At 28.4% G+C, this 57671-nt stretch carries 64 protein-coding genes, 3 tRNA genes, 2 rRNA genes and 1 other RNA gene (2 of these 70 cut by a window edge); 53 read left to right on the top strand and 17 right to left on the bottom strand.

The genetic code is table 11. The features are described from left to right. Both BU_RS02820 and deoD read left to right on the top strand, forming a co-directional pair. Positions 1-998, top strand: partial view of a phosphopentomutase gene (locus tag BU_RS02820; protein ID WP_010896155.1) — the 3' portion only. It extends 226 nt beyond the left edge of the window; 998 of the gene's 1224 nt are visible here — the last part of the coding sequence; its start codon lies off the left edge, out of view; the stop codon is at positions 996-998. A 43-nt stretch (positions 999-1041) separates the two neighbouring features. After that, positions 1042-1746, top strand: coding sequence for a purine-nucleoside phosphorylase (gene deoD, locus BU_RS02815; protein WP_010896154.1), 705 nt, complete (start codon positions 1042-1044; stop codon positions 1744-1746). A gap of 17 nt (positions 1747-1763) precedes the next feature. Here deoD and BU_RS02810 read toward each other — a convergent pair. Beyond that, positions 1764-1848: transfer RNA gene (locus BU_RS02810), tRNA-Ser, on the bottom strand. Positions 1849-2348: 500 nt separating this feature from the next. On the opposite strand from BU_RS02810, the gene aroK reads away from it, so the two are divergent. From aroK to trpS, 4 genes are all read left to right on the top strand, one after another. Then, entirely contained in the window at positions 2349-2870 is a 522-nt protein-coding gene (gene aroK, locus BU_RS02805; protein ID WP_009874490.1) for a shikimate kinase AroK, read from the top strand. A gap of 17 nt (positions 2871-2887) precedes the next feature. Then, the gene (aroB, locus tag BU_RS02800; protein ID WP_009874489.1) at positions 2888-3979 is read left to right on the top strand and encodes a 3-dehydroquinate synthase; all 1092 of its coding nucleotides are present in this window, start codon (positions 2888-2890) and stop codon (positions 3977-3979) included. A gap of 883 nt (positions 3980-4862) precedes the next feature. Continuing rightward, positions 4863-5549, top strand: a complete 687-nt coding sequence (gene rpe / locus BU_RS02795) for a ribulose-phosphate 3-epimerase (protein WP_009874488.1) — start codon at positions 4863-4865, stop codon at positions 5547-5549. 22 nt (positions 5550-5571) lie between these two features. After that, positions 5572-6579 (top strand): tryptophan--tRNA ligase, encoded by a 1008-nt coding sequence (trpS, locus tag BU_RS02790; RefSeq protein WP_010896153.1) that lies wholly within the window; start codon positions 5572-5574, stop codon positions 6577-6579. A gap of 61 nt (positions 6580-6640) precedes the next feature. On the opposite strand, the gene tsgA is transcribed toward trpS, so the two are convergent. Continuing rightward, complete coding sequence (tsgA, locus tag BU_RS02785) at positions 6641-7807, bottom strand: MFS transporter TsgA (protein ID WP_009874486.1); 1167 nt, start codon at positions 7805-7807, stop codon at positions 6641-6643. 315 nt (positions 7808-8122) lie between these two features. Here tsgA and BU_RS02780 point away from each other — a divergent pair, with 315 nt between their 5' ends. The 37 genes from BU_RS02780 to rplQ all read left to right on the top strand — a co-directional run bounded on the left by BU_RS02780 (position 8123) and on the right by rplQ (position 30119). Next, the gene (locus BU_RS02780) at positions 8123-9349 is read left to right on the top strand and encodes an aspartate aminotransferase family protein (RefSeq protein WP_010896152.1); all 1227 of its coding nucleotides are present in this window, start codon (positions 8123-8125) and stop codon (positions 9347-9349) included. A gap of 423 nt (positions 9350-9772) precedes the next feature. Further along, positions 9773-10537: an FKBP-type peptidyl-prolyl cis-trans isomerase gene (gene fkpA, locus BU_RS02775; RefSeq protein WP_009874484.1), complete on the top strand. Its 765-nt coding sequence runs from the start codon at positions 9773-9775 to the stop codon at positions 10535-10537. Positions 10538-10619: 82 nt separating this feature from the next. After that, a complete protein-coding gene (gene tusD / locus BU_RS02770) occupies positions 10620-11006 on the top strand; it encodes a sulfurtransferase complex subunit TusD (protein WP_009874483.1) in 387 nt (128 codons plus the stop codon). 18 nt (positions 11007-11024) lie between these two features. Further along, a complete protein-coding gene (gene tusC, locus BU_RS02765; protein ID WP_010896150.1) occupies positions 11025-11384 on the top strand; it encodes a sulfurtransferase complex subunit TusC in 360 nt (119 codons plus the stop codon). A gap of 11 nt (positions 11385-11395) precedes the next feature. Beyond that, positions 11396-11683, top strand: a complete 288-nt coding sequence (gene tusB / locus BU_RS02760) for a sulfurtransferase complex subunit TusB (RefSeq protein WP_009874481.1) — start codon at positions 11396-11398, stop codon at positions 11681-11683. A 133-nt stretch (positions 11684-11816) separates the two neighbouring features. After that, complete coding sequence (gene rpsL / locus BU_RS02755; protein WP_009874480.1) at positions 11817-12191, top strand: 30S ribosomal protein S12; 375 nt, start codon at positions 11817-11819, stop codon at positions 12189-12191. A 41-nt stretch (positions 12192-12232) separates the two neighbouring features. Beyond that, the gene (gene rpsG / locus BU_RS02750) at positions 12233-12703 is read left to right on the top strand and encodes a 30S ribosomal protein S7 (RefSeq protein WP_009874479.1); all 471 of its coding nucleotides are present in this window, start codon (positions 12233-12235) and stop codon (positions 12701-12703) included. A gap of 114 nt (positions 12704-12817) precedes the next feature. Then, positions 12818-14926, top strand: coding sequence for an elongation factor G (gene fusA / locus BU_RS02745; RefSeq protein WP_009874478.1), 2109 nt, complete (start codon positions 12818-12820; stop codon positions 14924-14926). A 67-nt stretch (positions 14927-14993) separates the two neighbouring features. Beyond that, on the top strand, positions 14994-16178 hold the full coding sequence (gene tuf, locus BU_RS02740) for an elongation factor Tu (protein WP_009874477.1): 1185 nt from the start codon (positions 14994-14996) through the stop codon (positions 16176-16178). A 331-nt stretch (positions 16179-16509) separates the two neighbouring features. Further along, positions 16510-16821: a 30S ribosomal protein S10 gene (gene rpsJ, locus BU_RS02735; RefSeq protein ID WP_009874476.1), complete on the top strand. Its 312-nt coding sequence runs from the start codon at positions 16510-16512 to the stop codon at positions 16819-16821. 30 nt (positions 16822-16851) lie between these two features. Further along, positions 16852-17481, top strand: a complete 630-nt coding sequence (gene rplC, locus BU_RS02730; protein ID WP_010896149.1) for a 50S ribosomal protein L3 — start codon at positions 16852-16854, stop codon at positions 17479-17481. A 17-nt stretch (positions 17482-17498) separates the two neighbouring features. Beyond that, positions 17499-18104 carry a 50S ribosomal protein L4 gene (rplD, locus tag BU_RS02725; protein WP_010896148.1) on the top strand — a complete coding sequence of 202 codons (606 nt, stop codon included), beginning with the start codon at positions 17499-17501 and terminating at the stop codon, positions 18102-18104. After that, positions 18101-18403 (top strand): 50S ribosomal protein L23, encoded by a 303-nt coding sequence (gene rplW, locus BU_RS02720; protein WP_009874473.1) that lies wholly within the window; start codon positions 18101-18103, stop codon positions 18401-18403. The genes rplD and rplW overlap by 4 nt, the downstream gene beginning before the upstream one ends. 14 nt (positions 18404-18417) lie before the next feature. After that, positions 18418-19239: a 50S ribosomal protein L2 gene (gene rplB, locus BU_RS02715; protein ID WP_009874472.1), complete on the top strand. Its 822-nt coding sequence runs from the start codon at positions 18418-18420 to the stop codon at positions 19237-19239. Positions 19240-19258: 19 nt separating this feature from the next. Continuing rightward, positions 19259-19537 carry a 30S ribosomal protein S19 gene (gene rpsS, locus BU_RS02710; RefSeq protein ID WP_009874471.1) on the top strand — a complete coding sequence of 93 codons (279 nt, stop codon included), beginning with the start codon at positions 19259-19261 and terminating at the stop codon, positions 19535-19537. Between the two features lie 35 nt (positions 19538-19572). After that, on the top strand, positions 19573-19905 hold the full coding sequence (gene rplV / locus BU_RS02705) for a 50S ribosomal protein L22 (RefSeq protein WP_009874470.1): 333 nt from the start codon (positions 19573-19575) through the stop codon (positions 19903-19905). A gap of 18 nt (positions 19906-19923) precedes the next feature. After that, positions 19924-20625, top strand: coding sequence for a 30S ribosomal protein S3 (rpsC, locus tag BU_RS02700; RefSeq protein WP_010896147.1), 702 nt, complete (start codon positions 19924-19926; stop codon positions 20623-20625). A gap of 20 nt (positions 20626-20645) precedes the next feature. Next, complete coding sequence (gene rplP / locus BU_RS02695) at positions 20646-21056, top strand: 50S ribosomal protein L16 (protein ID WP_009874468.1); 411 nt, start codon at positions 20646-20648, stop codon at positions 21054-21056. Continuing rightward, entirely contained in the window at positions 21056-21253 is a 198-nt protein-coding gene (gene rpmC / locus BU_RS02690) for a 50S ribosomal protein L29 (protein WP_010896146.1), read from the top strand. The genes rplP and rpmC overlap by 1 nt, the downstream gene beginning before the upstream one ends. After that, positions 21250-21504, top strand: coding sequence for a 30S ribosomal protein S17 (gene rpsQ / locus BU_RS02685; protein ID WP_029585610.1), 255 nt, complete (start codon positions 21250-21252; stop codon positions 21502-21504). The genes rpmC and rpsQ overlap by 4 nt, the downstream gene beginning before the upstream one ends. Positions 21505-21618: 114 nt before the next feature. Beyond that, positions 21619-21987: a 50S ribosomal protein L14 gene (gene rplN, locus BU_RS02680; protein ID WP_009874465.1), complete on the top strand. Its 369-nt coding sequence runs from the start codon at positions 21619-21621 to the stop codon at positions 21985-21987. Between the two features lie 25 nt (positions 21988-22012). Further along, on the top strand, positions 22013-22327 hold the full coding sequence (rplX, locus tag BU_RS02675; protein ID WP_009874464.1) for a 50S ribosomal protein L24: 315 nt from the start codon (positions 22013-22015) through the stop codon (positions 22325-22327). 14 nt (positions 22328-22341) lie between these two features. Then, positions 22342-22881, top strand: a complete 540-nt coding sequence (gene rplE / locus BU_RS02670; protein ID WP_009874463.1) for a 50S ribosomal protein L5 — start codon at positions 22342-22344, stop codon at positions 22879-22881. A gap of 17 nt (positions 22882-22898) precedes the next feature. Further along, positions 22899-23204, top strand: coding sequence for a 30S ribosomal protein S14 (gene rpsN / locus BU_RS02665; protein WP_009874462.1), 306 nt, complete (start codon positions 22899-22901; stop codon positions 23202-23204). Between the two features lie 28 nt (positions 23205-23232). Continuing rightward, positions 23233-23625, top strand: a complete 393-nt coding sequence (gene rpsH, locus BU_RS02660) for a 30S ribosomal protein S8 (RefSeq protein ID WP_009874461.1) — start codon at positions 23233-23235, stop codon at positions 23623-23625. A gap of 10 nt (positions 23626-23635) precedes the next feature. Then, entirely contained in the window at positions 23636-24172 is a 537-nt protein-coding gene (rplF, locus tag BU_RS02655) for a 50S ribosomal protein L6 (protein WP_009874460.1), read from the top strand. 1 nt (position 24173) lies between these two features. Further along, positions 24174-24542 carry a 50S ribosomal protein L18 gene (gene rplR, locus BU_RS02650; RefSeq protein ID WP_009874459.1) on the top strand — a complete coding sequence of 123 codons (369 nt, stop codon included), beginning with the start codon at positions 24174-24176 and terminating at the stop codon, positions 24540-24542. A 15-nt stretch (positions 24543-24557) separates the two neighbouring features. After that, entirely contained in the window at positions 24558-25061 is a 504-nt protein-coding gene (gene rpsE / locus BU_RS02645) for a 30S ribosomal protein S5 (protein WP_009874458.1), read from the top strand. A 9-nt stretch (positions 25062-25070) separates the two neighbouring features. Continuing rightward, on the top strand, positions 25071-25250 hold the full coding sequence (gene rpmD / locus BU_RS02640) for a 50S ribosomal protein L30 (protein ID WP_009874457.1): 180 nt from the start codon (positions 25071-25073) through the stop codon (positions 25248-25250). Positions 25251-25254: 4 nt separating this feature from the next. After that, complete coding sequence (gene rplO, locus BU_RS02635) at positions 25255-25689, top strand: 50S ribosomal protein L15 (RefSeq protein WP_009874456.1); 435 nt, start codon at positions 25255-25257, stop codon at positions 25687-25689. A gap of 10 nt (positions 25690-25699) precedes the next feature. Next, on the top strand, positions 25700-27013 hold the full coding sequence (secY, locus tag BU_RS02630; RefSeq protein ID WP_010896145.1) for a preprotein translocase subunit SecY: 1314 nt from the start codon (positions 25700-25702) through the stop codon (positions 27011-27013). 25 nt (positions 27014-27038) lie between these two features. Continuing rightward, positions 27039-27155 (top strand): 50S ribosomal protein L36, encoded by a 117-nt coding sequence (gene rpmJ / locus BU_RS02625; RefSeq protein WP_009874454.1) that lies wholly within the window; start codon positions 27039-27041, stop codon positions 27153-27155. Between the two features lie 93 nt (positions 27156-27248). Then, the gene (gene rpsM / locus BU_RS02620) at positions 27249-27605 is read left to right on the top strand and encodes a 30S ribosomal protein S13 (protein ID WP_009874453.1); all 357 of its coding nucleotides are present in this window, start codon (positions 27249-27251) and stop codon (positions 27603-27605) included. A 17-nt stretch (positions 27606-27622) separates the two neighbouring features. Then, the gene (rpsK, locus tag BU_RS02615; protein WP_009874452.1) at positions 27623-28018 is read left to right on the top strand and encodes a 30S ribosomal protein S11; all 396 of its coding nucleotides are present in this window, start codon (positions 27623-27625) and stop codon (positions 28016-28018) included. A 25-nt stretch (positions 28019-28043) separates the two neighbouring features. Further along, positions 28044-28664, top strand: coding sequence for a 30S ribosomal protein S4 (rpsD, locus tag BU_RS02610; RefSeq protein WP_009874451.1), 621 nt, complete (start codon positions 28044-28046; stop codon positions 28662-28664). 28 nt (positions 28665-28692) lie between these two features. Beyond that, entirely contained in the window at positions 28693-29682 is a 990-nt protein-coding gene (locus BU_RS02605) for a DNA-directed RNA polymerase subunit alpha (protein WP_010896144.1), read from the top strand. Between the two features lie 44 nt (positions 29683-29726). Beyond that, positions 29727-30119 carry a 50S ribosomal protein L17 gene (gene rplQ, locus BU_RS02600; protein WP_010896143.1) on the top strand — a complete coding sequence of 131 codons (393 nt, stop codon included), beginning with the start codon at positions 29727-29729 and terminating at the stop codon, positions 30117-30119. Positions 30120-30245: 126 nt separating this feature from the next. Here the strand turns inward: rplQ and fmt are convergent, their stop codons facing one another. Both fmt and def read right to left on the bottom strand, forming a co-directional pair. Next, complete coding sequence (gene fmt / locus BU_RS02595; RefSeq protein WP_009874448.1) at positions 30246-31190, bottom strand: methionyl-tRNA formyltransferase; 945 nt, start codon at positions 31188-31190, stop codon at positions 30246-30248. A gap of 7 nt (positions 31191-31197) precedes the next feature. Then, positions 31198-31719: a peptide deformylase gene (def, locus tag BU_RS02590; protein WP_009874447.1), complete on the bottom strand. Its 522-nt coding sequence runs from the start codon at positions 31717-31719 to the stop codon at positions 31198-31200. 243 nt (positions 31720-31962) lie between these two features. On the opposite strand from def, the gene BU_RS02585 reads away from it, so the two are divergent. From BU_RS02585 to cspE, 7 genes are all read left to right on the top strand, one after another. Further along, complete coding sequence (locus BU_RS02585) at positions 31963-32436, top strand: DUF494 family protein (protein WP_009874446.1); 474 nt, start codon at positions 31963-31965, stop codon at positions 32434-32436. A gap of 97 nt (positions 32437-32533) precedes the next feature. After that, the gene (locus BU_RS02580; RefSeq protein WP_010896142.1) at positions 32534-33061 is read left to right on the top strand and encodes an L-threonylcarbamoyladenylate synthase type 1 TsaC; all 528 of its coding nucleotides are present in this window, start codon (positions 32534-32536) and stop codon (positions 33059-33061) included. Next, on the top strand, positions 33054-33875 hold the full coding sequence (aroE, locus tag BU_RS02575) for a shikimate dehydrogenase (RefSeq protein WP_009874444.1): 822 nt from the start codon (positions 33054-33056) through the stop codon (positions 33873-33875). The genes BU_RS02580 and aroE overlap by 8 nt, the downstream gene beginning before the upstream one ends. Before the next feature lie 150 nt (positions 33876-34025). Continuing rightward, a tRNA-Glu gene (locus BU_RS02570) sits at positions 34026-34098 on the top strand. Between the two features lie 163 nt (positions 34099-34261). Beyond that, a 23S ribosomal RNA gene (locus tag BU_RS02560) occupies positions 34262-37174 on the top strand. Positions 37175-37284: 110 nt separating this feature from the next. Next, a 5S ribosomal RNA gene (rrf, locus tag BU_RS02555) occupies positions 37285-37400 on the top strand. A gap of 288 nt (positions 37401-37688) precedes the next feature. Next, entirely contained in the window at positions 37689-37898 is a 210-nt protein-coding gene (cspE, locus tag BU_RS02550; protein ID WP_009874442.1) for a transcription antiterminator/RNA stability regulator CspE, read from the top strand. Positions 37899-38004: 106 nt separating this feature from the next. Here cspE and ybeD read toward each other — a convergent pair whose 3' ends face one another. Continuing rightward, positions 38005-38268: a DUF493 family protein YbeD gene (ybeD, locus tag BU_RS02545; protein WP_009874441.1), complete on the bottom strand. Its 264-nt coding sequence runs from the start codon at positions 38266-38268 to the stop codon at positions 38005-38007. A 260-nt stretch (positions 38269-38528) separates the two neighbouring features. Here ybeD and cysS point away from each other — a divergent pair, with 260 nt between their 5' ends. Further along, positions 38529-39923 carry a cysteine--tRNA ligase gene (gene cysS, locus BU_RS02540; protein WP_010896141.1) on the top strand — a complete coding sequence of 465 codons (1395 nt, stop codon included), beginning with the start codon at positions 38529-38531 and terminating at the stop codon, positions 39921-39923. Here the strand turns inward: cysS and folD are convergent. Then, on the bottom strand, positions 39920-40777 hold the full coding sequence (gene folD, locus BU_RS02535) for a bifunctional methylenetetrahydrofolate dehydrogenase/methenyltetrahydrofolate cyclohydrolase FolD (protein ID WP_010896140.1): 858 nt from the start codon (positions 40775-40777) through the stop codon (positions 39920-39922). The two genes, cysS and folD, sit on opposite strands and share 4 nt — an antisense overlap. A 152-nt stretch (positions 40778-40929) precedes the next feature. On the opposite strand from folD, the gene BU_RS02530 reads away from it, so the two are divergent. Beyond that, a tRNA-Arg gene (locus tag BU_RS02530) sits at positions 40930-41003 on the top strand. A gap of 4 nt (positions 41004-41007) precedes the next feature. Here BU_RS02530 and adk read toward each other — a convergent pair. The 4 genes from adk to dnaX form a co-directional block, all read right to left on the bottom strand. After that, positions 41008-41655, bottom strand: a complete 648-nt coding sequence (adk, locus tag BU_RS02525) for an adenylate kinase (protein WP_009874438.1) — start codon at positions 41653-41655, stop codon at positions 41008-41010. Positions 41656-41727: 72 nt separating this feature from the next. Then, positions 41728-43602, bottom strand: a complete 1875-nt coding sequence (gene htpG, locus BU_RS02520; RefSeq protein ID WP_009874437.1) for a molecular chaperone HtpG — start codon at positions 43600-43602, stop codon at positions 41728-41730. Positions 43603-43747: 145 nt separating this feature from the next. Further along, positions 43748-44077 (bottom strand): YbaB/EbfC family nucleoid-associated protein, encoded by a 330-nt coding sequence (locus BU_RS02515; protein ID WP_009874435.1) that lies wholly within the window; start codon positions 44075-44077, stop codon positions 43748-43750. 319 nt (positions 44078-44396) lie between these two features. Further along, positions 44397-45482 (bottom strand): DNA polymerase III subunit gamma/tau, encoded by a 1086-nt coding sequence (dnaX, locus tag BU_RS02510; RefSeq protein ID WP_009874434.1) that lies wholly within the window; start codon positions 45480-45482, stop codon positions 44397-44399. Between the two features lie 194 nt (positions 45483-45676). Here dnaX and ffs point away from each other — a divergent pair. Further along, positions 45677-45772: signal recognition particle sRNA small type (gene ffs, locus BU_RS02505), an RNA gene on the top strand. 4 nt (positions 45773-45776) lie between these two features. On the opposite strand, the gene BU_RS02500 is transcribed toward ffs, so the two are convergent. The 7 genes from BU_RS02500 to tig form a co-directional block, all read right to left on the bottom strand. Then, positions 45777-47519 carry a SmdB family multidrug efflux ABC transporter permease/ATP-binding protein gene (locus tag BU_RS02500; protein ID WP_164927337.1) on the bottom strand — a complete coding sequence of 581 codons (1743 nt, stop codon included), beginning with the start codon at positions 47517-47519 and terminating at the stop codon, positions 45777-45779. A gap of 1 nt (position 47520) precedes the next feature. Beyond that, positions 47521-49290: a SmdA family multidrug ABC transporter permease/ATP-binding protein gene (locus tag BU_RS02495; RefSeq protein ID WP_010896138.1), complete on the bottom strand. Its 1770-nt coding sequence runs from the start codon at positions 49288-49290 to the stop codon at positions 47521-47523. Positions 49291-50262: 972 nt separating this feature from the next. Beyond that, positions 50263-52134 carry a SurA N-terminal domain-containing protein gene (locus tag BU_RS02490; RefSeq protein WP_010896137.1) on the bottom strand — a complete coding sequence of 624 codons (1872 nt, stop codon included), beginning with the start codon at positions 52132-52134 and terminating at the stop codon, positions 50263-50265. Positions 52135-52275: 141 nt separating this feature from the next. After that, positions 52276-54609, bottom strand: coding sequence for an endopeptidase La (gene lon, locus BU_RS02485; protein ID WP_010896136.1), 2334 nt, complete (start codon positions 54607-54609; stop codon positions 52276-52278). 191 nt (positions 54610-54800) lie between these two features. Beyond that, positions 54801-56090 carry an ATP-dependent protease ATP-binding subunit ClpX gene (gene clpX, locus BU_RS02480; protein WP_009874428.1) on the bottom strand — a complete coding sequence of 430 codons (1290 nt, stop codon included), beginning with the start codon at positions 56088-56090 and terminating at the stop codon, positions 54801-54803. Positions 56091-56188: 98 nt separating this feature from the next. After that, positions 56189-56815, bottom strand: coding sequence for an ATP-dependent Clp endopeptidase proteolytic subunit ClpP (gene clpP, locus BU_RS02475; RefSeq protein WP_010896135.1), 627 nt, complete (start codon positions 56813-56815; stop codon positions 56189-56191). 134 nt (positions 56816-56949) lie between these two features. Beyond that, positions 56950-57671 carry the 3' portion of a trigger factor gene (tig, locus tag BU_RS02470; RefSeq protein ID WP_010896134.1) on the bottom strand. 607 nt of this gene lie beyond the right edge of the window, so the window shows 722 of its 1329 coding nt (coding positions 608-1329); its start codon lies off the right edge, out of view; it ends in the stop codon at positions 56950-56952.

The following is a 57671-nucleotide window of genomic DNA, read 5'->3' as shown; positions in this document are numbered from 1 at the left end:
TTAATTATAGTTCTAATGTTATTGCTAGTTATGGTTTTGCTAGCGAGATTTCTTCTGGAAAAGATACCACGTCAGGACATTGGGAAATTGCAGGAGTTCCAGTTCTAGATGATTGGTATTATTTTAAAGAAAAACAGAATAGTTTTCCTGAAAGTTTGCTAGAAAAAATTATCATAAGGTCTGAATTAACAGGTTTTATTGGAAACTGTCATGCATCAGGAACTGATATTATAAGTCGTTTAGGAGAAGAACATATTCAAACAAAAAAACCTATTGTATATACTTCATCAGATTCTGTTTTTCAAATAGCATGTCATGAAGAGTTTTTTGGTTTATCAAATCTTTATAAATTATGCAAAACTGTTCGTTTTATTTTAGATCGATACAATTACAAAGTAGCAAGAGTAATTGCAAGACCTTTTATTGGAAATGATAAATTACAATTTCAACGTACAGGTAATAGACGTGATTTTTCAATAAAACCTTTCGCTACGACAGTAATAAAAAAATTAATAGATGAAAAACAAGGACAAGTAATTGCAATTGGTAAAGTTTCTGATATTTATGGTGGAATAGGGATAAGTAAAAATATAAAATCTACTGGACTTTATGAACTATGTAGTACAACTATTCATGAAATGAAAAAAGCTTTAAACAATACCATTGTTTTTACAAATCTAGTAGATTTTGACTCAAACTGGGGGCATCGTCGTGATGTTTCGGGATATGCCAAAGGTTTAGAACTTTTTGATTCTAGATTATCTGAAATAATAAGTTTAGTTCAAAAAAATGATTTATTAATTTTAACTGCGGATCATGGGTGTGATCCAACATGGATAGGAACTGATCATACTCGAGAAAACGTTCCTGTATTAATCTATTCACCTGGTATCAAAAAAAATTTTTTAGGTCATCGTAAAACTTTTGCGGATATAGGACAAACTATTGCAAAATATTTTCTTTTGACTGATATGTCTTATGGTCAAAATATGCTTTAAAATTTTCAAGTATAGTTTTTTATATTGAAAAAGGAAAAAATTAATGTCTACTCCACATATTAATAGTAAAAAAGATGATTTTTCAGATATAGTTTTAATGCCGGGAGACCCAGTTCGTGCAAAATATATTGCTGAAAAATATTTAAGTAATTTTGTTCAAGTAAATGATACTCGTTTAATGTTAGCTTATACCGGATTTTATAAAAATAGAAAGATTTCAATCATGAGTCATGGTATAGGAATACCATCAGCTTCTCTCTATACCAGAGAGTTAATTATTGAATTTAATGTAAAAAAAATTATTCGTATAGGAACTTGTGGTGCTGTACGAGATGATATAAAGTTACGTGATATAGTAATCAGTATGGGAGCTTCTACTGATTCTAAAGTAAATAGAATAAGATTTAATGATCATGACTTTGCTGCCATTGCAGATTTTGATATGATTTATAATATAGTCTCAATTTCAAAAAAAATGAAAATAAAAGTCTCCATTGGTAATTTTTTTACAACAGATTCTTTTTATAATGATGATAAAAAAATGCTAAATATTTTAAAAAAATATAATATTATTGGAGTTGACATGGAGACTGCGGGAATATATGGAGTGGCTTCTGAATTAAAAGTTCAAGCATTATCGATATGTACAGTATCTGATCATATTACAAATAAAGAGTTTCTTTCATCAAAGGAAAGAGAGTCAAGTTTTAATGATATGATTGAACTAGCCTTGGAATCTGTTTTATAAAAGTGTTTTATTTTTTTTGGTGAGAAAGGGATTCGAACCCTTGATACGTTTCCATATACACGCTTTCCAGGCGTGCTCCTTAAGCCTCTCGGACACCTCACCATTTTTTATATATATATTTACTATAATAGAAGAATAGTAAAAATAACCTTTAATATTCTAATATAAAAAGAGAAACTACGTCAAGTTTTTACTGATTTTGTATTATATCTTTATTGAAAGATATCTAATATTTTTTTTATAGTAAGTAGAAAAATTGTTTTTATTTAAAATAAAAATAGAAAAAATTATACTGATTCTGATAGAATATATTTTTTAAAAAATCATTATTTTTATCTTTTTAGTGTACTAATAAGAAGGATTAAATTTATTAATGAAAAAATAATACAATTTTTTTAAAATATACATCACTCGTTAATTTAAAATAATTTTATTAATGTTTTTTAATATAGAAATTTACATAATATTTTTACATTTTAAAATGATTTTTAATTTATTTAAAAAATAATTAACTTTGTTCTATTTTCAACGTGTGTTCATGTCCTGCCAGCAAAGTATGCTGAGCATTGGTATTATTAACGAATTATCTTAGTAATAAAAATATGGCAGAAAAACGAAATATTTTTCTAGTTGGGCCCATGGGTGCTGGGAAAAGCACTATTGGTCGTCAATTATCTCAACAACTTAATATGGAATTTTTTGACTCCGATCAAGAAATTGAAAAACGTACTGGTGCTGATATAAGTTGGGTTTTTGATGTAGAGGGTGAAAGTGGTTTTCGTTTGAGAGAACAAAGAGTTATTGATGAATTAACTACTAAACAGGGTATTGTTCTTGCTACAGGAGGAGGTTCAGTTAAATTTAGAGAAACTCGTAATTTTTTGTCATCTCGTGGTATTGTAGTTTATTTAGAAACTACTATTGAGAAACAATTAGCACGTACTAAGAGAGATAAAAAAAGACCCTTGTTGCAGAATGCTGATTCAAATCGGATGATATTAGAAAATTTAGCTTATGAAAGAAATCCTTTCTATGAAGAAATTGCAGATATAAAAGTTAAAACTGATGATCAAAGTGCTAAATCTGTAGCTTTTAATATAATTCGTTTATTAGAAGAAATATAATAAAGAATTTATGGAGTATGAAAATTGTGGAACGATTGCAAGTTGTTCTAGGAGAACGCAGTTATCCTATTAGTATAGGAGCTGGTATTATTCAAGAAGATGATATTTTCTGGCCTTTAAAACCCGGAGATCAAGCAATGCTAGTGACCAATAAAACACTAGCTAATCTTTTGAAAGATAAAGTTTTTTATCATTTAAGAAAATCCGGAATTAAGATAGATCAAGTAATTTTATCAGATGGCGAACAATATAAAACATTAAATGAGATGGAGTTGATTATTTCTGCTTTATTAGAAAAAAAGCACGCTCGTGATACAACTTTAATTGCATTAGGTGGAGGTGTCATAGGTGATTTAGCTGGCTTTGCTGCTTCTGTTTATCAGAGAGGTGTACGTTTTATTCAAATACCGACTACTCTTTTATCTCAAGTTGATGCATCTGTTGGTGGAAAGACAGCCGTTAATCATTTACTTGGAAAAAATATGATTGGCTCTTTTTGGCAACCGTCTTCAGTGATTATTGATATTGATTGTCTGAAGACCCTACCATATAATGAATTAGTATCTGGTATGGCAGAAGTAATCAAATATGCTATTGTTTTTGATAAAACGTTTTTTTGTTGGTTAGAAGAAAACATTGAATCTATTTTATCTCTTAATCATACAGCCATGTCTTATTGTATAAAGAAGTGTTGTGAATTAAAATCACAATTAATTGCTTTAGATGAAAGAGAAAATAATTTAAGAGCATTATTAAACCTTGGTCATACATATGGTCACGCTATTGAAGTTCACGCGGGTTATGGCAATTGGCTTCATGGGGAGGCAATATCAGTAGGAATGGTTATGGCTGCACGTACATCCGAATTGCTAGGACACTTAAAAACAATAGATTTTAAAAGAATACTTGTATTATTAAAAAGAACCGGTCTACCCATAAAGGGACCGAAAAACATGTCTGCTGCTTCATATCTTCCCTATATGATGAGAGATAAAAAAGTAATTTCGGGAGAAATGAGATTAGTTTTACCACTTTCTATTGGAAAAGCAGAAATTTATAGCAATATAGATAAAAATATTATTTTAACCGCTATTAAACATTCTCAATAAATTTTGACCATCTAAACTATTAAAATTATTTATATATCATATATAATTATGTAGCTTTTACTATTTTGCTCTTATAGTTTTATTCTTTTAAGAAGAAATTACATAATTTTATAATTAATATATTTTAAACTATAAAAATAAAACTATGGAGAGTAAAAACAATATTTTTTAAAATATTGCTATTTTAAAACAATTAATATAAGTATGTAAATACTTTATAAAAATTCTCTATTTTAAAGTTAGCAAGGAGAAATTGTGGAATATCAGACGATACTATTAAAATTTTTTTAGAAAAAAGTACATTTGATATACTATTTACATTTTCTACATTATGATTTTACACATTAAATATAATTATTATCTTTATATTTATTCTATACTTTTTTATATGTTAAATAGTAGCTTTAATAATTATAATGCACAAAAATATATCTGCATTTAAATAGATACTCCTAATAGCAGATGATATCAACATGAAAATGAAGTTTGGTGTCTGTTTATCAGGGTTATAAAAAATTATAACAATTGTTTGAAGATATTTAAAATCAGTTTTTATCCATCCTTCTTATGATACTAAATTAAAAATAAAAATTTATTTCTTGATATCCTCGAATCTACTTTTTTTATCTAAATATAAGAATTATACTAGATAGAATATTAATTATTTTTATTTTTATAAAAAAAGATTAGTATTATTTATGGAATCTATTTAAAAATCTACTTCTTTTTTTGATTAAATCAAGATGTTTTTGACTAGCTCTTGTATTATATAAAAATTTTTTAATTTTATAAAATCCCAGTGTTCTATTTTTTTATACTGAAAAACATTAGAAAAAATCATTATTATAATAACTTAATATAAGTTAAAGACAGGACAATTAAGATGAATAAGTTTTTTTTAGCTCCATCAATTTTATCCGCTGATTTTGCACGCTTAGGAGAAGATATAAAAAAAGTAATAGATGCAGGAAGTGATTTAATACATTTTGATGTTATGGATAATCACTATGTACCAAACTTAAGCATGGGACCTATGATCTTAGAATCATTACGTAATTATAATATTACGGCACCAATCGATGTTCATTTAATGGTGAAACCAGTGGATAATTTAATCCCTCAATTTGCTAAAGCAGGAGCAACTTTTATTACCTTTCATCCAGAAGCTACACTTCATATTGAACGAACATTAAATTTAATTAAAGAAAACGGATGCAAAGCGGGATTGGCATTTAACCCTGCTACACCTCTTAATTTTCTTGATTATATATTAGAAAAATTAGATTTAATTTTATTAATGTCAGTAAATCCAGGATTTGGAAATCAATCTTTTCTACCATCTACATTTAATAAATTACGTGAAGTAAGAAAAATTATTGATGCTAATTTTTCTGATATTCTTTTAGAAGTAGATGGTGGTGTAAAATTAGACAATATTGCAGATATTGCGTGTGCTGGAGCTAATGTTTTTGTTATGGGGTCTGGATTGTTTAAATATTCTAATTATAAACTTGTTATTGAAAAAATTCGAAAAAAATTGGAATACGCTCATTCTAGGTCTATTCACTAACATTTTATTTAGGAAATATAAAATGATTTTATCGAAACCTATTTTACTTAGTGCTGTACAACCTTCCGGAAACTTGACTATTGGAAACTATATAGGAACAATGCGTCATTGGTCGAAAATGCAAAATAATTATGAGTGTCTGTACTGTATTGCTGATTTACATGCGTTGACTATACAGAAAAATAAAATTCATTTAAATAAATCTATACTAGATACAATATCTTTTTATTTATCCTGTGGTGTAGATCCCCAAAAAAGCATTATTTTCATTCAATCTCATGTTTACCAACATAGCCAACTGAATTGGATTTTAAATTGTTTTAGTCAATTTTCAGAATTACTTCGTATGACACAATTTAAGATAAAAAGCAATTGTTCAAAAAAAATAAATGCAGCTTTATTTAATTATCCGATTTTGATGGCAGCAGATATTTTACTATATCAAACTAATTTTGTTCCGGTAGGGCAAGATCAAAAACAGCATGTAGAATTAACACGAAATATAGCTCATCGTTTTAATTCTTTATATGGTCATGTATTCACATTACCTAAACCATTAATTACTCAACATGGTTCTAAAATTATGTCTTTATTAGAACCAAGTAAAAAAATGTCTAAATCGGATATAAATAAAAAGAATGTAATTTTTTTATTAGACGATATAAAAACTGTTATCTCAAAAATACAAAACGCTTATACTGATTCAGAAACACCATCGAAAATATACTATGATATAGAAAAGAAACCAGGTATTTCAAATTTATTAGAAATTCTTTCAGCCATTACTAATAAAGATATTGATATTTTACTCAAAGAACTAGAAGGTATGCTATACTCAGAGTTCAAAAATATTGTTGCAGATCACTTGTCTAAATTTTTATATAAATTACAAAAATCTTATAATGATTATCGTAATGATGAAGTTTATTTAAAAAAGATAGCTTATGAAGGCGCCATGAAATCTCAATTAAAATCTAATAAAACTTTAACAAAAGTATATGATAAATTAGGATTAATTCCATTATTTTAAATAAACCAGAATTTTCTTCTAGTTTATTTTTAATGCAGATATTTTTTATTATAAATAATTTTTATATAACTCTTTCGTATTTTTTGTTAAAATAAATCAAAATAGATAGAAAAAATACTATACCATATAATATATTTGAACTAATTAAAGTAACGTATAATCCCTTTGCTTCAACTATCGGACTAGTTATAATAAATGTAAGAAATGTTCCAATTGTTCCGAATAATAAAATTAAGTTTATTAATTTTGGAGAAGGATGTTTAGTTTGCAAAGATGCTAATGTAATAATTATAGTATAAATTGCACTCGAGAAGAAACCTAAACTAATAATTATATATTGCTGATTTAAAAAATTTTCACTTTTAATAAAACAATACATAAGTATTGTAGACATGCTTGTAAGAAAAATAAACATACGATATAGATTAAAAAATTTAATTATAAAACTAAAAAACCACATTCCAAGCATATAAGACATCCAAAAACCACTCACTAAACTACCAGTTTTTTTTATATCAATATTCATGATTTCAGTAGCATATTGTGGTACCCAGGAAATAAATCCTAATTGTCCTAATATATACAATAATGCTGAAATCGACAATAAAAATACATTAAAGTTCCATTTTTCTTTTGTTTCTTTAGAATTTTTCGTATTAGTTTTGAATTTTTCAAAACTGGAATTAATTGTTAATAGAAAAATTAATAAATATATTGCTCCTATGCATATATAAGACCAATACCAAATAATTTTTTTTTCTAAAAGATACGCTGTAACAATTGGAAATATCATACCAGACATACTAAAAAAAGAGTCAGTTAATAATAATAGAGAACCTCTTTTTGATCCTGAATATAGATGAGTAATAATAAATGTTCCAATTGACATAGTAATACCGCTTACCAATCCAAGTATAAACATATTTATTGAAAATAAAAATATACTGTTACATAGAACTATTCCTATTACGGCGATAATAGTAAGTATAAAACTAAATATTAGTTGTTTTTTTAATGATATAATTTCTATTAACCAAGAATTTATAAAAATCGATACTAATATTCCTGCATTTAAAAAAGTAAATATGTTACTCATCTGAGAAATAGATAAATGAAAATAATTAGAAATATTCCCCATTATCATCCCTGTGACAACAACTAATGCACCGGTAAATGCATATGACAAAAAACTAATCCATGTAAGTCCTATTCGATTGATGTTTGTCATTTTTTATCACCTTTTCTGATAAATTTTCGTAAAAATATAATTTATATATATTATATTTTTTTTATATTTTTCAATATATTATGTAATATTGTATAAAAATTAAATATATAATGCGTATTATATAAAAATACTCTTTTACACATTAAATTTAAATAAAAAATTAATATTTCTTTTGGTCTTGTCAAGAAAATAAGTTTAATTGTAATAAAATATAATGTATATTTTCTTTTAAAAATTTTTATAAATTTCTTATTTATTTATCAAAATAATTTTTAATAATATTTTTATTGTAACAAATATATTTTAGGAAGTTTAATGATATCAAAAAAAACCTTAATTACACGCGATAATTTCGATAAGTTGATTTTACCTATTTACAATCCAATTCCTTTTATTCCTATAAAAGGTAAAGGCAGTCGTATATGGGATCAAAAAGGAAAGGAATATATTGATTTTTCTGGGGGTATTGCAGTTACATCGTTAGGACACTGTCATCCTATATTAAATAAAACATTAAAAAATCAAAGTAAAATGTTATGGCATCTCAGTAACATTTTTACCAATGAACCAGCTCTTAGATTAGCTAAAAAGCTACTTTCTTCTAGTTTTGCATCACGAATATTTTTTGCAAATTCTGGAGCAGAAGCGAACGAAGCTGCTTTTAAGCTAGCACGTTATTACTCATCTAAAATATATAATTTTAAAAAAAATAAAATTATTTCTTTTTATAACTCATTTCATGGACGGACTTTTTTTACTGTTTCAGTTGGAGGTCAATCAAAATATTCTAATAATTTTGGACCAAAACCTGCAGGTATAGTACATGCTTCATTTAATGATATTAATAGTGTAAAAAATTTAATTGATCATGATACATGTGCAGTAGTTGTAGAACTAATTCAGGGAGAAGGTGGAGTAATACCAGCAAATCTCACTTTTGTGCAAGCATTAAAAGAGTTATGCAAACAATATAATGTACTTTTAATTTTTGATGAAATACAAACTGGAATTGGTAGAACTGGAAAATTATTTTATTATGAATATTATGCTATTACTCCAGATATTTTAACTATTGCTAAATCTTTAGGCGGTGGGTTTCCGATAAGTGCCATGTTAACTACAAATGAAGTTGCTTCTGTAATTGCGCCTGGAATACATGGTACCACATATGGAGGAAACCCTCTTGCTTGTGCGGTAGCAGAATCGGTTATTGATATTATTAACACTAAAAAAGTTTTGTCTGGAGTCGAAAAAAAATCTAAAAAAATAATATCTGAATTAAATATTATTAATAAACGTTTTAAATTATTTACAGAAATAAGAGGAAGAGGGTTATTAATTGGTATTGTATTAAAACCAAATGTTTCTCGTAATATTCATAAAATATTAAATTTTTCACTTTCAGAAGGTGTGATTTTTCTTACAGCAGGTAATAATGTTATTCGTTTAGCACCTTCATTAATTATTAAAGAATTAGATATTATTGAAGGTATGAAACGTTTTTATCGTGCTTTAGAAAAATATTTATCTAGAAAAGAGTAAATTTTATTTTTACGATTACTGAAAATTTATTTTATAAAAAATAATTTCTTCAAAATTAATCATGTGATCATAATCAGACTCCTATCATTATTATTTTTCTCGAAAATGATTAATATGTTTTATCATCTTTTAGTGAACTTTAATGACATCTCATTTCTATATTATTTTTTCTATGAATCTTGTCTTTTATTTGTCATCACAACAGTCTCGTAAATGTTTTTTGCAGTGCTAGTTAAAAATTTTTTTAAATTTAAAGGGAAAATAATAATAAAATGAATTAATTTTTTTTTTTGAAAGAAAGTATTTAATATTTATTATTGTTGTATTTTAAAAAAATATTTAAAAATTTTTTAAAAAAATATACTATATAGAAAATATATTGATAATAAAATATTTAACATTTCATGTTTTTTGGAGTTATAAATGATTTTTTTTATTTTCAAAAGAATAATATTATTTTTGATGATATTATATGTTCCAAAATCTTTTTCAATTTCAGCGCCTATATCAGATATACATTTGCAATCTGTTTTAGAAACAAAAAATACATTTCATAATAATAATGAAAAGTTAGGTTATATTTTAGGTCTATCCTTCGGTAATTATGTAAACCAAACTTTTGAAAAACAAAAAAAAATAGGAATCGAGTTAGATAGGAATAGTCTTTTAAAAGGAATACAAGATGCTATATCTGGAAATTTAAAACTCTCGCATCAAGATATTTCTTCGGGTCTAAAAGAACTAGAAAAAAAATTAAAACATGCGACTAAAATTCAATTGAAAAAAAACGCAAAAGAAAATTTTATTCAAGGAGAATTATATATGAAAAATTTTTCTAAATTAAAGGGTGTAAAAAAAACGTCTAGTGGTCTTCTATATCTTTTAGAAAGAGCTGGAGAAGGAGAAGCATTAAAAGACGAGACGAAAATCACTGTTCATTATAAAGGTACACTAATTAATGGTTTGGAATTTGATAATTCTTACAAAAGAGGTAGACCTGTATCTCTAAGATTAAAAGATGTTATCTTAGGCTGGAAAGAAGGATTAAAATATATAAAGAAAGGCGGTAAAATAAAATTAGTAATACCTCCCAACTTGGCATATGGAACAGAAGAAGTTAATGGTATTCCAGCAAATTCTACTCTCATCTTTGATATAGAACTATTAGATGTAGTTAATGGAGTATAGTATACTTATAATAACTATTAAATTTTAAAATATGATATAATTAAATATTAATTTTCTAAGTTTTTGGTACAAGATTTTTAAAATGAATTATACAATATTAGTAACTGGTCCACCTTATGGAACACAAAATTCAAGTACTGCTTTTTTATTTTGTCAATCTTTATTAAAAACTAAACATATATTACATAGTGTTTTTTTTTATTGTGATGGAGTACTTAATGCTAATAATATGACTACACCAGCTATTGATGAGTTCAATTTGATTAACGCATGGCAAGGATTAAACAAAAAACATCAAGTAAAATTATATGTTTGTAATAGTGCAGCTTTAAGAAGAGGTGTAATAGAAGATGAAAAATTATTTAATATGAATGTTAAGAAGGGTAATTTAGCGCTTTCTTTTCAATTAAGTGGTTTAATAGAATTAGCTAAATCTATAAAAATATGTGACCGCATAATACAATTTTAATTTGGTATATTTATTAAAATGAAAATGGTAGCTTTTGTTTTTTCTCATGCACCACACGGGATTAGTTTAGGTAGAGAAGGTTTGGATGCCATTTTTAGCATTTCATCAATTTTTAAAAAAATAAGTGTTTTTTTTATTGGTGACGGTGTTTTGCAATTAATAAAAAACCAACAACCAGAACATATTTTAGCTCGCAATTATACTTCCTCTTTTTCTATACTATCTTTATATAATATAAAAGATCTTTATTGTTGTAAGGCATCATTGCTTGAACGAGGATTAAATAATAATAATAATTTTATACTGAATATAGATGTATTAGATTCGTATAATTTGCGTTTAAAACTAGATAATTATGACGCAATTATCAATTTTTAAGGTTGATAAACATGTTGCATACTTTAATGAAATCTCCTTTTGAGACTAATGTTTCTCTTGTGATAAGTATGTTAAAAAAATCAGATGATTTTTTAGCTCTTCAAGATGGTGTGCTAATTGCATTAAAAGATAATATTTTTTTAAAGAGTATAATTATGTCTCCAGTGAAATTATATCTTATAAAAGAAGATGTTTATGCGCGAGGAATCAGAAAAAATATTTCTAGAGAATTTATTTTAATCAATTATATCCATTTCGTTTCATTAACACTTAAACATAAAAAACAAATGACTTGGTAAAAAATACTGAGTTAAATTTGATTTAATTTAAATATCCAATCTTAAAATTCTTCATGATAATAAAGAATAATTTTTTATTTTATATTATTTTGACAATTTTTCAAAAATCCATTGAAATAATAGGAGTTTTTTTATGGCCACAGTAAATCAATTGGTCCGTAAACCTCGTGTAAGAAAAGTCATCAAAAGTAACGTTCCTGCTCTGGGAAAAAGCCCTCAAAAAAGAGGTGTTTGTACTAGAGTATATACTACTACACCTAAAAAGCCTAATTCAGCATTACGTAAGGTATGTCGTGTAAGATTAACTAATGGTTTTGAAGTAACTGCATATATTGGAGGTGAAGGTCATAATTTACAAGAACATTCTGTTATTTTAATACGAGGTGGTCGTGTTAAAGATTTACCTGGTGTTCGATATCATATTGTTAGAGGCTCCTTAGATTGTGCAGGTGTTAAAGAGCGTAAACAGGGTCGTTCTAAATATGGTGTTAAAAAACCAAAAAAATAAAAAATTTTTCTTTTTATACTTTTCATTAAATGGAGCTTTTTATGCCACGTCGTCGTATTATTGGTACTCGAAAAATTTTACCAGATCCAAAGTTTTCTTCAGAATTACTAGCTAAATTTATTAATATTCTCATGATAGATGGTAAAAAATCTATTGCCGAAGTTATTGTATATACTGCATTAAAAAATTTATCTAAACGTACAGATAAAAAAGAATTAGAAGCTTTTGAAATAGCTTTAGAAAATGTACGTCCAACAGTCGAAGTAAAGTCTCGTCGAGTTGGCGGTTCAACATATCAAGTTCCTGTTGAAGTTCGTCCAGTACGGCGCAATGCTTTAGCGATGCGTTGGATTGTAGAATCCGCCCGCAAGCGTGTCGATAAATCTATGTCTTTACGTTTATCAAATGAACTTTATGATGCTTTAGAAAATAAAGGAACAGCAGTAAAAAAAAGAGAAGAAGTACATCGAATGGCTGAGGCTAATAAGGCTTTTGCTCATTATCGTTGGTGATAATATTAGATTTTTATATCGTTTTTTGTATTACTTATAAATTATATTGAGGCAATTATCTCAATTGAGTTTATGAGACTCAATTTTTTAAAACCTAAAAATAAGAGAAAGATAATGTCTCGTACAACACCTATTTCTCGATATCGTAATATTGGTATAAGTGCACATATAGATGCAGGAAAAACAACTACTACTGAAAGAATCTTATTTTATACAGGAATTAATCATAAAATAGGGGAAGTTCACGATGGCGCAGCTACTATGGATTGGATGGAACAAGAACAAGAAAGAGGAATTACTATTACCTCTGCAGCTACTACTACCTTCTGGAGCGGAATGGCTAAACAATTCAAACCCCATAGGATTAACATCATTGACACACCTGGACATGTTGATTTTACTATAGAAGTAGAACGTTCAATGCGAGTGCTAGATGGCGCTGTTATGGTATATTGTGCAGTTGGAGGTGTGCAACCACAATCAGAAACTGTATGGCGTCAAGCGAATAAATATAATGTTCCTCGTATAGCATTTGTGAATAAAATGGATCGTATGGGAGCTAATTTTTTAAAAGTAGTAAAACAAATTAAAATACGTTTGGGTGCTAATCCTGTTCCTTTACAGTTAGCAATTGGAGCAGAAGATACTTTTGTTGGTGTTGTTGATTTGATTAAAATGAAAGCTGTTCATTGGAAAGACTCTGATCAAGGTGTAACCTTTGTTTACAACGATATTCCTCCGGAAATGATCGAATTATCGAAAAAATGGAATCAAAATTTAATTGAGTCTGCAGTAGAATCTAATGAAGATCTTTTAGAAAAATATTTAAACGGAGATCGATTATCTGAAAGTGAAATTAAATCTGCATTACGGAAACGAGCTTTAAATAACGAGATTGTATTGATTACCTGTGGATCAGCTTTTAAAAATAAAGGGGTACAAGCATTATTAGATGCAATAATTGAATTTTTACCTGCTCCTAATGATATCCAGGATATCAAGGGGATTTTAAATGATGTTGAACAAACTCCAGCTATTAGAAATTCAGATGATAAAGCACCTTTTTCTGCTTTAGCCTTTAAAATTGCGAGTGATCCTTTTGTCGGTAATTTGACTTTTTTCCGTGTTTACTCAGGAGTGGTAAAATCCGGAGATACTGTATTTAATTCTGCAAAGTCTCAGAGAGAAAGATTTGGTAGAATTGTTCAAATGCATGCCAATAAAAGGGAAGAAATAAAAGAAGTATATGCAGGAGATATAGCTGCAGCTATTGGTTTAAAAGATGTAACTACTGGTGATACTTTATGCGATTTAAATGATCCGATTATATTAGAACGTATGGAATTTCCAGAACCAGTGATATCTATTTCTGTGGAACCTAAAACTAAAGTTGATCAAGAAAAAATGGGTTTAGCATTAGGACGACTAGCAAAAGAAGATCCTTCTTTTCGAGTGCGAACTGATCAAGAATCTAATCAAACAATCATTTCTGGCATGGGGGAATTACATTTAGAAATTATTATTGATCGTATGAAACGAGAGTTTAGTGTCGATGCTAATGTCGGTAAACCTCAAGTAGCATATCGTGAAACTATTCTTAATAAAGTTGAAGATATTGAAGGTAAGCATATTAAACAGTCAGGTGGAAGAGGTCAATATGGTCATGTTGTTATAGAACTATTTCCATTACAGCCAGGAGGTGAAGGATATTTATTTGTTAATGATATAAAAGGAGGAGTTATACCTAGCGAATATATTTCAGCAATTGATAAAGGAATTCAAGAACAATTAAAATGCGGACCTTTAGCTGGTTATCCTGTAGTTGATATTGGAGTACGTCTTTATTTTGGTTCTTATCATGATGTTGATTCATCTGAATTAGCTTTTAAATTAGCAGCTTCTGCGGCATTTAAAAAGGGTTTTAAACAAGCAAAACCAATTTTATTAGAACCAATTATGAAAGTAGAAGTAGAAACGCCAGATGACTATATGGGAGATGTTATAGGTGATTTAAATCGCCGAAGAGGTATTATTGAAGGTATGAAAGATTTGTCTATTAGTAAAATAATTAATGCATGTGTTCCTTTATCTGAAATGTTTGGTTATGCTACTGATTTACGTTCTCAAACTCAAGGAAGAGCTTCTTATTCGATGGAATTTTTAAAATATATAGAAGCTCCATTTAATATTTCTAAAGATATTATTGAAAGAAGAGAAAAGTAGAAGTTTAATTCTATATTGTATACAATATTCTTATTTAAAAACAGATATTTTATATAAGGAAAAAAAAATGTCTAAAGAAAAATTTCAACGTTTAAAACCCCATATAAATGTGGGTACTATCGGTCACGTAGATCACGGAAAAACTACTTTAACAGCAGCCATTACGACTGTTTTATCTAAAAAATTTGGTGGTTCTGCACGTGCTTTTGATCAGATAGACAATGCACCAGAAGAAAAAGCAAGAGGTATTACAATTAACACTTCTCATGTAGAATATGATACTGAGTTTAGACATTATGCTCACGTAGATTGTCCAGGTCATGCCGATTATATAAAAAATATGATTACGGGCGCTGCTCAAATGGATGGTGCTATTTTAGTCGTAGCAGCAACTGATGGTCCAATGCCTCAAACTCGTGAACATATTTTACTCGGAAGACAAGTAGGCGTTCCATATATTATTGTTTTCCTTAATAAGTGTGATATGGTAGATGACGAGGAATTACTTGAATTAGTCGAAATGGAAGTTCGTGATTTATTGACACAATACGATTTTCCTGGAGATGATACTCCTATCATTCGTGGTTCAGCATTAAAAGCATTGGAAGGCGATCCTGAATGGGAATCAAAAATAATTGATTTATCTAAATTTTTAGATAGCTATATCCCTGAACCAAAAAGAGCAGTAGATCAGCCTTTTTTATTGCCAATAGAAGATGTTTTTTCTATATCAGGAAGAGGCACAGTAGTAACTGGTCGAGTAGAAAAAGGTATAATTAAAGTAGGCGAAGAAGTTGAAATCGTAGGAATTAAAAAAACAACTAAAACTACTTGTACAGGCGTAGAAATGTTCAGGAAATTGTTAGATGAAGGTCGCGCTGGAGAAAATGTAGGAGTTTTACTTCGTGGTACAAAGCGTGATGAAATTGAAAGAGGTCAAGTTTTAGCTAAACCAGGTAGTATTCATCCACATACAACATTTGAGTCTGAAGTTTATGTTCTATCCAAAGAAGAAGGTGGGCGTCATACTCCATTTTTTAAAGGATATCGTCCTCAGTTTTATTTTAGAACTACTGATGTAACAGGTTCCATTGAACTCCCTGAAGGTATCGAAATGGTTATGCCAGGAGATAATATAAAAATGACTGTTACTTTAATTAATCCTATTGCAATGGCCGATGGATTGCGATTTGCTATACGTGAAGGTGGTCGTACTGTTGGAGCAGGTGTAGTTTCTAAAGTTTTACTTTAATAATTTATATTTAGGCTATTTTATACTAACATCAAAGTTGAATTTATTAAGAAAAGAGTATAAGATGCTCTTTTCTTGATTAATATGTATTATATTATAGTATAAACAACTAATTAGTTTTTTTTAATAAATTCATATATTAATAATACATTTATATTTTTTTAAATAAATCATAAAAAATTTATATTTTACATAGACAAGTAAACCTTAAAACAACACTCCTGATATAGGGGCCACATAGTCGTATTTAATTACATCTACTCTTGAGTAATATAAATTTATTCAGAGAAGGTTAAATTTTCAATGTGTAAATAATTGGAGTTCTGGTGTGATGCAGAACCAAAGAATTCGTATTCGTTTAAAAGCTTTTGATCATAGATTAATTGATCAATCAACTACAGAGATTGTTGAAACAGCAAAAAGAACTGGAGCACAAGTACGTGGACCAATTCCTCTTCCGACTCGTAAGGAACGTTTTACTATTTTAGTATCTCCACATGTAAATAAAGACGCACGTGATCAATATGAAATTCGAACACATAAGCGCTTAATTGATATAGTAGAACCTACTGAAAAGACTGTTGACGCGCTTATGCGATTAGATCTTGCTGCGGGTGTGGATGTGCAAATTAGTTTAGGTTAATCAGATAGACATGATTAAGGTGTGCAATCAATGATTGGTTTAGTTGGCAAAAAAATTGGAATGACTCGTATTTTTACTGAAGAAGGAACTTCAATTCCTGTCACTGTAATTGAATTAAAAGAAAATAGAATCACACAAGTAAAAAATATAAATACTGATCTCTATTGTGCTATTCAAGTAACAACTGGAATAAAAAAATCGAATAGATTAAACAAACCACAATCCGGACATTTTTTAAAATCTGGTGTAACTCCTGGTCGTGGTTTATGGGAATTTAGAACCGATAAAAATAACAATTTTAAAATTGGACAAAGTATTACAATTAACATTTTTAACAATGTCAAAAAAGTTGATATAACAGGTATTTCCAAAGGAAAAGGTTTCTCTGGTACAGTAAAACGTTGGAATTTTCATACACAAGATGCAACACATGGAAATTCTTTATCCCATAGAGTACCTGGTTCTATCGGTCAAAATCAAACGCCCGGTAGAGTATTTAAAGGCAAAAAAATGGCAGGACAATTAGGAAATACTCGCGTTACTGTACAAAGTTTGAATATAGTACGTATTGATGAACATAGAAATCTTCTTTTGGTGAAAGGTGCTGTTCCCGGTGCTACCGGTAGTGATCTTATCGTTAAACCAGCTATTAAGGTTTGAGCAGTGAGGAGTAAAGCATGGAATTAGTAGTTAAAGACGTACAAAATGTTCTTAGTGTTTCTGAAATCATTTTTGCTCGTGATTTTAATGAAGCTCTAATTCATCAAGTCGTTATTGCTTATTCAGCATCTACCCGTCAAGGTACTAGAGCACAAAAAAGTCGTGCCGAAGTTTCTGGATCAGGTAGAAAGCCGTGGCGTCAAAAAGGCACTGGTCGTGCACGAGCAGGATCTTTTAGAAGTCCAATTTGGCGATCAGGAGGTGTTACATTTGCTGCAAAACCGCAAGAACACAGTCAAAAAGTTAATAAAAAGATGTATCGCGGTGCATTAAAAAGTATTTTTTCTGAATTAATACGCCAAAAAAGATTAATAGTTTTTGAGAATTTTTCATTAGATGCACCTAAAACAAAACTTTTAGTACAGAAATTAAAAGATATAAATTTAAAAAATGTTCTTATTGTTACTAATAAAATAGATAATAATTTATTTCTTGCATCTAGAAATTTATATTCAGTAGACGTGAAAGATGTGCATTCTATAGATCCTGTTAGTTTGATTGCTTTTGATCATGTGGTTATTACTGTTGAAGCAGTGAAAAGAATAGAGGAGATACTTTCATGATTTCTGAAGAACGTTTACTTAAAATACTTCTGTCTCCACACGTATCTGAAAAAACATCTATATCTATGGAAAAATTTAATACCGTTGTTTTAAAAGTATTAAATAACGCCACTAAATATGAAATAAAATATGCAGTAAAAAAAATATTTGATGTCGATGTTGATAGTATAAAAACATTAAAAGTTAAAGGAAAAAAAAAGCGTCAATCAAATCGTATTATTCAGAGAAGTCATTGGAAAAAAGCTTATATTAAAGTTAAAAAAGGGTGTAATTTAGATTTCATAGGTAATACAGAGTAGTCGGAGGACAAAAAATGGCAGTTGTTAAGTGTAAACCGACATCTCCGGGTCGTCGCCACGTTATTAAAGTTGTTAATAATGAGTTGTATAAAGGAAAACCTTATTCTTTATTATTAAGAAAAAAGAGTAAAAGCGGAGGACGTAATAATAATGGTAGAATTACAACTCGTCATATTGGTGGTGGACATAAAAGAGCATATCGTATTGTAGATTTCAAAAGAAATAAAGATGATATAGGAGCTACCGTAGAAAGATTTGAATATGATCCTAATCGTTCTTCTAATATTGCTTTAATATTATATAAAGATGGTGAAAGAAAGTATATTTTAGCTCCAAAAGGTATAAAGATAGGTGATACTATAATTTCTGGTTTGCGTGCACCTATAAAAACAGGAAATACTCTACCACTTAAAAATATTCCAGTAGGTACTTTTGTTCATAATGTAGAATTAAAACCTGGAAAAGGTGGTCAAATAGCTCGTTCTGCAGGAAGTTATGTTCAACTAGTGGCATTCGATGAAGAGTATGCTACTTTAAGATTACGATCAGGTGAAATGAGAAAAACTCAGTCTAATTGTAGAGCCACTATTGGTGAAGTAGGTAATTCTGAACATATGCTAAAAGTTTTAGGTAAAGCAGGAGCTTCTCGTTGGATAGGTATACGTCCAACTGTTCGTGGAACAGCCATGAACCCTGTTGATCATCCTCATGGAGGTGGTGAAGGACGAAATTTTGGTAAACATCCAGTTACTCCATGGGGTATTCAGACAAAAGGTAAAAAGACTCGTAAAAATAAACGTACTGATAAATTTATTTTACGTCATCGCAGAAAATAATTATTGTAGGGATCACTTTATGCCACGTTCTCTTAAAAAAGGTCCTTTTATTGATATAAGTTTATTAAAAAAAGTAGAAAAATCAGTAAAAATAAATGATAAAAAACCTATTAAAACTTGGTCAAGACGTTCAACAATTTTTCCGAATATGGTCGGTTTAACAATATCTATTCATAATGGTCGTAGCCATATCCCTGTTTTTGTTACTGAAGAAATGGTAGGACATAAATTAGGCGAATTTTCTTTAACTCGTACTTACAGAGGACATACTGCTGATAAGAAAGTAAAAAAACGTTAATTTAAAAGAAACACGAAAGATAAAAAGAGGAGTAAATGGAAACTTTAGCTCAACACCGTCAAGCACGCTCTTCAGCTCAAAAAGTGCGTTTGATCGTAGATTTAATTCGCGGTAAAAAAGTGCCACAAGCATTAAATATTTTAACTTATACCAATAAAAAAGCCGCTTTTTTAGTAAAAAAAGTAGTCGAATCAGCTGTAGCTAATGCAGAACATAATGATGGCGCAGATATAGATAAATTGAGAATTAAAAAAATATTTGTTAATGAAGGTTCAACAATGAAAAGAATGATGCCTCGTGCTAAAGGACGTGCAGATCGTATTTTAAAACGTACTAGTCATATTACTGTAATTGTGTCTGATCGTTAACATCGAGGAGAATCAGTAATGGGTCAGAAAGTACATCCTAATGGTATGCGATTGGGTATAATAAAAAAATGGAATTCTGTCTGGTTTGCTAACACTAAAGACTTTGCGGATCATTTAGATAGTGACTATAAAGTTCGTCAGTTTTTAATGAAAACATTAGAAAAAGCTTCAATTTCCAGAATCATTATCGAAAGACCAGCTAAAAGTATTCGAGTGACGATTTATACTGCTAGACCAGGTATTGTTATTGGAAAAAAAGGTGAAGATGTTGAAAAGTTAAGAATTTCTATTGCTAAAATTACTGGAGTGCCGGTTCAAATTAATATTTCTGAAGTGCGTAAACCTGAATTAGATGCTAAACTTGTTTCTGATAGTATTACCTCTCAACTTGAGAGAAGAGTAATGTTTCGTCGTGCTATGAAACGATCTGTTCAAAACGCAATGAGACAAGGTGCAAAAGGCATTAAAGTTGAAGTTAGTGGACGTTTAGGAGGAGCAGAAATAGCTCGTAGAGAGTGGTATAGAGAAGGAAGAGTTCCTCTTCATACATTACGCGCAAATATTGATTATAGCATTTCAGAAGCTCATACAACATATGGGGTGATAGGCGTAAAGGTTTGGATTTTTAAAGGTGAAATATTAGGTGGAATGGAAACTGTTGAAAGATTAGATAAACCTTCTGTCCAAACAAAAAAGCAGTATCGTAAAAATAGAAAGTAAGAAAGAGAGAGAAGCTAATAATGTTGCAGCCAAAACGTACTAAATTTCGTAAAATGCATAAAGGTCGAAATCGTGGTTTAGCGTCTGGTACTGATATTAATTTTGGCACTTTTGGATTGCAAGCTATTGATAGAGGGCGTTTAACTGCTCGTCAAATTGAATCTGCAAGAAGAGCTATAACTCGCTGTATAAAAAGACAAGGCAAAATGTGGATTCGCATATTTCCTGATAAGCCTATAACTCAAAAACCTTTAGAAGTTAGAATGGGAAAAGGCAAGGGTAATGTTGAATATTGGGTCGCTTTAGTACAACCTGGTAAAATTCTTTATGAATTAGAAGGAGTTACTGAAGAAGAATCTCGTGCAGCATTCAAACTTGCAGCTGCTAAGTTGCCAATTAAAACTACTTTTGTAAATAAGATGGTGATGTAATGAAGGCATTGGTAGAATTTAGAAAAAAAAATAAAAAAGATCTTTACACAGAACTTTTACAATTATTGAGAGAACAATTTAATCTTCGTATGCAATCTGTTTCTGGAAAATTAAAACAACCTCATTTATTACGAAAAGTTCGACGAAACATTGCACAAGTAAAGACTTTGCTAGATTCAAAGGAAGAGATAAAATAATGGAAAAAATTCGAACCTTACAAGGTCGTGTGATAAGTAATAAGATGCAAAAATCTGCTGTTGTAGCAATTGAACGTTTTGTAAAACATATTATTTATGGAAAATTTATTAAACGGACTACAAAACTACATATTCATGATGAAAAAAACGAATGTACCGTAGGTGATTTAATAGAAATTCGAGAATCTCGTCCGATTTCTAAAACAAAATCTTGGGTCCTAGTTCGTATTATTGAAAAAACAGTATTTTAAAAAAAAATATCAAAACATGAACAAACTCACGTCTGCTCATGTTTTATGTTCATAAAATGTCAGTAATATGAGGATTAAATTATTTTTAATTAGAATAATTGAGGTTTTAAAAATATGATTCAAGAACAAACAATTCTTCATGTAGCTGATAACTCTGGCGCACGATCTGCTATGTGTATTAAAGTTTTAGGTGGTTCACGTCGTCGCTATGCAGCGATAGGTGATGTAATTAAAATTACAATTAAAGAAGCAATACCTAGAGGAAAAGTAAAAAAAGGAGAAGTTCTTAAAGCGGTAGTAGTAAGAACTAAAAAAGGGGTTAGAAGATCTGATGGTTCTGTTATTCGTTTTGATACCAATGCTTGTGTTGTATTAAACAATAACGAACAACCTATCGGTACTCGTATTTTTGGTCCTGTTACACGTGAATTAAGAACAGAAAAATTTATGAAAATTATTTCACTAGCTCCTGAAGTTCTTTAGTTATGAAATTTTTAAGGAATAAAAAATGGCATTAAAATTACGCCGTAATGATTCAGTTGTTATATTAACAGGAAAAGATAAAGGAAAAACAGGTATTATTAAAAATATTTTATCTTTAAATCAAGTAATTGTTAAAGGTTTAAATTTAATTAAAAAACATCAAAAACCAGTTCCATCTCAAAATAAAAGTGGTGGTATTATAGAAAAAGAAGCACCTATTCATATATCAAATATTGCTATTTTAAATCCTGAATCTAATAAAGCAGATCGTATTGGTTTTAGGTTTGAAGAAGGGAGAAAAGTTCGGTTTTTTAAATCTACTGGTAAAACGATTCAATAGTTTGGAGTAATATGATGGCGACATTATATGATTATTACAAATCAAAAGTTATAACTCAGCTTATGCATGAATTAAATTATAGTTCCGTTATGCAGGTTCCTAAAATTGATAAAATTACTTTAAATATGGGTGTCGGTGGAGCTGCTTCTGATAAAAAGATTTTAGATAATGCTATTTTAGATTTAACTGCTATATCCGGACAAAAACCACTAATTACTAAAGCTCGTAAATCTGTTGCTGGTTTTAAAATCCGTCAAGGTTATCCTATCGGATGTAAAGTTACATTGCGTGGTCAGAAAAAATGGCATTTTTTTGAACGTTTAATTATTATTGCTGTTCCACGTATTCGCGATTTTCGCGGATTATCAAGTCACTCTTTTGATGGTCAAGGAAATTATAGTTTAGGAATACGTGAACAAATTATTTTTCCTGAGATTGATTACGATAAAATTGATCGGGTTCGCGGGTTGGATATAACAATTACTACTACTGCAAAATCTAATCATGAGGCTCGTTTATTATTATCTGCTTTTAATTTTCCTTTTCGCAAGTAAAAAAATAAGGTTGCTCAATGGCTAAACAATCAATGAAAGCGCGTGAAGTTAAACGTGTAAAATTAGCTAATAAATTTTATACACAACGTCATGAATTAAAAAATATTATTTCTAATATGAGTATATCAGAGGAAGAGCGTTGGAATGCGGTGCTTAAATTACAATCTTTTCCGCGTGATTCCAGTCCGTCACGTCAAAGAAACAGATGCCGTCAAACAGGTCGTCCTCATGCTTTTTTGCGTAAATTTGGATTAAGTCGTATTAAAGTAAGAGAGGCCGCTATGAAAGGTGAAATACCTGGTTTAAAAAAAGCAAGTTGGTAAAATATTTTTCAGGTTTTGGAGCGTAAAAATGAGTATGCAAGATCCAGTAGCGGATATGTTAACCCGTATTCGAAATGGTCAATTAGCAAATAAATATTCTGTTAAAATGCCTTCATCGAAATTAAAAAAATCAATTATTCAATTATTAAAAGAAGAAGGTTATATTAAAGATTATAATGTTACGGGTGATACTAAACTAGAATTGGAAGTATTTTTAAAATATTTTCAAGGGAAGTCAGTAGTAGATATGATTCAACGTATTAGTAGGCCTAGTTTGCGTATATATAAAAACAAAAATAATCTACCTAAAGTAATGTCCGGTTTAGGAATAGCCGTAATTTCTACTTCTAAAGGGGTTATGACAGATCGTATGGCTCGTCAAGAAGGTCTTGGCGGTGAAGTTATTTGTTATGTGGCTTAATGGAGGAAGCATGTCTCGTGTTGCTAAATGTCCAATTGTTATTCCTTCTGGCGTTAATGTTCAGTTAGATTTGCAAGATATATCAATTAAAGGAAAATACGGTCATCTTTCACGTACTATTCATCAATCAGTTAAAATTGAATTTTTAAACAATCAAATAATTTTTTCACCACGTTTAGGTTTTTCTAATGGTTGGGCACAAGCAGGAACTTCAAGAGCTCTCGTAAATTCTATGATTATAGGCGTGTCTGAAAAATTTAGTAAAAAATTACAATTATCTGGGGTTGGATACCGTGTTTCAATAACAAAAGATAATATAATTAATATGTCGCTAGGTTATTCACATATAATTACATATCATTTGCCTAAGGGTATTAATGCAGAAAATTTATCTCCTACAGAAATTATTATTCAAGGTATAGATAAACAATTAGTTGGTCAGATTGCAGCTAATTTGCGTTCTTATCGTACACCAGAACCTTACAAAGGAAAAGGCATACGATATTCAAATGAAGTTGTACGTATAAAAGAGGCTAAAAAGAAATAAAATGATTTTTTCTAATAAAAATAAAATAATTTCTCGTATACGCCGATCTATGAAAACACGTTGTAAAATCAAAAAACTAGGTGCTATTCGACTAGTAGTACATCGTACTTCACGACACATGTATGCTCAAATCATTTCTTCTAAAGAAGCAAAAGTTTTGGTTTTTGCCTCAACATTAGAAAGAAAAATAAATTGTAGTTTGAAATATACAGGAAATAAAGAAGCTGCGGCAAAAATAGGTAAAATTATTGCAGAACGTGCCCTTTCAAAGGGAATATCTCATGTTTCTTTTGATCGATCTGGTTTTAAATATCATGGGCGTGTACAAGTTTTAGCTGAATCTGCACGTGAAGTTGGGCTGAAGTTTTAAGGCGAAAATTATAGAATGGCTAATATTGAAAAAAAAAATCACAATGATTTACAAGAAAAATTAATTACAGTAAATCGTGTATCAAAAACCGTCAAAGGCGGTCGAATATTTTCTTTTACAGCATTAACTGTAGTAGGAAATGGAGACGGAAAAGTTGGTTTTGGTTATGGAAAAGCACGTGAAGTACCCGCCGCTATTCAGAAAGCTATGGAGCAAGCAAGACGTAATATGATTACTATACCATTAGTCAATAAAACTTTACAACACTCTCTCAAGGGTTCTCATACTGGATCAAATGTGTTTATGAAACCTGCTTCTGATGGAACTGGTATCATTGCAGGAGGCGCTATGCGAGCAGTTTTAGAGGTAGCAGGAATACATAATGTTTTAGCTAAAACTTATGGTTCAACTAATCCAATCAATGTAGTTCGAGCTACTATGAATGGTTTAGTTAATATGAAGTCTCCAGAAATGATCGCTGCTAAAAGAAATAAACGTATTAAAGATATATTAGGATAAATTTTTTTAATGAAAAATATAAAAATTACTCAAATAAAAAGTGCTATAGGTAGATTGCCTAAGCATAAAAAAACTTTAATCGGACTTGGATTACGTTATATTGGACATACTGTCATACGTGAAGATACGCCATCTATTCAAGGAATGGTTAAGAAAATTTCTTATATTTTAAAAATACAAGAGGAATAGAAACATGCGTTTAAACACTCTTTCTCCAGCAAATGGAGCACGTCATAGTCGAAAAAGATTAGGTCGTGGTATCGGATCAGGTTTCGGAAAAACTTCTGGTCGAGGTCATAAAGGTCAAAAATCTAGATCAGGAAGTAGTATTCGTCGTGGTTTTGAAGGGGGTCAAATGCCGTTATACAGAAGACTTCCTAAATTTGGTTTTAATTCCAGAAAAAAAAATATTACAACAGAAGTTCGTTTATCAGATTTATCAAATTTGTCTACAAATATTATTGATCTTAACGTATTAAAACAAGAAAATATTATTAAAAAAAATATTAAATATGCCAAGATAATTCTTTCAGGAAAACTAACAGTTCCTTTGATAATACGAGGTCTACTTGTCAGTAAAGGTGCTCGTTCTGAAATTGAAAATACTGGTGGAAAAGTTGAAGGATAAGCGGTAAATAATGGTTAAGAAATTAGGATTAAATTTTAAAAATACTAAAACAAGTGTCAGTGAACTCAAGCAGAGAATCGTTTTTCTAATCGTGGCTATCATTGTTTTTCGTATTGGTTCTTTTATTCCAATCCCCGGCATTGATACTACAATTTTATCTAAAATATTAAATAATCAAAATGGTACTATTGTTGATATGTTTAATATGTTTTCTGGTGGAGCTTTAAGTCGTGCTTCTATTTTTGCTTTAGGCATTATGCCTTATATATCAGCATCTATTATTATTCAATTACTGACATTGGTATACCCAACTTTATCTGAAATTAAAAAAGAAGGAGAATCAGGACGTCATAGAATCAATCAGTATACTAGATACGCTACCTTAATATTAGCTCTTGTACAGTCTATTGGGATTGCTATGACTCTTCCTAATATAGCTGGAATTCGTAGTATTATAATAAACACTGATTTTTATTTTTATTTAATTGCTATTATAAGTTTAGTAACTAGCACTATGTTTTTAATGTGGTTAGGGGAATTAATCACAGAATATGGTATTGGTAATGGTATTTCAATCATTATTTTTATAGGAATAATAGCGGGTTTGCCTTCAGCTATCGGAAATACTATTGAAAAAACACGACAAGGAGATTTACATATTTTATTGTTTTTATTTATTTTGTTGTTAATTTTTTCGGTTATTTTTTTAGTTGTTTTTATGGAAAGAGGACAGAGAAAAATCGTTGTACATTATGCACAACGTCAACAAGGTCGTCGTATTTATGAAACTCCAAGTACTCATCTACCTTTAAAAATTAATATGGCTGGTGTTATACCTGCAATTTTCGCCTCTAGTATTGTTCTATTTCCTGCTACTATTATATCTTGGTGTAAAGTGAATCATGAATGGTTGACAAAAATATTATTTTATTTACAACCTAATCAGTTTTTATATTTGATTTTATATATATCTGCAATAGTGTTTTTTTGTTTTTTTTATACGGGATTGGTATTCAACCCTCGTGAAACAGCAGATAATTTAAAAAAATCAGGGGCTTTTATTTCTGGAATTAGACCTGGCGAACAAACAGCAAAATACATTAATAAGATTATGTTAAGACTCACTTTAGTTGGTTCTTTATATATTACATTTATTTGTTTAATCCCGGAATTTATGCGAAGTGCTATGAATGTTCCTTTTTATTTCGGTGGAACTTCATTATTGATTGTTGTTGTAGTTATTATAGATTTTATAACTCAAATTCAAACATTAATAATGTCTAATCAATATGAATCTATGTTAAAGAAAGCTAATTTAAATTAAATATTTTATACTAGAAGGAAATATGATGAAAGTACAAGCTTCTGTGAAAGTACTTTGCCGTAGTTGCAAAATTATAAAAAGAAATAATGTTGTAAGAGTAATTTGTAGTAATGATCCTAAGCATAAACAGCGTCAGGGTTAATCATTTTTGTCAATTAAAATATTTTTAAATATAAATTGTTATTATCTTTAGTATTATAAATTTGTTTAAAATACATTTATAAGGTTTTATAATATGGCACGTATTGCAGGTATCAACATTCCAGAAAATAAGCATACTTTGATTGCATTAACCGCGATATATGGAATAGGTAAAAAACGTTCTAAATTTATTTGTTCCATTGCAAACATTCCTGAACATTCTAAAATTGTAGATTTAAATGAAGAACAAATTGATCTTCTAAGAACTCATGTTGCAAAATATGTTATTGAAGGTGATTTAAGAAGAGAAAGAACTTTAAACATTAAACGTTTAATTGATTTAAGTTGTTATCGTGGTTTACGTCATCGTAGAAGTCTTCCAGTACACGGCCAAAGAACTAAAACTAATGCTAGAACTTGTAAAGGTCCTCGAAAACCAATAAAAAAATAATTTAGGTAAGATTAATTATGGTAAAGAATTCAACGTCTATTCGAACACGAAAACGTGTAAAAAAACAAATTTTAGATGGAATTGCTCATATTCATGCATCTTTTAATAATACTATTGTTACAATTACAGATAGACAAGGGAATGCTTTAGGATGGGCTACTTCTGGCGGTTCTGGTTTTAGAGGTTCTCGAAAATCTACTCCTTTTGCTGCACAAGTTGCTGCTGAACGTTGTGCAGAAATAGTAAAAGATTATGGTATAAAAAATTTAGAAGTAATGGTTAAAGGCCCTGGTCCAGGTAGAGAGTCTACTATTCGAGCTTTAAATGCTGCTGGATTTCGTATTACAAATATTACTGATGTGACACCAATTCCTCATAATGGTTGCCGTCCTCCTAAAAAACGTCGCGTGTGATTTTTAGGAATTTCTGGAGAATAAAATGGCAAAATATTTAGGTCCAAAATTAAAATTAAGTCGACGAGAAGGCACTGATTTATTTCTTAAATCAGGACTTCGTTCAATAGAATCAAAATGTAAATTAGAACAACCTCCTGGACAACATGGTATTCGAAAACCTAGATTATCTGATTATGCTATTCAATTACGCGAAAAACAAAAAGTGCGTCGTTTATACGGTGTCTTAGAACGTCAATTTAAAATATATTATAAACTAGCGGCTAGTTTGAAAGGCAATACTGGAGCAAATTTATTACAATTATTAGAATCTAGATTAGACAACGTAGTTTATCGTATGGGTTTTGGTTGTACTCGTTCTGAATCAAGACAATTAATTAATCACAAGTCTATCATGGTGAATAATAAAGTTGTTAATATTGCTTCATATCAAGTTTCTCCTAACGACCAAATTTCCATTAGAAATAAATCTAAAAATCAGTCTCGAATTAAAGCTGCTTTAGAACTTGTAGAGCAACGAGAAAAACCAATTTGGTTAGAAGTGAATTCAACTAAAATGGAAGGTATTTTTAAAAGATTTCCTGAGCGTTCCGATTTATCTGCAGAAATTAATGAATACTTAATTGTTGAACTTTATTCTAAATAATAAAGTTTACTATTAAAGAGAGGAAAATATGCAGAATTCTATCATGGATTTTTTAAGACCACGTTTAGTTGATATTGAACAAATTAGTGCGACTCATACTAAAGTCACATTAGAACCATTAGAAAGAGGATTTGGTCATACACTTGGAAATGCACTTCGTAGAATTCTCTTATCTTCCATGCCAGGATGTGCGGTAACTGAAGTTGAAATTGATGGAGTACTTCATGAGTATAGTACTAAAGAGGGAGTGCAAGAAGACGTTTTAGAAATATTGTTAAATTTGAAAGCGTTAGCGGTAAAAGTTTATGGAAAAGATGAAACCCTTCTCACATTACATAAATCTGGTATTGGTTCTATTACTGCCGCAGATATCATACATGATGGAGATGTTGAAATCATCAAGCCGCAGCATGTAATCTGTCACTTAACTGATGAAAATGCTTCTATTAAAATGCGAATAAAAGTGCAACGTGGAAGAGGCTATATTCCTGCATCTTCGAGAGTTCATTTAGAAGAAGATTCGCGACCAATAGGTTGTTTGTTAGTAGATGCTTGTTATAGTCCAATTAATCGAATTTCTTATAATGTAGAAGCTGCTCGAGTAGAACAAAGAACAGATTTAGATAAATTAGTTATTGAGATGGAAACTAACGGAACTATTGATCCAGAAGAAGCTATTCGACGAGCAGCTACTATTTTAGCAGAACAACTAGAAGCATTTGTTGATTTAAGAGATATTCGTGAACCTGAATTCAAAGAAGAAAAACCTGAATTTGAACCTATTTTGTTACGTCCAGTAGATGATTTAGAACTTACAGTTCGTTCTGCTAATTGTCTTAAAGCAGAAGCTATACATTATATTGGTGATTTAGTCCAAAGAACTGAAGTAGAACTTTTAAAAACTCCGAATCTCGGTAAAAAATCTTTAACTGAAATTAAGGATGTCTTAGCTTCTCGTAGCTTATCTCTTGGTATGAGATTAGAGAATTGGCCTCCATCAAGTATTTTAGATGAATAATTTATATTTTATATATTAACAACTTGATAAGAAGAGGTAAATTTATGCGTCATCGAAAAAGTGGTCGTCAATTAAATCGTAGCAGCACTCATCTTAATTCCATGCTGAAAAATATGGCATGTTCATTATTTACACATGAAGTGATAAAAACTACTTTATCAAAGGCAAAAGAACTACGTCGTATTGTTGAACCTATTATTACTTTATCTAAAATAGACACCGTTTCACGTAGAAGATTAGTTTTTTCTCGTATTCGTGATAATGCAATAGTAGCGAAATTATTTAAAAAATTAGGGCCTTGTTTTTTTAGTAGACTAGGTGGTTATACTCGTATTTTAAAATGTGGATTTCGATCTGGAGATAAGGCTCCAATGGCTTATATTGAATTAGTAGATCGTGTGAAAAATAACAAAAAAAATGAAATTTTAAAGAAATAAAATTTATACTATTTTTTATTAAAATATAAAAAATATAATTTTAAAGCAAACGGAAATATACCGTTTGCTTATTTTTTTTAATTTATATGATTTCAACAAAAAATATAAAATAAATTAAATATTTTTTTATAAAATAGTTCCTATTTTAAATAATTTTTTTTTAGAAATAATCACATTTTTAACATCTATTATTTTTTTTCCAGGAAATTGTAATTTTTTAATATTTAATATTTGATGCGATGTATTGATTTGAATTCCATTTTTATTATAGGAAATAATTTCTCCTACAGAGCGGTTATTTTGTGTTATAGGAATTACTTCTGATTGCCATACTTTTATATTTTTATTTTGTGATAAAAAATAACAGATTGGCCATGGATTAAATGCTCGTATTAAACGTTCTAATTTTTCGGCTGATAAGTTCCAATCTAATAAAGCATCTTTTTTGTATATTTTTTTTGATAAAATTACGTTTTTTTCGTTTTGTTTTTTATAAATAACTGTGTTCAATATAATTTTTTCTAAGACTTCTAGTAATGCTTCTATTCCTATTTTTATCAATTTTAAAGATAGGGTTTTAGTAGTATCTTTCGATGATATGCTGCACGTGATGGAGTGCATTATATTGCCGGAATCAATTTCATCATTCATTTGAATGATACTAATGCCTGTTTTTTTATCACCATGCAGAATTGATGATTGAATCGGAGTTGCTCCTCTCCATCTAGGTAAAAGTGAAGCATGCACGTTAATACAACCCTTTGAAAACATATTAAGTATTTTTTTTGGTATTATTTTCCCATAGGATACAACTGTCATGATATCTGCATTAAGTTTTAATAATTTATTTTGAAAATCCGTATCATTTAAATTTTCAGGTTGAAAAATAGGAATTCCATTATTTAAAGATAATATTTTCACTGGAGAAAAGGTGATTTTCTGTCCTCTTCCAGAATAACGGTCGGGTTGAGTGATAACTGAAATTACATCATGTGAAGAAGTGATTAGTGCGTGTAAATGTTCAGCAGAAAAATATTCTGTTCCAGCAAAAACAATTTTTAATTTTTTCAAATTTTTTTTATTCCTTTATGGAAAATTTTTTATTTTTTTTATTAATTTTTTCAAATTTTTTTTGAATTCTTTCTCTTTTAAATTTTGATAGATAATCAATGAATAACTTTCCTTTAAGATGATCTATTTCGTGCTGTATGCAAATAGACAATATTGATTTTGCTTCTATTTCTATTTTTTCTCCATCAAGATTTACTGCTTGCACCTGTATATAATTAGATCTTGGAATAGAAGCTTGATACTCTGGAATTGATAAACATCCTTCTTCAATACTAATATCACCTTCTTTTTTGATAATTTTAGGATTAATAAGTACTAAATTGTTTTTTTTTTGTTCCATTGTGTTAACTACTATGATTTGCAATGGAATATTTACTTGAGTTGCAGCTAAACCGATTCCTTCTTCTTGATACATTGTATCTATCATATCATTAGCTATTTTTTGTATTTTTTTATTAATTTCTTTTACGGGTTTAGCAAGAATTCTTAAACGTATATCAGGATAATAGAGTATTTTTAACAAAGACATATATATTTTAGATATAAAATAGTTGAATTTTATGTATTAGTATAGACTTTTTTATTATAATTAAAAGTTTAGTGCTATTATTTTTTATATTTTTAATAAAAACTTATTATATTTTTTAGTAAAAATTTTTTTCATTATATTACAATATTTTTCATATTATATTATTAATAATACTCACAATAAACTTATTTATAGAATATATTACTCAATATTTAAATTTTTTAATATATAATTGAGGACGTAATGTTTGATATATTAATATATTTGTTTGAAAATTATATACATAACGAATCAAGAATATCGATTGATTATGATAGTTTGACTAATGATTTGTCTGATATAGGTTTTCAAAGACGAGATATTTATAATGCTTTAAGTTGGTTAAAAAATCTTTCTTGTTACAAGAAAAATATTATTCCATCTATTAATCCATTATCCAATAAGATTACCATTCGAATTTATACACAAGAAGAATCACTAAAATTAAATGTCGATTGTCGTGGTTTTATTCTTTTTTTAGAACAGTTGGAGATATTGACATTAGATACACGAGAAGTAATTATTGAAAGAATCATGGAATTAGATATTAATGAACTGAATCTTGAAGATTTAAAATGGATCGTATTAATCGTTTTATTTAATGTACCTGGGTGTGAATCAGCATATCATAAGCTTGAAAATTTATTATTTAATTTTAAAGAAGACATAATTCATTAAAATATTACTTATAGTCAAGCAAACAATAATAATTTTTTATAAGAAGATGTTAATGGATAAACATTGTTTTTTAAACTCACTACTATATTGTATAAAAATGTTACATAATGATGATGTGATCGCATATCCTACAGAATCAATGTTCGGACTCGGATGTGATCCTAATAGTAAAAAAGCTGTAAAAAAATTGCTTAATTTAAAAAATAGAAGTATAGAAAAAGGATTGATATTAGTAGCTTCAGATTTTGATCAAATAAAAATGTATGTCAATGAAAATATTTTATCAAATAAACAAAAAAAGAAAATTTTTTTTCATTGGCCTGGACCATTTACCTTTTTACTTCCAGCTAAACCTAATACTCCTTATTGGTTGACTGGTAAATTTAATACTGTGGCTGTACGTGTAAGTGCCCATTTTGAAATAATAAAATTATGTAATGCTTTTGGACAAGCAGTTGTATCTACCAGTGCTAATATTTCAAATATGACGCCATGTTTTACTTCTGAAGAAGTGTTTAAATGTTTTGGTAAAGATTTTCCATTATTGAATGGAAAGATAGGAAATGAAAAAAATCCTTCTAAGATTATTAATATTATTAATGGAAAGTTAATTCGTTATGTTTAAATGCAAAAATTTTAATTATGCTGTATTTGGAAATCCTATAAATCATAGTAAATCTCCTGAAATTCATAGTTTATTTTCAAAACAGACAGGTATTTCTCATTTTTATAAATCTTGTAATGTTCCATTAAATAGCTTGTATGCTGTTTTACAAGATTTTTTTAAAAAAGACGGTCGAGGTGCAAATATTACCGCACCATTTAAACAAGAAGCTTATTTTTTTTGTAATAAGTTAACTAAAAGAGCAGAAGTTGCTCAATCTGTTAATACGTTGAAAAAAATAGATAATTGTAATATTTTAGGAGATAATACAGACGGAATTGGTTTGTTATCGGATTTAATAAGATTGAATTTTATAAAAAAAAATTATTCAATATTGATAATCGGTGCAGGTGGTGCTGCTAGAGGTGTTCTTTTTCCTCTTTTATCATATGGGTGTTCGATTTGTATTTTTAATAGAACTGTTTTAAATGCCGAGAAATTAGTCTTACAATTCCATAAATACGGAAATATAAATGTTTTTAATACAAATTCGTTACATGTAAAATCTTTTGATTTGATTATTAATGCAACATCGCATTTTATTCAAGATAAAGATAATTTTATTCCTTTTTCTTGCGTATCTTCTAAGACATGCTTTTATGATATGAATTATCAAACAGATAATACATTTTTTTTTGATTGGTCTCGTAAAACAGGATCTAATTTTTTTTCTAACGGAATAGGTATGTTAGTTTTTCAAGCAGCCCATTCTTTTTTTCTATGGCATAATGTGCTTCCAGAAATAGATTATATTATTGATCTTTTAAATAAATAATTTTTTTAAAATAATAAACAATCAAACTTAATTTACTAATTTTTTCATATTTTTTTAATATTTTAACTAATAATACAGAAATCACTTGACTCTTTTTTTTTGATCTGTTATTTATTATATCGTTAAATTAAAAAATAATTTTATTCAATAGTCCCCTTCGTCTAGAGGTCTAGGACATCGCCCTTTCACGGCGGCAACAGGGGTTCAAATCCCCTAGGGGACGATAAATAAAAAATATTTATAAAAATATTATATACTAATTTAAATTATTGTGTTATCCTCAAAATAACTTTAAAAGAAAAGTTAACATTTAACACAAAAAGCTCTTTAAAAATTCGGAAAAACAAGCATATAACTTATTTTTTTAAAACACCTGTGGGTTGTAAGGTTAAGCAAATAAGCGTACATGGTGAATGCCTTGGCAGTCAGAGGCGAAGAAGGACGTGCTAATCTGCGAAAAGCGTCGGCAAGCTGATATGAAGCGCAATAACCGTCGATATCCGAATGGGGAAACCCGATGCAATATTGCATCATTATTAACTGAATCAAATAAGTTAATAAAGCAAACCAAGGGAACTGAAACATCTAAGTACCTTGAGGAAAAGAAATCAACCGAGATTCCCTCAGTAGTGGCGAGCGAAAAGGGAACAGCCCAGAATCAAAATCAATATAAATTATAGTAGAATGATTTGGAAATTTCAGCGATACAAGGTGATAGCCCCGTATACAAAATATTTTATATTGTGGATTCAAAAAGTAGAGCGGGACACGAGAAATCCTGTTTGAATATGGGGGGACCATCCTCCAAGGCTAAATACTCCTGACTGACCGATAGTGAACTAGTACCGTAAGGGAAAGGCGAAAAGAACCCCGGCGAGGGGAGTGAAATAGAACCTGAAACCGTGTACGTACAAGCAGTGGAAGCATATTTTAAAATAATTTGTGACTGCGTACCTTTTGTATAATGGGTCAGCGACTTGTACTCTGTAGCAAGGTTAACTTAATAAGGGAGCCGAAGGGAAACCGAGTCCTAAATAGGCGTTAAGTTTCAGGGTACAGACCCGAAACCCGGTGATCTAGCCACGGGCAGGTTGAAGGTTGGGTAAAACCAACTGGAGGACCGAACCGACTGATGTTGAAAAATCAGCGGATGACCTATGGCTAGGGGTGAAAGGCCAATCAAACCGGGAGATAGCTGGTTCTCCCCGAAAGCTATTTAGGTAGCGCCTCGTGAATTCATCTTCGGGGGTAGAGCACTGTTTCGACTAGGGGGCCATCCCGGCTTACCAAACCGATGCAAACTCCGAATACCGTAGAATGTTATCACGGGAGACACACAGCGGGTGCTAACGTTCGTTGTGGAGAGGGAAACAACCCAGACCGCCAGCTAAGGTCCCAAAGTCATAGTTAAGTGGGAAACGATGTGGGAAGGCATAAACAGCCAGGATGTTGGCTTAGAAGCAGCCATCATTTAAAGAAAGCGTAATAGCTCACTGGTCAAGTCGGCCTGCGCGGAAGATGTAACGGGGCTCAAACTATGCACCGAAGCTGCGGCAGCAAAAATTATATTTTTGCTGGGTAGGGGAGCGTTCTGTAAGCCAACGAAGATATATTGTAAAATATATTGGAGGTATCAGAAGTGCGAATGCTGACATGAGTAACGATAAAGCAGGTGAAAAACCTGCTCGCCGAAAAACCAAGGTTTCCTGTCCAACGTTAATCGGGGCAGGGTAAGCCGACCCCTAAGGCGAGGCTGAAAAGCGTAGTCGATGGACAACAGGTTAATATTCCTGTGCTTAATATTACTGCGAAGTGGGGACGAAGAAGGTTAAGTTATCCAGGTGACGGTTATCCTGGTTTAAATGTGTAGGTATGATAATTAGGCAAATCCGATTATCTTTAATCTGAGGCATGATGACGAATCATTAAGGTGATGAAGTAACTGATACCACGCTTCCAAGAAAAGCCTCTAAGCATCAGGTAAAATTAAATCGTACCCCAAACCGACACAGGTGGTTAGGTAGAGAATACTAAGGCGCTTGAGAGAACCCAGGTGAAGGAACTAGGCAAAATAGTGCCGTAACTTCGGGAGAAGGCACGCTAATGTTAAGTGAAAGGATTTACTCCTATAGCTGAAGTTAGTCGAAGATACCAGCTGGCTGCAACTGTTTATTAAAAACACAGCACTGTGCAAACACGAAAGTGGAAGTATACGGTGTGACGCCTGCCCGGTGCCGGAAGGTTAATCGAAGGAGTCAAAGGAAACTTAAAGCTCTGAACTGAAGCCCCGGTAAACGGCGGCCGTAACTATAACGGTCCTAAGGTAGCGAAATTCCTTGTCGGGTAAGTTCCGACCTGCACGAATGGCGTAATGATGGCCAGGCTGTCTCCACCTGGGACTCAGTGAAATTGAATTTGCTGTGAAGATGCAGTATATCCGCGGCAAGACGGAAAGACCCCGTGAACCTTTACTATAGCTTGACACTGAATTCTGAATTTTAATGTGTAGGATAGGTGGGAGGCCATGAAGTTAAAACGCTAGTTTTAATGGAGCCAAACTTGAAATACCACCCTTTAAAATTCGGTATTCTAACCTAGTGCCGTAATCCGGCACAGAGACAGTGTCTGGTGGGTAGTTTGACTGGGGCGGTCTCCTCCCAAAGAGTAACGGAGGAGTACGAAGATTGGCTAATCACGGTCGGACATCGTGAGGTTAGTGCAAAGGCATAAGCCAGTTTGACTGTGAGCGTGATAACGCGAGCAGGTGCGAAAGCAGGTCTTAGTGATCCGGTGGTTCTGAATGGAAGGGCCATCGCTCAACGGATAAAAGGTACTCCGGGGATAACAGGCTGATACCGCCCAAGAGTTCATATCGACGGCGGTGTTTGGCACCTCGATGTCGGCTCATCACATCCTGGGGCTGAAGCAGGTCCCAAGGGTATGGCTGTTCGCCATTTAAAGTGGTACGCGAGCTGGGTTTAGAACGTCGTGAGACAGTTCGGTCCCTATCTGCCGTGGGCGTTGGAAGATTGAGGGGGGCTGCTTCTAGTACGAGAGGACCGAAGTGGACGCATCACTGGTGTTCGGGTTGTCATGCCAATGGCATTGCCCGGTAGCTAAATGCGGGAAAGATAAGCGCTGAACGCATATAAGCACGAAACTTGCCCCAAGATGAATCTTCCCTGAAACAGAAATGTTTACTGAAGGGACGTTGAAGACTACGACGTTGATAGGCTAGGTGTGTAAGCATAGCAATATGTTGAGCTAACTAGTACTAATGACCCAAGAGGCTTAACCTTACAACACCAGAGGTGTTTTTAAAATAAACTTAATAAAAAAGCTTGTTTTTACTGAATTTGTTGCTTTATTAAAAAAGCATATTTTAATAACATAAAAAATTTATTAAATTCCTGGTAAAAATAGTGTAGTGGTACCACCTGAATCCATTCCGAACTCAGAAGTGAAACGCTATAACGCCGATGGTAGTACGGGGCCTCCCCGTGTGAGAGTAGGTCAAATCCAGGAAAAAAAACCCGAAATTTTTTTCGGGTTTTTTTATACTTGAAATAAATTATTTTTTAAAATATATTACTATTTTAATTTATGAATAGTATAGTATTTATTAAAAATAAAAATATTCTTATTAAATTTTATACAAATATTTTTAAAATCAAATTACTTTCTAGCTAAGAATAGATTTACATGTTAATCTATTGAGAATTTAAATTTTTTTATATTTGATTTTTAATCATAAGTAATTGTTGATTAATACTTTTTTCAATGTAGTATATTTTTTCATGTAAGGTAATATAGATGTCCAAGATTAAAGGTAATGTTAAGTGGTTTAATGAATCTAAAGGTTTTGGTTTTATTACTCCAGAAGACGGTAGTAAGGATGTGTTTGTTCATTTTTCAGCAATACAAAGCAATGGATTTAAAACTTTAGCAGAAGGTCAGAGTGTTGAATTCGAAATCACCGAAGGAGCAAAAGGACCATCTGCCGCTAATGTTATTAGTTTATAAAGTTATTCAATTGTTTTTAATATAAAAACAAATATGTTTTATAGTACAGCTCCTAAAGAGAGCTGTACCATATTAGTACAAAATATTTCACATATATTTTGATGTTTTATAAAACCATTCTTACTATATTAATTTTACTAATTTCATGATATAAACATTCAATTTGTTCAAAATTTTTAGCACATATTGTAATTGAAACAGAAAGATAGTTTCCTCTATTACTTGATTTTACTTGAGGAGTGTAGTCTCCAGGAATCTGAATTTGAATAACTTTAATTATTTGATCGATCAGTTCAGGCTGCGCTAAACCAATAATCTTATAAGTAAAAAAACAAGGGAATCTTAACATTTCTCGCAATTTTGTTTTCATTATTAACCCCTATTTTTTTTACAAAAAAATATTTTATTATTCTTTCAAAACATAAAATTTTGTCATAATATTAATTTTTTATTATGTATTTTATAATTAATTTCATAAATTTTATAAATAATTGTATGGTTTTATTTAAAAAATAAAATTTTATAAAAATTTCTAGTAAAAAATAATTTAATCATTTTAGCACATTGGTAATATAGAAAATAATATATTTATATTATTTTCTTTAAATATATTTTTACGGGATACAAATTATGTTAAAAATTTTTAATACACTAACTAGTACGAAAGAAATTTTTACCCCTATTAAAAAGAATAGAGTTAATTTATATGTATGTGGTGTTACTGTTTATGATTTTTGTCATATTGGACACGGACGTACTTTCGTAGTTTTTGATATGATAGTTCGTTATTTACGTTTTTCTGGTTTTCAAGTCAAATATGTTCGAAACATTACTGATATCGATGATAAAATTATTTCAAAATCTACTAAAGAAAAAAAGAAAATTAATACTTTTACTGCTTCTATGATAAAAGAAATGCATAAAGATTTTGATTTATTAGGTATATCTGTTCCTGATGAAGAACCTCGTGTTACAGATTATATTGATAATATTATTAGGATAATTACAACGTTAATAAAGAAAAAACATGCATATATTCACAAAAATGGTGATGTTATTTTTTCTATAGATAGTGATCCTAATTATGGGACTTTATCTCGTCAGTCTTTAACATCATTAGAATCTGGATCACGAATCCCTTTAAATAATATGAAAAAAAATCCATTAGATTTTATACTTTGGAAATCTTCTAATAAAGAAGAATATTCTTGGGATTCTCCATGGGGAAAGGGACGTCCTGGTTGGCATATTGAATGCAGTGCTATAACTAATGTTTTTTTTAATAATTCTATCGATATTCATGGAGGCGGCTCTGATCTTCTTTTCCCTCATCATGAAAATGAAAGATCTCAATCTATATGTTTTAATAATAAATCGATGATCAATTTTTGGATGCATACTGGCATGGTTATACTGAATAATAAAAAAATGTCTAAATCTTTAGGTAATGTTTATTTTTTAAGAAATATTTTAAAGGATTGTGATGCTGAAGTGTTACGTTATTTTTTTCTTTCAACACACTATCGTCATCCTATTTACTACTGTGAAAAAAATTTAGATCAAGCATATACTTCATTAAAATATTTATACACAGCATTGTATGATACTAATCCTTTTTTTAATAACGAAGAAGGCCTTAATTTTGAATTAGAATTTTATAATGCAATGAATGATGATTTTAATACTCCTGCAGTATTTTCTATTTTTTTTAAAATAGCACGTAAAATTAATTTTTTAAAAAATAAAGACATATTAAAAACAAATAAATTTGCTTTTAGATTAAAATATTTAGCAAATAATTTAGGTTTTTTATTTCAGGATCCAAAAGAGTTCTTACAAAAAAAAACTACATTAAATTTACTCACACTAAAAGAAATTCAATTATTAATAGAAAAAAGAAATATTGCAAGACAATCAAAATTATGGCAAGAAGCAGATAATATACGAAAAAAACTCATGTCTTTAGATATAATATTAGAAGATTTACCTGATAAAACAATATGGCGTAAAAATAAAAAATCTTAAATATCATCATGATTTTCACAAGCTTCTAATGTATTTTGTAATAATGTTGCAACTGTCATAGGACCAACGCCACCTGGTACAGGAGTAATGTAAGATGCTCGTAGATATGCAGTTTTAAATTCTACATCACCTACTACTTTTCCATTTTTTAATCTGTTAATACCTACGTCTATAACTATAGATCCTGTTTTAATCCAACTGCCTTTTAAAAAATTTGCTTTTCCTACTGCAACAATTAATAGGTCAGCATTCTGAACATGATCTTTTAAATTTTTTGTAAACCGATGTGTGACAGTAGTTGTACATCCTGCTAATAACAACTCTAAACTCATAGGTCTTCCAACGATATTAGATGCTCCAACCATAACCGCATGTAATCCATGAGTTTTTATCTTATTATATTTTAACATTGTAATAATGCCCTTAGGTGTACATGCTCTTAATTTTGGCGTTCTTTGGCATAAAGAACCTGTATTATAAGGATGAAATCCATCTACGTCTTTATCAGGAACAATACTACTTAAAATCTTCATGTGATTTATTTGTGGGGGAAGAGGTAATTGTATTAAAATACCATCTATATTTTTATTTTCATTTAATTTAGAAATAATATTTAATATTTCTTTCTCATTGATATTACTAGGTAAATTCCAGCATTCTGAAAAAAAACCAACATTTTTACATGATATTTTTTTTTTATTTACATAAATTTGAGAAGGAATATGATTTCCTACTAAAATCATAGCTAAACCAGGTATTCTTTCTCCATTTTTTTTTCTTTGTTTTACCTTCTTTAAAATTTTTAGTTCTATTTTTTTTGCTATTTTATTACCATCTATAATTATTGCTGGCATCAGTAAGTAACTCAATTTTTTTATATGTTATATACTAAAATATTATTACTATTTTTAATAGTATGATTAAATATATCAAAATTTAATAATATTCATAGTAATTTAGTTGCATATATATTATATTAGTGTTAGATTTTAATCTAATTATTTATGCGTTCTTAGCTCAGCTGGATAGAGCAACGGCCTTCTAAGCCGTAGGTCACAGGTTCAAATCCTGTAGAACGCAAAAACTATTTTTTTAAAATTGTTTCTAATTTTTTTCTAATAGATGAAAATGAAAGCATAGCATCAATTTGAAAAAATTTTATATTACCCCGTTTTTTTTCATGAATATAATATTGTACTAAAGGATCATGTACTTTTTTGTATTCTTCTAATCTTTTTTTAATGCCCTCTTTTGTATCATCTTTTCTTGTGATTAAAGTTTGTCCAGTTAGATCGTCTTTGTCTTTGATTTTTGGGGGCTTGAATTTTACATGATAGATACGTCCTGATTGTATATGTATGCGTCTTCCTGATATACGTTCTAATATATATTCATGTGGAATTATGAATTCTAATACATAATCTATTTTAATATTTTTTTTTGATAAGTACAAAGCTTGTTGGATAGTTCTTGGAAAACCATCTAATATAAAACCATTGATACAGTCGTGTTTTTTAATTCTATTTTTTATTAAATGACATACAATTTCATCAGAGACTAGTTTACCCTCTTCAATAATATTTTTAATAATCATTCCTATTTTATTTTTCAACACAACACTTTCTCGGAGCATATCACCTGTAGATATTTGAGGAATTTTATATTTTTCTGTAATAAATTTTCCTTGTGTACCCTTTCCTGTTCCAGGTGCTCCTAGCAAAATAATACGCATATTTATTTCTTATGTTTGTATAAGTTAATCTAAAGATTACTACTAATATAATAGTAGTAATCATGTTTTTTATTATTTAATAAGTAATTTATTCATTCTAGAAATAAATTTATGTGGATTTTCTAAATTACCTTTTTCTGCTAATAATGCCTGGTCTAATAATAATTTAATCCATTGATGCAATTCATTCTCATTATTAATAGTACATATTTTTTTTATTAAAATATGATCCGGATTAATTTCAAAAATGTATTTTAACTCTGGCACAGATTGTCCTGCTGCAGAAAAAAGTTTAGCCATTTGTGTAGTCATTTCGGTAGAATCACTAAGTAAAACACAAGGAGTTTCTGTTAATCTATGTGTTAATCTTACATCTTTTACTTGGTTGCCAAGTATGTTTTTAACTTTTTTTAAAAATTCAATCATTTCTGTTGAAACATCTTTGTTTTTTATTTTTTTTTCTTTTGTCAGCTTATTTAGAGAAATATCTTCTTTGCTAATAGATTGAAACTTTTTTCCTTCAAATTCAGAAAGGTAATTCATCATCCATTCGTCAATTCGATCCGATAATAATAATACATCAATATTATTTTTTTTAAATAATTCTAAATGAGGACTGTTATTTGCAGACGAATAACTATCTGCAGTAATGTAATATATTTTTTCTTGTTGTTCGTTCATATTTGATATATATTCTTTTAAAGACATCTTTTGTTCGGAATTATTACTTTTCATTGATGTAAAACGTAATAGATTAGCAATTTTGTTTAAATTTTCATGATCTTCTGCAGGACCTTCCTTTAAAACGAGACCGAATTGATTCCAAAAAATTTGGTATTTTTCATTATTTTTCTGTGCTAGTTTTTCTAACATACTTAAAGATTTTTTTATCAGTGATTTTCTTAATTTTTCTGTAATAGAATTATCTTGTAATATTTCACGAGAAATATTTAATGGTAAATCGCTAGAATCTATTAAACCTTTTATAAAACGTAAGTAATTAGGAAGAAAGGCTTGAGAATTATCCATAATATAAACACGTTTTACATATAATTTTAAACCGTGTTTATTATCTCTATTCCATATATCCCAAGCAGCTTTTTCAGGAATATATAATAAACTAATATACTCTTGATTGCCTTCTACGTGATTATGACTCCATATAAGAGGATCATTTTGATCATTGGTGAGATGTTTATAAAAATCTTTATATTCTTCTTCTGTAATAGAGGATTTATTCAATGTCCATAATGCTTTAGCTTTATTAATTTGTTCCCAAAAATATGTTTTATTTTTTTTATCATAATCTTGTATATGTATTGGAATAGTAATATGATCAGAGTATTTACTAATTATATTTTTTATACGCCAAGTTTCTAAAAATTCTTCTTCTTCTTTTTTTAAAAATAGAGTGATTTCAGTACCTCTAGTTTTTTTTACAATATTTGTAATATTGTACTCTCCTTCTCCTGAAGATTCCCATAATATTCCTTTATTAGATTCTAAACCAGCAAATCTAGTTCTAACTGAGACTTTTTCTGATACAATAAAAGATGAATAGAAACCAACGCCAAATTCTCCAATTAATTCATTTTTTTTATTTTGTTTTTGTTCTAGAGATTGGAGAAATGATTTTGTTCCTGATTTAGCAATTGTTCCAAGATTTTCAATGGTGTCTTCTTTTGTCATTCCAATGCCATTATCACTAATGATCAATGTTCTTTGTGCTTTATTTATAGATATTTGAATTTTTACATCACTATCATTTTCATATAATTCTGGTGATGATATAGATTCAAATCGTAATTTATCTATTGCATCTGATGAATTAGATATCAATTCTCTTAAAAAAATTTCCTTGTTAGAATATAGTGAATGAATCATTAAATGTAATAATTTTTTTGTTTCTGATTGAAAATTATAAACTTCTTTTTTTTGTGTTTTCATGCAGAAAGACCTCTTTTTAAATTAACAATAAAAGTAATTTTAAAAGTATAAAAAGTACTTTTGAATAAAATTATCATAGTAAAAATAAATTTATTCAATAAATTTATACTTATTTCGCATATATAATTTTTTTACTTTATTTTATTTAAACGGGCATATTAAATCCATTTGGAAGCTGCATGCCTGTAGATATAGCAGACATTTTCTTTTTTTGTACTTCAGATATTCTTCTTGTCGCATCATTAAATGCGGCTGCTGCTAAATCTTCTAGCATATCTTTATCGTCTTGAAGTAAACTAGGATCTACTTCCACACGTCTACAATTATGTGCACCATTAATTGTCACTTTAACTAATCCAGCGCCAGCTTCTCCTGTCACTTCCATTTGAGCTATTTCCTCTTGTATTTTTGCCATTTTTTCTTGCATTTGTTGTGCTTGTTTCATCAAATTACCTAAACCACCTTTAGTAAACATATATATTGATCTCTTTTTTGTAATGTGAAAGTCATATTTTTTATTTTTTATGCCAAAAATTTTATTTTAAAAATAAATAATTTTCTATTTTTTTTATCTATATGTTTTATTTAATGATTTGTTAAAATTACTATATATATTATTTTTTATCATGTGCATTTTTTTATATTATCAATTTATTATACTGTATTGGATATTTTTTTATCAGTTAAATATACATATCAAATACTTTCAATATGTTTTTATATGAAATATTAATTATTTCATATCTTTTATGATCTTGTTAAATTTATATGTTTTTATATTAATATTATATTTTTTATATTGCAGAAATAACACGTAATAAAGACATTTCTACTCCTATTTTTTGACTTGGAGCAAACTTTAGTTCTTTTCTTCCATTTAATAGTATTTGATAACATAATTGAATATTAGTTTTTTTATTATTTTGAGCTATTTTTTGAATTTGATTTTTGTATTTTTCGGTAAAAATTTTTTCCCAAACTAATGGAAAAGATTGCGATGTAGAAATATGATATAAAAAACGTAACATTTCTATCAAAATTTCTTCCCATTCTACTCCTATACTACTAATTTTATTTAACAACAACATTGTTTTTTTTGAATCTTTTTTTAAAACCGCATCAGTTAACAAAAAAGAATATTTTTCTGGTAGAAGTCCTAGCATATCTGTTACATTTTTTATATTAACATGTCCATTTCCTAGATTTATAGCATGTTCTAGTAAATTAAGTGCATCGCGTATACTTCCATGAGCATGATAAGCTATTTTTTTTAAAGAATATTCATCTGTATCAATAGATTCTTTAATTAAAATATACTTTAAAAATTTGAAAATTTTTTCTTCAGATATTATTTGCAATTTAAAATACAAACAACGAGAGATAATAGTTTTAGGGATTCTGTCTACATCTGTAGTTGCTAAAACAAACTTAACATGTTCAGGTGGTTCTTCAAGAGTTTTAAGAAGTGCATTAAAACTATGACGAGAAAGCATGTGTACTTCATCAATTAAATATACTTTAAAACGACTTTTAATAGGAGAATAATAAATACTATCTAAAATTTCTCGCATTTCTTCAACTTTAGTCCGAGAAGCTCCATCTATTTCAATTACGTCTAAACATAACCCTTTTTCTATTTCTTTACAAATAATACATTGTCTACAAGGATCTGATGTGATTCCATTTTGACAATTTAGACTTTTAGCAAGTAAGCGAGCGATAGTAGTCTTTCCGATTCCTCTAGTACCAGATAATAACCATGCATGATGAATACGACCAAGAGATAATCCGTTAGATATAGCAGTAACAATATGTTTTTGACCGATTATATCTCTAAAATATTGTGGACGCCATTTTCGTGCTAATATTTGATAGTTCATATAAATTTCATAATGTTTCATTAAAAAACTATTATGCTATCAATATTAATTGTATTGTGAAAGTACTCTTCTTGATTTTTCAAATATTTTTGAAATATAGTTTTTAAAAATAAATATTGGTTGTAAATTTTAAATTTCATCTATATAATAAAAAATCTAATTTTTTATTATGAAAATATAAATAAAGAGTTATCTGTTAGCTCCAAACACTGCAATATTGAATAGTTGGTCAGATTCGGAAGGAAGCAGCCAAATCAATTGATACAGGTGTTCTGATAAAGCTAACAGAAACTCCTAAAATTTACATGATTGAAATTTATACATTTTATAATAACAACTTTTTTTAGTTAATAATTGTTCATGAGTACCAAATTCAACAATTTTCCCCTTTTTTAAAACTATAATTGAATCTGCTTCGATAATAGTCGAAAGTCTATGAGCTATTATTATTAAAGTACAGTTTTTTCGTATCGATAATAGTGTTTTTTGAATTAATTGCTCTGTTCCAGAATCAATATTAGCAGTAGCTTCATCTAATATAAGTACTTTAGGATATGCAACCAATACTCTAGCAATCGCTAATAATTGTTTTTGACCAACAGATAAATTATTACCTTCTTCTCCTAGAAGGGAATAAATACCTTTAGGCATCGATTTGACTAAATCTGAAAGATGAACCGTATCTAATATATTCCAAACTTTTTCTTCAGGTATCTTTCTTCCCAATGTAATATTATAAAAAAAAGTATCAGAGAGAACTATTGGATCTTGTTGTACCATTAATACATTTCTTCTTAAAACACTATGACTTATTGAATCAATAGACTTGTCATCTAAATATATTTTTCCATTTTTTAGAGGATAATATCCCATGATTAAATTTGCTAAAGTGCTTTTTCCACTACCAGTATGTCCTACAAATGCAACAAAACTTTTAGAGGAAATTTTAATATTAATATTTTCTAGTATATTTTTATTGCAGTTTTTATGATAAAAACTAACATTTTGAATATTTATTTTTCCACTTTTTAATAAATCTTTATTTTTTCCATATTTTTGTTTTGGCGAATCTATTAGTGAAAATATTCTTTCTCCTGCAACAATAGATTGTTGTAATACTGACTGTTGGATTGTAATAGCAATTAAAGGTTCATTTAGTCGTCCAAGATAAGTAATAAACGCATATAGTACACCTACTTCAAAAGCTCCAACTGGAAAAAAACTAAATAAGAACATGAAGTTACATAATATCATAGAAGATAATAAACTCAGAAGTGGTCTTAATAAAAAACCGTCTAGTCTTAATATTTTCATACGTGACATGTAATGTAAATCACTACTTTTTTTTATTTTTTCCTGAAATCTACGTTGCTGACAGAATTGCTGAATTACATTCATTCCATTAATCGTTTCATTAAATTTATTATTAATTTCAGCTAAGTAATATCTTACTTTCCGTAAAAGTGGCGTACTATAATATTGATAAACCAGCATAATTGTAATGACTAATGGTAAAATAAATAAAGCAACAAGGGCCATATGCCATTCAAGAGTAAACATTGCAAATAATATAATAAAAATTAATATTATACTTCGAAACAATGTAGGTCCAACTGTGTCATATAGTTCTTTAACTGCTTCAGTATCATTCGTTACTTTTGAAATCATCTGTCCAATAGGTTGAGAATCAAATTCGCTAATAGGTTGTTGCAATGCAGCATACATAACATCTTGACGTAATTTGTTAATGCTTTCTACTGCTATTTTATTAAATAAAATACTTTGAAAATAATTCAAAAATACTGATAATATTTGTAATATTATAAATAATGTAATTATAGTTAAAATTATTAATAAATGTAGTTGATGTTTAGATAAAATATTATTAATAAAATAACTGATCAAGATTGGGCCTAAAACTTCTGAAGTTGATCCACTTAAAAGAAAAATAAACGCTAAAATTAATTTTTTTTTATGAGGTTTTACATAAATTAGTAGACGTTTTAAAATTGGCCAGAACGCAATTAAATGATTCATGTTATAAATTTTTTTCACCTGTTTTTTCATTATCCTCAAGTTCTATTTCTGATTGCTGATAATAGTACATAGATTTATACCAATTTTTTTCTTGAATTAATTTTAAATGATTTCCTCTTTGTATGATGGAACCACTCTTAATTACTATAATTTCATCTGAATTAATTAATGCTGATAGACGATGTGTTGTAATGATCAATGAATGTTTCTTTTTTTTCCATTCGTTAATATTTTTCAAGATATTATTTTCAGTTTGAGCATCAACAGCAGAGAGTGCATCATCTAATATTAATATTTCTGCATTTAACAATAGTGCTCTTGCAATACAAACACGCTGTTTTTGACCACCAGATAACATTACACCACGTTCTCCTACTTGAGTTTCATATCTTTCTGGCAAGTCGATAATATCTTTATGTACATCAGCTAATTTTGCTACTTCCTCGATTTCTTTTTGAGACGCATTAGGTTTTCCTAAAGAAATATTATTAGATATAGTATCTGAAAATAAAAAAGAAGTTTGATTTACAACAGCGATTCTTCTTCTCCAATCGTCGATTTTTATTTCTAGCAATGATAAAGAATGGTAATGTATTTCTTCTTTTTTAAAATTAAATTGTCTTTGAATAAGCATTAACAAAGTGCTTTTTCCAGATCCTGTAGGGCCGCAAATACCTAAAGTGTTTCCAGGTTTTATAAGGATGCGTATATCTTTTAAAGATGGTTTTTGATTATTTGGGTAGTAGAATTTTTTAATATTAATATTCAATATACCGGGATATGGTGGGATATTGTTCTTTCCATCTTCAATGTATAATTTTTTATTTATAATTGAATGTATTCTATCCCAAGCTGCACTGCCTCTTTCAACTATATTAAACATCCATGCAAGTGCTAACATCGGCCAAATCATTAATCCCAAGTACATAATAAAACTAGTTAATTGTCCTATACTAATCTGATTGTTCCATACCAACCATCCTCCACCGATAATCGCTAATAAATTAGAAAAAGCTACTGACAAATAAATTACTGGATCAAAACGTGCATCTATTTTAGCTACTTCCATGTTTTTTTTTCCTGTATTTCTTGTAATGATGTTAAATTTATTAGATTGATTTTTTTCTAAGCCAAATGCTCTAATCATTCTAATACTTGTTAATATTTCTTGTGTTTGATTATTTAATAAAGAAAAAGATATTTGAGCATGACGAAAAGTTTCATGTAATTCTTTTCCGTATTTTTTTATTAATATAGCCATTATTGGCATAGGTATTAAAGAAATTATTGTTAACAAAAAACTAATTTGAGTACTCATCACTATTAAGACAGAAAAGCCCATAACCAATGAATCAACAAGTGTTAGAACACCTTCCCCTGCAGCAAAAACTACACGATCAACATCGTTTGTTGCTCTGGCTATTAAATCTCCAGTTCTATTTTTTAAAAAAAATATTTGACTTTGCTGACTAAGATAAGTATAAAATTTTACTCGAAGTTCTGTTGCTAATTGATAAGAAGCACCAAATAAGAGTATTCTCCATAAATATCGTAATATATATACAATTACAGCTACTAAAAAAATAATTAAAATCCACGGTAATATTTGTACGCCATGCATATTTTTTTTTATAATTAGATCTATTAAAACACCAACTATTTTAGGGGGTAATAATTGCAAAGTTGCAATAATTATTAATAATAAAATTGCTCCTAAATATCTTTTCCATTCTCGCACAAAAAACCATCTTAACTGATTAAACAATTTCACAAAAAAATCCTAAGGTTTAGATATATTAAAAAAGGGTTTTTTAACAATAAAGTGTTTATTTTTAGATAAAAATGTTTTTGTTTTTTTGATCTAAAAATAATTTTTTTGATAACATTTGATTTATTCATAGTCAAAATGATAATCATTTATTGTATAAAATAAAAAAAATTTAAAGATTATAATTGATAAAAAAATACAATATCTTTCTTGTTTTTAATGATTAGATATAATTTAATAATTTATTTAATACATTATATACATGTATCCAAAGAAGTTTATTCTTTAACTTATGATATAAATTTGAAGAAATTTTTCTATTTTTATATTAAAAAATTTAAGTAGAAAATGTTATAATTTTAGAGGTTAAATATTTTTAAGTCTATTTTTTAGTATTTTAATGAAATATTGTATTTAGAATACTACTTTTTATTACATATTTTTTTTTAAATATGTTTTCTCTTTTTTTAATATTTTATTTTTTAATTTCAGTTTTATATATATGTATCATGAAAAAATAGATCTACTTTTTTTGAGTATGAATAAAATGTATTTTTCTTATTATTTTAAATTATAGAAATAAATTTTTTAAAATAGTAAACAATGTTATTAAATTAGATATTAATAGAAATATTAATTTTAAATATTTAAACTTACTTTAAATAATTTAGAAATATGGGTTTTATCAGACTAATAGAATATTATATTAATATAATTTTTAAATCAGGTATTTATTTTTTTAATAGTTTTGAATAAAGATATTATTTTTTAATATTAAAATTTATGTTTCTTTGACAAGAAGATATGAGATTAATAATAATTAAATTACGTTTACTATGTTCATATCGTTGAAATAAAAATGAAAAATATTATAGTTAATAATAAATATTTTTTCAATCAAGTTAGAATTTTTTTATAAAGTTATTCGAATTTAAAAAAATATACTTATATTGAATAACTTTCTAAAAGTATATGTTATTTATTTACTATGTTTTCATATTTTATTATTGATTTTTCTCGTAAATCTTTGAGAATAGAATTAAAAATTATTTCAGTATTATGTCTTGATAAATATTCAAGAATAACATTTTTTTCTTTTTCGGAGAAATTTGTATTGTAAACTTTTTCGAGTGATATAATTATAAAATTTTTATTTTTATCGTTATATAAAGTATATATTTTCTTACCTTTTTGTGGATGAGGTAAAGAAAAAACTATCGATGTAATAGCACTTAGATCGTAACGTGATATAATTTCAGGATCAGTGAAATAAAGATTTGATTGTTTAAATAATTTTTTTCTTCCTTGTGTTAAATCATAAATAATTTCTTCTGATTTTTTTTTGGTTTCTTTTATTGCTTTTATAAACCTTAATTTTTTTATAATATTTTTTTTAACATTTTCGAAATGTTGAATTTCTTTATTTTTAAATTTTTTAATTTTAATTAAAAAAGATTGATTTTTTTTTAAAACAATAAAATGAAACTGCGGTTTGACTGTTGTATCTTTTTGAAATAGTTTTTTGTTAAAAATGAATTGTTTTAATATAGGAATATTTAATACTTTAGGTATTGATTTTTTATCAAACCAATCAGTTTCTTGAATTAATATGTTATTCTCTTTAAGAATCCTCTCAATTTTTCCTGGATCGTTTTTAAGATTATTAGATATTTTATTTTTTAGTTCATTATATAAATCTAATGATTTTTTTTGTTTTATTTGTTTTTTAATACTATCAAATACTTCATATATTTTTTTTTGTGTCCCAATTTGAGTCTCATTTAATTTAACAATTAAAAATTCATTATGAAAGGGAATAACATCAGATATTTGATTTTTTTTATTTAAATTTGCATGTTTAATTTCATCTGGTATAAGATCTATTGATATCCAGCCAATATCTCCATCTTTTTTTGATGAAATTGGATCTGTTGATTGTTCTTGAGCTATTTTTGAAAAATCTTCTGGTGTATTATGCAATCTAGATAATATCGATATGGCTTGTTGTTTATTTTTGACTTGAATAATACTATATCTTCTTTTTTCTTTAGTTGAGTATTGTGTAATATTTCTTATATACCAATCATAAATCTCTTTATTTTCGCAATGTATTTTAAAGTTATCAGTTTTTAATTCAACAAAATTAATTTTAAATTTTTCTGGAATATAAAAATTATCTTGATTTTTTTTGAAATAAATTTGTGCTTCTTGATTTGTTATATTTTTTTTATAGATTGAAGGATCTATTTTAACAATTGCTTTTTTTATTATTCTTTTTTGAGATAATAGTTTTATAATATTTTTTTCTTCTTTTTTTAAAATAAAATTACTTTTAGAAATGGTATGTATTAAATTTTCTGTGTTTATTTTTTTTTTAATTATATTAATATATTCATGATTAGTTGAATTTATAGATGTAAGATAATTTAAATATCGCTCTTTACTGAATTTATTGTTTTTTTGAAAAATAGGAGAATTGTATATTATTTTTTTTATCGTATTATCATTGACTTCGAGATAATTCATATTTTTTGCATATTGTTCTAAAAGAACATTATTAATTAATTGAGATAAAACATAATTATAAGTTTCTTTTGTAAAATTTTCATTATGACTAAATTTAAAAAAATTTTTTCCTAGTATTTTTTTTTGTTTTTCTCTTTCAATAAAATACATTTTTTTGAAGAGATTAAAACTAATTTTTTCACCATTGACAGTTGCTATGTATTTTTCAAAATCTCTATTTATATAAATACTTATAGTACTTAATATCAAAGATAAAATAATTACTCCTAAAATAAATTTAACTATAATACTATTTAATCGTGCTTGTGAATATTTTGTCATGATATGACGATCCTAAATATTTTAAATATTAAGTAAAATAAAAAATATTGTTGTTTTTGTTATTATATTAAAATATATAGGCTGACGATTCTTTGTCAGCCAAGTTTTTTTTATTTATATTATGTTAATATTGGTCTTTATTTAAACATAAGGTATCTTTTCTAAAGATAATTTTAAAACTTCTTCTATTTTTTTAATTGGATGTATATTTAATCCTTCGATTATATTCTTAGGTATTTCTTCAAGATTACGCTTGTTTTCATAGGGTATCAATACTGTTTTAATCCCCCCACGATGTGCTGCTAATAATTTTTCTTTTAATCCTCCAATAGGTAGTATTTTCCCATGAAGAGTAATTTCACCCGTCATTGCAACATTCGATTTAACTGGATTATTTGTTAATGATGAAACAATAGCTGTACACATTGCTGCACCTGCACTTGGTCCATCTTTTGGTGTTGCACCTTCAGGAACATGAACATGAATGTCATGTTTTTCATGAAAATCTTTCTTAATACCTAATCTATCAGCTTGAGAACGAACTACAGTCAATGCAGCTTGAATAGATTCTTGCATAACTTCGCCTAAAGAACCTGTGTATGTAAGTTTTCCCTTTCCTGATACACATGTTGTTTCAATTGTAAGTAATTCTCCACCTACTTCAGTCCATGCTAGCCCAATAACTTGTCCAATTTGGTTTGTACCATGAATTTTTCCGTAATCAAAACGTTTAATTCCTAAGAATTTTTTTAAATTTTTACTATTTATTTCAATATGTTTTAAAGATTTATCTAATATTAAATTTTTTACTGCTTTTCTGCATATTTTAGAAATCTCACGTTCCAAACTACGCACGCCCGCTTCACGAGTATAATAGTGAATAATACTAATAATCGCAGAATCGGTAATTTTTATCTCATTTTCTTCTAGACCATTTCTTTCAATTTGTTTTGGGTATAGATATCTTTTTGCTATATTTAGTTTTTCATCTTCAGTATAACCAGAAAGACGAATTATTTCCATACGATCAAGTAATGGTGCAGGTATATTCATTGAATTAGATGTTGCTACAAACATTACATCTGAAAGATCATAATCTACTTCTAGATAGTGATCATTAAAATTCATATTTTGTTCTGAATCTAATACTTCTAATAAAGCAGATGCTGGATCTACTCTTATATCACGAGACATTTTATCAATTTCATCTAATAAAAATAAAGGATTTTTGACTTTTGCTTTAGCCATTTTTTGAATTAATTTTCCCGGCATAGAACCTATATATGTACGTCTATGACCTCTAATTTCTGCCTCATCTCTTATACCACCCAAAGCTATTCTTACGTATTTTCTACCTGTAGATCTTGCGATAGATTTTCCTAATGATGTTTTTCCTACACCAGGTGGCCCTATTAAACATAAAATAGGACCTTTTATTTTATTTTTTCTACTTTGTACTGCTAAGTATTCTAGGATTCTATCCTTGACTGTTTCAAGACCAAAATGGTCAATATCTAGAATTTTTTTAGCTTGTTGGAGATCTTTTTTGATTTTTGTTTTAAGGTACCAGGGTACCTGTATCATCCAATCTATATAACTTCGTACTACTGTTGCTTCTGCTGACATAGGTGACATCATTTTTAATTTTTGTAATTCTAATTCTGTTTTTTCTCTTGCTTCTTTTGGCATTTTTGATGATTTAATTTTACGCTTTAATATTTTGTTTTCATCTGGAATTTCATCCATATCACCAAGTTCTTTTTGAATGGCTTTAATTTGTTCATTTAAATAATATTCTCTTTGACTTTTTTCCATTTGTTTTTTAACACGATGCCTAATTCTTTTTTCAACTTGAAGTAAATCTATTTCAGATTCCATAATAGCCATTAGAAATTCTAATCTATCATTTATATTACGTATTTCTAAGACTGATTGTTTATCATTTAACTTTAAGGGCATATGAGCAGCAATGGTGTCTGCTAGTTTTTCTGAATTTTTGATATTATTAAGTACATTTAATATTTCTAATGGAATCTTTTTATTAAGTTTAATATAAGATTCAAATTGATTCATTGTTGTACGAATCAATACTTCTTGATTTTTATCTAAAAGATTGGAGGAAGAAATTAATTCTACTTCCGCAATAAAATGTTCTCCGTTATTTGTTAAATTTTTAATATGGGCGCGTTGTAATCCTTCTATCAATACCTTTACTGTGCCATCTGGCAATTTTAACATTTGTAAAATTGCACTAATAGTTCCTATATCAAATAAATCTTTAGGAGTAGGTTCATCTTTAGATGCTTCTTTTTGTGCAATCAACATAATTTTTTTGTCATTACTCATAGATGTTTCAATACATTTAATTGATTTTTGACGACCTACAAATAATGGAATTACCATATGAGGATATATAACTACATCTCTCAATGGTAAAACAGGAATTGTAATGCGTTCAGAACGCTCAGAATTCATAGAGCTCTCTCTTTAGTTGAATTTTTTCCCGATATTTATAATATTTAAAAACTGCACGATATATAATAAAACATGCAAGTTGCACCTATAATCAGCCAAGTATATCGGGATGGTTGCTTGACGTTTAATACTAAGCGTTTGACAAAATAAAAGCTAACTACCTTTATTTTTTGGATCATCAAATGTTTTTTTTATTCACCTGATGCTTTTTTTGATTTGTTTTTTCCATATATTATTTTTGGCAATGAATTAGAGTTTACAACAGACTCATTAATTAATATTTTTTCTATGTTAACCATTGATGGTAATTCATACATTATATTAAGTAGTATACCTTCAATAATAGATCGTAATCCTCTGGCTCCAGTGTTTTTATTCATAGCTTTTTTTGCGATTAATTGAATAGATTCTGCGTTAAATTCTAGTTTTACATTTTCTAATTCAAATAATGTTTGATACTGTTTAATTAAAGCATTTTTAGGTTTGCATAGTATATTAACTAATGCATCTTCAGTTAATTTATTCAATATAGTTATTATCGGTAAACGACCAATGAATTCTGGAATTAAACCGAATTTTATCAAATCTTCAGGTTCTACTTGTTTTAATAAAAAATCTTCTGATTTTTTTTGTTTTTTTTCCTTAATGTTAGCTTTAAAACCTATTTCCGTTCCTGCATCCAGTCTTTTAGAGACAATTTTAGATAATTCTGAAAATGCGCCTGCACATATAAATAAAATATTTGAGGTATTTACTTGTAAAAACTCTTGTTGTGGATGTTTTCGTCCGCCTTGAGGTGGAATAGAAGCTAACGTTCCTTCAATTAACTTTAGTAGAGCTTGTTGTACTCCCTCTCCAGATACGTCTCTAGTGATAGATGGATTATCAGATTTTCTTGCTATTTTATCTATTTCATCTATGTATACAATTCCTAATTCTGCTTTTTTTACATTATATTTACATTTTTGTAGTAACTTTTGTATTACATTTTCAACATCTTCTCCTACATATCCAGCTTCAGTTAAGGTTGTTGCATCTGTAATAGTAAATGGTACATCTAATAATTTTGCTAGAGTTTGTGCTAATAATGTTTTTCCACTTCCAGTGGGACCTATTAATAAGATATTACTTTTACCCAATTCAACCGAATCTGTTTTTTTATTAAAATTATAAAGACGTTTGTAATGATTATAAACTGCAACAGAGAGGACTTTTTTTGTATAATTTTGTCCTATAACATAATTATCAAGATGTTTTTTTATTTCATGTGGTTTAGGTAAGTAATTTATTTTATTTTCAGTATCAGTTATATTATTTTGTTTGATAGTTTCTTCGGTGATAATATCATTACATAACCTTATACATTCGTCACATATATATACTTTTGGACCGGCTATTAATTTTTGTACTTCTTTTTGATTTTTTCCGCAAAAAGAACAATAAAGAAGACTTTTAGAATTGTCTTTACTCTTATCTGTCATATTTAACCTCTTTTTGTGCGCTTTTTATATTTTTGAGTAAATAGATTCTATATTTTTCCATAAAATATTTTAGTAAAAATTTTATTGATTTATTTTTTTTATTGACGCTGAGATAAAATAAAATCTATTAGTCCATATTTAATAGACTGGTTTGCTGATAAAAAACAATCACGTTCTGTATCTTTATTTATTTTTTTTATAGATTGACCAGTATGAAATGACATTAATTTATTTAATTTTTTTTTCATTTCCATTATTTCCCTGGCATGAATAGCAATATCTGAAGCTTGTCCTTGGTATCCACCTAGTGGTTGATGAATCATAACTTTTGAATTAGGTAAACAAAATCTTTTTCCTTTTGCTCCAGATGTTAATAATAAAGCAGCCATTGAACATGCTTGACCTAAGCAAATAGTACTAATTTCTGGTTTGACGAATTGCATAGTGTCATAAATGGACATGCCTGATGTAATAATACCACCTGGAGAATTAATATATAAAAATATATCTTTTTCTGGATTTTCAGCTTCTAAAAATAATATTTGAGCAACAATGTTATTAGCCATGTTATCTTCAATGGCACCTGTTATAAAAATTATTCGTTCTTTTAATAATCGTGAATATATATCATATGAACGCTCTCCCCTAGAATGCTGTTCTACAACCATAGGAATGAAAGTAGCGTATGAACTTGTTTTATTATTTTTAATTTGATCGTATAGCATTTTTATTCCTAAAAATATTTAATATTACTTTTCTGGTAATTTTACTTTTTAATTATTAAATAATATTAATTATCTTTCTTAAAAATTAATATTTTAGAAAAATTTATAATATCACAAGAAAATATTTTTATTAATTACAGCATTAATTCTTCATGACTTGCCCAATTATAATTTAAAAAGCGTTCAAAATTCCAATTTTGTTTTTCAATTTTAATACTTTTTTTTAATAACAACATGGCTTGTCTTTCTAATTCTATATTTTTCATAGTATTTTTAAGATTTTTATTTTTATTATATAATTTAATTATTTCCATGGGGTTTTTATAATTTGAGGATATTTTTTTGATTAATTTTTGGATGTTATTTTCATCTGCAAATAATTTATTATTTAAAATAATTTGTTCTATTATAATTTGAAAATACAATCTTTTTTTAACTTCTGAATCAAGACTCATGTGGTATTTTTTTTCTAAAATATTAGAATTTTCTTCTTGATATTGTTTTGTGTATTGTTTATATAAATTTTTTATTTCTTTTTGAAATAAAAGAGGAGGGAGCAATAGAATATTTTTTTCAACGATTTTTTGTATGATTTGATTTTCTAAATATTTATCAGTTATTATATTGATTTGTGAATGAAGATTATTTTTTATGGTTTGATAGTCCGTTTGAATCGTTTTTTTTTCCGTGATGTTTTTTTTATTACTTTTTTCTGATTCTAATTCTTGTTTTTTTTCAATTTTAATAATTTTTATTTTAAATGTTATATCTTTATTTTGTAGTTCTTTTTCTGGATGAAACGCATGAAATTTTATTTTAAAAAAAATAATGTCATTAACAAAATGATTGATTATTT

Origin of the sequence: Buchnera aphidicola str. APS (Acyrthosiphon pisum), assembly GCF_000009605.1 — a bacterium.
Lineage (GTDB): Bacteria > Pseudomonadota > Gammaproteobacteria > Enterobacterales > Enterobacteriaceae > Buchnera > Buchnera aphidicola_I.
The sequence above is the reverse complement of the archived record's forward strand: the minus strand, read 5'-3'. Positions and strand labels throughout refer to the sequence as shown.

Excerpts from the sequence above, each read along its gene's own strand:
- rpmD (WP_009874457.1), top strand. The coding sequence starts at position 25,071 with ATGAAAAATATAAAAATTACTCAAATAAAAAGTGCTATAGGTAGATTG.
- aroK (WP_009874490.1), top strand. The coding sequence starts at position 2,349 with ATGGCAGAAAAACGAAATATTTTTCTAGTTGGGCCCATGGGTGCTGGG.
- adk (WP_009874438.1), bottom strand. The coding sequence starts at position 41,655 with ATGCGTATTATTTTGCTAGGAGCACCTGGAACAGGAAAGGGTACACAA.
- secY (WP_010896145.1), top strand. The coding sequence starts at position 25,700 with ATGGTTAAGAAATTAGGATTAAATTTTAAAAATACTAAAACAAGTGTC.
- deoD (WP_010896154.1), top strand. The coding sequence starts at position 1,042 with ATGTCTACTCCACATATTAATAGTAAAAAAGATGATTTTTCAGATATA.
- rplD (WP_010896148.1), top strand. The coding sequence starts at position 17,499 with ATGGAATTAGTAGTTAAAGACGTACAAAATGTTCTTAGTGTTTCTGAA.
- tusD (WP_009874483.1), top strand. The coding sequence starts at position 10,620 with ATGAATTATACAATATTAGTAACTGGTCCACCTTATGGAACACAAAAT.
- rpsJ (WP_009874476.1), top strand. The coding sequence starts at position 16,510 with ATGCAGAACCAAAGAATTCGTATTCGTTTAAAAGCTTTTGATCATAGA.
- rplP (WP_009874468.1), top strand. The coding sequence starts at position 20,646 with ATGTTGCAGCCAAAACGTACTAAATTTCGTAAAATGCATAAAGGTCGA.
- rpsN (WP_009874462.1), top strand. The coding sequence starts at position 22,899 with ATGGCTAAACAATCAATGAAAGCGCGTGAAGTTAAACGTGTAAAATTA.
- rpsD (WP_009874451.1), top strand. The coding sequence starts at position 28,044 with ATGGCAAAATATTTAGGTCCAAAATTAAAATTAAGTCGACGAGAAGGC.
- rpsH (WP_009874461.1), top strand. The coding sequence starts at position 23,233 with ATGAGTATGCAAGATCCAGTAGCGGATATGTTAACCCGTATTCGAAAT.
- def (WP_009874447.1), bottom strand. The coding sequence starts at position 31,719 with ATGTCTTTGTTAAAAATACTCTATTATCCTGATATACGTTTAAGAATT.
- clpP (WP_010896135.1), bottom strand. The coding sequence starts at position 56,815 with ATGCTATACGATCAAATTAAAAATAATAAAACAAGTTCATACGCTACT.
- trpS (WP_010896153.1), top strand. The coding sequence starts at position 5,572 with ATGATTTTATCGAAACCTATTTTACTTAGTGCTGTACAACCTTCCGGA.
- aroE (WP_009874444.1), top strand. The coding sequence starts at position 33,054 with ATGTTTAAATGCAAAAATTTTAATTATGCTGTATTTGGAAATCCTATA.
- dnaX (WP_009874434.1), bottom strand. The coding sequence starts at position 45,482 with ATGAACTATCAAATATTAGCACGAAAATGGCGTCCACAATATTTTAGA.
- tsgA (WP_009874486.1), bottom strand. The coding sequence starts at position 7,807 with ATGACAAACATCAATCGAATAGGACTTACATGGATTAGTTTTTTGTCA.
- rpsK (WP_009874452.1), top strand. The coding sequence starts at position 27,623 with ATGGTAAAGAATTCAACGTCTATTCGAACACGAAAACGTGTAAAAAAA.
- tuf (WP_009874477.1), top strand. The coding sequence starts at position 14,994 with ATGTCTAAAGAAAAATTTCAACGTTTAAAACCCCATATAAATGTGGGT.
- tusB (WP_009874481.1), top strand. The coding sequence starts at position 11,396 with ATGTTGCATACTTTAATGAAATCTCCTTTTGAGACTAATGTTTCTCTT.
- cspE (WP_009874442.1), top strand. The coding sequence starts at position 37,689 with ATGTCCAAGATTAAAGGTAATGTTAAGTGGTTTAATGAATCTAAAGGT.
- rplE (WP_009874463.1), top strand. The coding sequence starts at position 22,342 with ATGGCGACATTATATGATTATTACAAATCAAAAGTTATAACTCAGCTT.
- rpsS (WP_009874471.1), top strand. The coding sequence starts at position 19,259 with ATGCCACGTTCTCTTAAAAAAGGTCCTTTTATTGATATAAGTTTATTA.
- BU_RS02585 (WP_009874446.1), top strand. The coding sequence starts at position 31,963 with ATGTTTGATATATTAATATATTTGTTTGAAAATTATATACATAACGAA.
- rplB (WP_009874472.1), top strand. The coding sequence starts at position 18,418 with ATGGCAGTTGTTAAGTGTAAACCGACATCTCCGGGTCGTCGCCACGTT.
- BU_RS02500 (WP_164927337.1), bottom strand. The coding sequence starts at position 47,519 with ATGAATCATTTAATTGCGTTCTGGCCAATTTTAAAACGTCTACTAATT.
- rplN (WP_009874465.1), top strand. The coding sequence starts at position 21,619 with ATGATTCAAGAACAAACAATTCTTCATGTAGCTGATAACTCTGGCGCA.
- rpe (WP_009874488.1), top strand. The coding sequence starts at position 4,863 with ATGAATAAGTTTTTTTTAGCTCCATCAATTTTATCCGCTGATTTTGCA.
- rpsE (WP_009874458.1), top strand. The coding sequence starts at position 24,558 with ATGGCTAATATTGAAAAAAAAAATCACAATGATTTACAAGAAAAATTA.
- clpX (WP_009874428.1), bottom strand. The coding sequence starts at position 56,090 with ATGACAGATAAGAGTAAAGACAATTCTAAAAGTCTTCTTTATTGTTCT.
- ybeD (WP_009874441.1), bottom strand. The coding sequence starts at position 38,268 with ATGAAAACAAAATTGCGAGAAATGTTAAGATTCCCTTGTTTTTTTACT.
- fusA (WP_009874478.1), top strand. The coding sequence starts at position 12,818 with ATGTCTCGTACAACACCTATTTCTCGATATCGTAATATTGGTATAAGT.
- rplR (WP_009874459.1), top strand. The coding sequence starts at position 24,174 with ATGATTTTTTCTAATAAAAATAAAATAATTTCTCGTATACGCCGATCT.
- fkpA (WP_009874484.1), top strand. The coding sequence starts at position 9,773 with ATGATTTTTTTTATTTTCAAAAGAATAATATTATTTTTGATGATATTA.
- rplO (WP_009874456.1), top strand. The coding sequence starts at position 25,255 with ATGCGTTTAAACACTCTTTCTCCAGCAAATGGAGCACGTCATAGTCGA.
- BU_RS02780 (WP_010896152.1), top strand. The coding sequence starts at position 8,123 with ATGATATCAAAAAAAACCTTAATTACACGCGATAATTTCGATAAGTTG.
- tusC (WP_010896150.1), top strand. The coding sequence starts at position 11,025 with ATGAAAATGGTAGCTTTTGTTTTTTCTCATGCACCACACGGGATTAGT.
- BU_RS02605 (WP_010896144.1), top strand. The coding sequence starts at position 28,693 with ATGCAGAATTCTATCATGGATTTTTTAAGACCACGTTTAGTTGATATT.
- rpsC (WP_010896147.1), top strand. The coding sequence starts at position 19,924 with ATGGGTCAGAAAGTACATCCTAATGGTATGCGATTGGGTATAATAAAA.
- rpmC (WP_010896146.1), top strand. The coding sequence starts at position 21,056 with ATGAAGGCATTGGTAGAATTTAGAAAAAAAAATAAAAAAGATCTTTAC.
- folD (WP_010896140.1), bottom strand. The coding sequence starts at position 40,777 with ATGCCAGCAATAATTATAGATGGTAATAAAATAGCAAAAAAAATAGAA.
- BU_RS02580 (WP_010896142.1), top strand. The coding sequence starts at position 32,534 with ATGTTACATAATGATGATGTGATCGCATATCCTACAGAATCAATGTTC.
- cysS (WP_010896141.1), top strand. The coding sequence starts at position 38,529 with ATGTTAAAAATTTTTAATACACTAACTAGTACGAAAGAAATTTTTACC.
- rpsL (WP_009874480.1), top strand. The coding sequence starts at position 11,817 with ATGGCCACAGTAAATCAATTGGTCCGTAAACCTCGTGTAAGAAAAGTC.
- rplX (WP_009874464.1), top strand. The coding sequence starts at position 22,013 with ATGGCATTAAAATTACGCCGTAATGATTCAGTTGTTATATTAACAGGA.
- rpsM (WP_009874453.1), top strand. The coding sequence starts at position 27,249 with ATGGCACGTATTGCAGGTATCAACATTCCAGAAAATAAGCATACTTTG.
- lon (WP_010896136.1), bottom strand. The coding sequence starts at position 54,609 with ATGAATTCTGAGCGTTCTGAACGCATTACAATTCCTGTTTTACCATTG.
- rplW (WP_009874473.1), top strand. The coding sequence starts at position 18,101 with ATGATTTCTGAAGAACGTTTACTTAAAATACTTCTGTCTCCACACGTA.
- rpsG (WP_009874479.1), top strand. The coding sequence starts at position 12,233 with ATGCCACGTCGTCGTATTATTGGTACTCGAAAAATTTTACCAGATCCA.
- BU_RS02490 (WP_010896137.1), bottom strand. The coding sequence starts at position 52,134 with ATGACAAAATATTCACAAGCACGATTAAATAGTATTATAGTTAAATTT.
- rplC (WP_010896149.1), top strand. The coding sequence starts at position 16,852 with ATGATTGGTTTAGTTGGCAAAAAAATTGGAATGACTCGTATTTTTACT.
- rplV (WP_009874470.1), top strand. The coding sequence starts at position 19,573 with ATGGAAACTTTAGCTCAACACCGTCAAGCACGCTCTTCAGCTCAAAAA.
- rplF (WP_009874460.1), top strand. The coding sequence starts at position 23,636 with ATGTCTCGTGTTGCTAAATGTCCAATTGTTATTCCTTCTGGCGTTAAT.
- BU_RS02515 (WP_009874435.1), bottom strand. The coding sequence starts at position 44,077 with ATGTTTACTAAAGGTGGTTTAGGTAATTTGATGAAACAAGCACAACAA.
- rplQ (WP_010896143.1), top strand. The coding sequence starts at position 29,727 with ATGCGTCATCGAAAAAGTGGTCGTCAATTAAATCGTAGCAGCACTCAT.
- htpG (WP_009874437.1), bottom strand. The coding sequence starts at position 43,602 with ATGAAAACACAAAAAAAAGAAGTTTATAATTTTCAATCAGAAACAAAA.
- aroB (WP_009874489.1), top strand. The coding sequence starts at position 2,888 with ATGAAAATTGTGGAACGATTGCAAGTTGTTCTAGGAGAACGCAGTTAT.
- rpmJ (WP_009874454.1), top strand. The coding sequence starts at position 27,039 with ATGAAAGTACAAGCTTCTGTGAAAGTACTTTGCCGTAGTTGCAAAATT.